Origin of the sequence: Lachnoclostridium sp. An14, from assembly GCF_002160755.1 — a bacterium.
Taxonomy (GTDB): Bacteria; Bacillota; Clostridia; order Lachnospirales; family Lachnospiraceae; genus Lachnoclostridium_A.
The window spans coordinates 1-40,383 of sequence record NZ_NFLE01000037.1; the positions used below are offsets into that span (position 1 = coordinate 1).

The window sequence follows — 40,383 nt, forward strand, 5'->3', positions numbered from 1 at the left end:
GGTCCAACAGGAGGCCCGGGGGTGACTTGCCACCGCATCGGAACCCCCGGGCCTCCTGTTGGACCCCTCCGCCGCCCCCAAATTTTCAAGAAAGGACCCTCAAAGCTATGGAAATCCGCCCCCTAATCACATTTTTAAGAGTCTCCGACCTTCAAAGCTTTACCCACGCCGCCGCCCAGCTAGGCTACTCCCAGGCCGCCGTCACCATCCAGATGCGCCAGCTGGAGGAAGAACTGGGCGTCCAGCTCTTTGAGCGCATCGGCCGCCGCGTCCGCCTGACAGAGGCCGGCACTGCCTTCATCCCCAAGGCCCGGGAAGTATTATACGCCGTCCGCGCCGCGAAGGAATTTGGAAAGACGGGAGAGGAGCCGGAGGGGAAACTGCGGGTGGGAATCTCCGAATCCCTGTTGGGCAGCGTCCTTCCTCCGGTGATCATGGACTTTTGCCGCTGTTACCCCAAGGTGGAGCTTTCCACCTGCACCGGCATGACCGCGGAGCTGTTTGACATGGTCAGGCAGAACGACATTGACATTCTCTACTTTATCGACAGGAAAACCGACTTCCCGGAGTGGATAAAGGTGGCGGAGCGCAGGGAGCCTACGGTGTTTGTGGCCGCTGCCGGCCATCCTCTGGCGGGAGAGAGGAACATTTCCCTGGAACGACTCCTGAAAGAGCCCTTCCTTCTCACGGAAAAAGGGGTGAGCTACCGCTATGTCATGGAGCAGGAGCTGGCCGCCGCCGGCCTGGAAATCCGCCCCTTTCTGGAAACGGGAAACACCGCGGTCATTGCCAGGATGGTGATGAATCAAATGGGGATTTCCTTCCTCCCGGAGTTCGCGGTGCGGGAGCCACTGGCTGCCGGCCGCCTGGTGGTTTTGGATACCGCCTGTCCGGAGATCCGGATGTGGAGCCAGCTCGTCTATCATCGGAACAAGCTGGTGACTCCACAGATGGAGAAGTTTATAGAGATGATGAAGAATATGATATTTGTGTAAATAAATAGCGATGGCCGCCAAAACAGCCATCGCCAGGAGAAAAACGAAAAAGGATCAGAGAAGCAGCATTAAAAGCGGCACCGTAATCAGGGAAATGAGCGTCGTCGTCACCACGCACCGGGAGGCAAAGTCCGCGTCCACCCCGTATTTCACCGACAGGAGCACCGACGTGCTCCCCGCTGGCATTCCTGTGAGGATCAGGGACAGGCCGGTGAGCATGGAGGACATTCCCAGGCCCTTCAAAGCCGCCAGAGCCACTAAAGGCAGGGCGATGAGCCGGATAAAGGCCAGATAGAGGATGCTGGGCTCCACCATGGAGGAGAGGGACACATCCACCAGCATGGTCCCGATGATAAACATGGACAGGGGCGTGGTGATGTCCCCGATGTCGCCGATGGCCGTCTCCAGAAAGCCCGGCAGGGGAACGCCTATGAGCTGGCGCAGAATCCCTAAAAATACGGAGATGATGCAGGGGTTTAAAAAGATGTTTTTGCAGCTCTCCTTAAAATTCGAGGTGGTAAAGAGGGAAATGCCCGCCGTCCACATGGCGATCCGGTTGGGGATGATGAAGATGGAGGCGTAGAACAGCCCGTCCGTCCCGTAGACGGAGCTTACCATGGGCATTCCCAGAAAGCCGGAGTTATTGACCAGGGTGGTGTACTGGAGCACGCTCTTTTTCTCCCTGGGGAACCGGTTGTAGAGGAGCTTTCCGCCAAGGTAAGACAGGATGGTGATGCCCATGGCCACCGCGAAAATCACCGCCGTCTCCCGCAGCACCTGGGGCGTCAGGGGCTTGTTGAAGGAGGCGAAGATCATGCAGGGCAGAGTGATTTTTAAAATCAGATCCGTCAGCTTCTGCTTGGTGTGGCCGTCGATGATGCCTCGTTTCGCGCAGTAAAAGCCGACGGCCAGATAGATGATTAAGATCATCTGGGTATTGAGCATTTTCAAAAAATTATCCATGAGAAAACCTTCTTTCTGTAAACGTATCTTACCGCATATTCTGTATTATAAGTCCCGCGTTCCGGAAACACCACTTAGAAAACGTGGATGCTGCCATCAATTTTTCTAATGGAAGTGGAAAAATGAGGAGAAATCCTGTATAATTTTTGAATTGCCTTCCTAACAGTGCGGAAATAGACGGCGTGCCTGGCAGGGAAGAAGAATGGTATGATAAGACACAGAACGGACACGGCCGCTAACGCGGTCATCACAAATCATGAAAGCCAGATGGCTCCACGCCTACGGCGTTCCGCCATCTGCCGACAGTATTCGAAATCCGGGCTGCCGCCCTACTTTCTTATTTAACAGGAAACTGCATTTCCTGTTAAATAAGAATGCTCCGCAAGGAGGCGCACTCCGCGCAAAGGAAACTGGCTGCTGGCGCAGCCGCGCTCCGGCGCGAGTGTGCGCTGTTCGCGCACACTTTTCTATACTGTCTTGCCCGTCTGATGCCGATATATCTGTGCGCGCGAGCGCGCCCATCTATATCGCCGTCATCCGGGGCTTTCATAGTACATAAGGATGGTGATTGAAAATGCTGTCAAAGCGCCAGAGCCATATCATAGACCTGCTGAACAACGAGATGGGCCCCATGACGGGAAAAGCCCTGGGGAAGGCCCTGGGGGTGTCGGACCGGACCATCCGCTCCGACGTGGAAGGGATCAACAGCGAGTACGGCTGCGAACTGATCCGGGCCAGCAGGCGAAACGGCTACTACGTGGATCACGAGCTGATGAAGGCCCAGAACATCAGCAGTCAGGAGGTGATCCCCCAGACGGCCCAGGAGCGGTGCGTCTATCTGATCAAGGAGCTTTTGTTCCGCAACCGGGAGATCAATCTGATCGACCTGCAGGAGCGGGTGTTTGTCAGCGGTTACTCCATTGACAACGACCTGAGAAAAATCCGGGAAATGATCCGCAAATATCCCGGCCTCAAGCTGGTGCGCTCCAAAAACCACATCCGCCTTTTGGGGGATGAAGGGGACAAGCGCAGGCTCTACAAGGAGCTGCTCATGGAGGAGACAAAGGGGAATTTCGTGAATTTAAACGCCATAGCGGAGATTTGGAAGGACTTTGACCTTCTGAAACTGGAGGACGATTTTGCGGAGATCTGCGAAAAATACGGCTACCGCATTTCCGAGATGGAATACCCCCTGATCATGCTCCACGCCGGCGTTTCCATCGAGCGGATGCGAAACCACAACTACGTAAGCGAGGAGGAAACCCTGGAGGAGGGAGAGGGCAGAGAGTACCAGATTGCCGACGAGCTCTTTGCCAGGATCTCCGATATTTACAAGGTGAAACTGGTAAAGGACGAGGTGCTGCGGTTTGCCGGCCTTTTGAAGGGGAAGGACCGCCTGCCGAAGGCGGAAGCGAGGAAGGCGGAGGAGGACGAAGGGATGCAGCAGCTGATGCGGGACATCCTGGAGATCCTGAGAAACGAGTTTGACATCGACCTATCCGGGGATCAGGACTTCCAGAGCGGCATTATCGCCCACATCCGCCTGCTGATGAAACGCCAGCAGAACCAGGTGACGGCCAACGACCTCTACCTTCAGGAGCTGAAACGGAAATATCCCCTGGTATTTGAGATGGCGGTGCGGGTGGCCTGGTGCATTGAGGGCTACTGCGGCACGCGGCTGAACGAAAATGAAATTTCCTTCCTGGCCCTTCACCTGGGGGCCGCCTGTGAGCGGATGGACGCCTCAGAGCAGTACCGGGTGGTGGCCATCATCCCCAACAGCTACACCATGTCAAAGCCCTGCGTGGACAAGCTGATGCTGCGTTTCGGCGACAGGATGAGCATTGTGCGGGTGTGCAGCTTTTTTGAGGAGAGGAGAATTCTCCAGGACAACCCGGACATGATCCTCACCACTGTGCCCTTAAAGCACCATATGGACATTCCCACGGTGCAGATTTCCCTGTTTTTAAACGGGGAAGACGAGAGCCGTGTGTTTCAGATGTTAAACCTCCTGGACCGGGAAAAATATCACAAGGATTTTGTAAACCTCATGGAGCGGCTGATGCGCAAGGACCTGTTCCACATCCGTCCGTCCATGGAAAGCCGGGAGGAGATATTAAATTTCCTCTGTGACAGCCTTTACGAAAAGGGACTGAGCGGCGAGAAATTCAAGGAAAACGTGTTCCGCAGAGAGGCCCTCTCGGACACCTCCTTCGTATACGGCTTTGCGGTGCCCCATGCCATCGAGGCGTCCACCATGGAGTCCTGCATTTCCATTATGATCCTGCGGGAACCGGTGAAATGGGGAGATTTCAACGTGAGCCTGGTGGTGCTGCTAGCCATCCGGGAGACGGACAACAGCCTGTTAAAGGTATTCTTTGACTGGCTGTGCAACATCGTGACTGACAATAACAAATTCCAGGAGCTGATTCACTCCTCCAGCTATGAGGAGTTTATGAATCATGTAATCCGGTAAAGGAGGAGCTATGACAAAATTAGCGGGAACCCGCCATGAACAGGATAAGGGGAGACGGGAGGAAGGGAAAGCGCAGGATCTGCCAGCGGCCGGGCTGAGCCGCCGGTTCATCGCCTATCTGGTGGACTGGTACATCGGCGGCCTGGCCACGTCCCTGCCCATCTCCGCCATTGCCTGGAAACTGTACGGATCCATGCAGAACCAGAACATTATGAGCTTTCCCCATCCCTACGGCGTCATCGTCGGCCTGCTGGCCCTGGGCTTTGCCCTGATGTACTACGCCGCGGTGCCCATTCTTTGCTGGCGGGGCCAGACCCTGGGGAAACGGTGGCTGAAATTAAAAATCGTGGACGCCAGCGGAAGTGAGGCCACTGCCGGCCAGCTGCTTTTGCGCCAGGTGGTGGGAATCATCATCGTGGAAGGCAGCCTGGTGTCCGCCAGCGCCATCTGGCACCAGTTAGGCACCATGCTCACCGGCGTGGATCTGGTCACGGCCTTAATGTACGCTGGTATGGGAATCAGCATTGTATCCGCCGTGCTGGTGCTGGTGGGAAAGCACCGGGCCATCCACGACTTCATCGGCGGCACCAAAGTGGTTTTGTGGAAATAATTTCCTAAGTTTTAGGAAACACTGGTAACAAAATAACGGAAAAGAACGTGTTATACTCTGAACTATCAGAGGATATTCACAAATATCAAGAAAGGAGAGCGTGAATATGGAAGGATTGGAGCTGATCTGTTTTAACATCATTTCGTCCGTAGGAATGGCAAAATCCAGCTACGTGGAGGCCATGAGAGCAGCGGCGAAGGGAGACTACGAGCTCTGTGAGGCAAAGATGAAGGAGGGAGACGATTTCTACTCCAAGGGACACGACGCCCACTTAGAGCTGCTGGCCAAGGAGGCCAACGGCGAGGACTTCGCGCCGGGCGTGATCCTGATGCACGCCGAGGACCAGATGATGGCCGCTGAGGTGGTTCGTCTGATGGCCGAGGAAAACATTAAGATGAGCAAGAAAATCCAGGCCCTGGAAAACAAATAAGGAGCCTGCAAATAAAAAAGGAAAGGTAGGTAAAACAATGAAAAAGATTTATCTGTTCTGCAGCGCTGGAATGTCCACCAGTATGCTGGCGAGCAAAATGCAGGGTGTGGCTGACGCTCACAACGTACCAGTAAAGGTAGCCGCTCATCCCCACAACAAGATTGGTGAGATCATCGCCACCGACCGTCCGGACTGCATCCTCTTAGGACCGCAGGTAAAGTATATGTACGACGAGACGGTTGCCCAGTACGGCAAAGAGAACATCCCGATCGCTGTCATCGACGCCGCCGCTTACGGCATGATGGACGGAGAAAAGGTGTTAAAGACGGCGATCAAGCTGATCAAAGAGAATAAGTAAACGGAATGACTGCCGGCGCAGTTATCACCAAATCAATAAGGGGGATAAAACATCATGCTGAGCAAGCTTGAGAAAGTTCTGATGCCTCTGGCGGAGGCCATCGGAAGAAACAAATATCTGATGTCTGTCCGTGACGGTTTCCTGGTTTCTACACCACTCCTGATCGCGGGCTCCATTTTCCTGGTAATCGCAAACTTCCCGATTCCGGCGTGGACGGAATGGATTTCCAGCGTCGTGATCAACCCGAACACCGGCGAGACCCTGGCGACCTTCTTAGGAAAGCCGTCTGACGCCACATTTACCATCATGGCTGTATTCGCCGTCATGGGTATCTCGTATTCCTTCGCGAAACACATGAATACGAATCCCTTATTCGGCGCTGCCGTGGGACTGATGTCCTGGTTCCTGTTAATGCCCTACCTGGTAGAGGGCAGCGTGACCGTGGGTGAGACCACCCAGGCTGTGAGCCTTTCCGGACTGACCCTTGGCTGGCTGGGAGCGAAAGGTATTTTCGTAGGTATTATCTGCGCCTTCACATCCGTGCACATTTACGCGTGGGTGGAGAGAAAAGGCTGGGTTATCAAGATGCCAGACGGCGTACCGCCGACGGTTGTGGAGTCCTTCTCCGCTTTGATTCCGGCGATCATCGTTATGACTGTGTTCTTCATCGTCAACCTGATCTTCGGCGCATTCGGAACCAACGCGTTCCAGATCATCTTTGAGTTCCTGCAGACGCCTCTGTTAAACTTAGGCGACACTCTGGGAGCCATGGTAACCGCTTACATCTTCCTGCACTTCTTCTGGTTCTTCGGCGTAAACGGAGGATCCGTAGTAGGTGCGGTGTTCAACCCGATCTTACAGACCCTGTCTCTGGAGAACCTGGAGTTCTTCCGCACAGGCGTAGGCGAGGGACATATTATCTGTCAGCAGTTCCAGGATCTGTTTGCCACCTTCGGCGGCGCCGGCTCCACCTTATCCCTGGTGATTGCCATGATCCTGTTCTGTAAGTCCAGACGTATCACGGACCTTGGAAAGCTGTCCCTGGTACCCGGCATTTTCAACATCAACGAGCCGATCATCTTCGGTCTGCCCATCGTGCTGAACCCGACGATGATCATCCCGTTCATGATCGTGCCCACTGTAAACATTGTGATTTCCTACTTCTGCATGGCCATGGGCCTGGTTCCCATCTGTTCCGGCGTGAACATTCCGTGGACCTGTCCGTTAGGAATTTCCGGATTCCTGGCTACCAACTGGGTAGGCGGCGTGCTTCAGATCGCCCTGCTGATCTTAGGCGTTGTGATCTATATGCCGTTTATCAAGATCATGGACAAGCAGTACTTAAAGGATGAGGAGGAAGCCGCTAAGAAGAAAGAGGCGGACGACGACGATATTTCCCTGGACGACCTTTCCTTTGACGATCTGTAAAAAGACCGCCCTCCGGGGATGAAAGGAGATGGATTTAACCATGAAAATTATTATGATTTATGACCAGATCCAGTCCGGCGCCGGCATCAAGGACGACCATATGGTGCCCCTGGGAGCCAGCAAGGACCCCGTAGGCCCGGCTGTGATGATGGAGCAGTATTTAAAGAAAGTGGACGGCCGCGTAGTGGCCTGTCTGTACTGCGGGGACGGCTTTTACGAGGCCAACCCGGCGGAGGTGAGCCGCAAGCTCTGCGCCATGGTGAAGAAACTTCAGCCTGACGTTGTCATCTGCGGCCCGGCCTTCAACTACCTGGGATACGGCAAAATGGCCGCTGAGGTGGCAAAGGACATCATAGACACCACCGGAGTGCCGGCATTTGCCGCCATGTCCAAGGAAAACGAGGAGACGATCGCTGCTTACAAGGATAAGATCCACATCGTGGAGACACCGAAGAAGGGCGGCTTTGGCTTAAACGAGGCCCTGGAAGGAATGTGCCTGATGGCTCATGCCATGGTAAATAAGGATAAGGAAGCAGACGTTGCAGCCAAGTATTGTTTTAAGTAAGTGAGAGAAGGGGAATGTGGCATCTGCCATGTTCCCCTTGTGCTTTTTTGCGGAAAAATTTTGTGCCCGCGTTTCCTGAAATCGGGAAAGGCTCCGGCGGGGATGACCGGAGCGCGCCTTTCAGGATAATAGAGAGGGCCGCGGAGAAAAAAGGAGGATTACATTATGTGGGGAATTATTGCGACCTGGAGAATGGCTTATGAGGGGATTGAGAAGGCCAGCGGAATGTTAAAAGAGGGTGGAGACGCCGGAGACGCCATCGAGGAGGCGGTAAAGGCGGTAGAGGACTTCCCCTACTACAAATCCGTAGGCTACGGCGGCCTGCCCAACGAGGAGATGGAGGTGGAGCTGGACGCCGCCTACATGGACGGCGACACCCTGGACATCGGCGCCGTTGCCGCCATCAAGGATTTTGCCAACCCCGTATCCATCGCCAGACGGCTTTCCAAGGAGCCGGTGAACAACCTGCTGGTGGGCGAGGGAGCGGAGAAGTTCGCCCACAAGGAAGGCTTTGAGCGGAAAAATATGCTGACGGACCGGGCAAAAATCCATTATAATAACAGGAAGAAGGAGATTGCCCAGACGGAGATCAAGCCCTACGCCGGCCATGACACCGTGGGTATGGTCTGCCTGGATTCCCATGGAAAGATGACCTCCGCCACCTCCACCAGCGGCCTGTTTATGAAACGGAAGGGCCGTGTGGGCGACTCCCCCATTTCCGGCTCCGGATTTTACGTGGACAGCAAGGTAGGCGGCGCCAGCGCCACCGGCCTGGGCGAGGATGTGATGAAGGGCTGCGTGTCCTATGAGATCGTCCGCCTGATGAAGGAGGGAATGCACCCCCAGGAGGCCTGCGAGAAGGCAGTGGCCATGTTTGACAAGGAGTTGAAGGAGAGACGGGGCAAGGCCGGAGATATGTCCCTCATCGCCATGAATAACAAGGGCGAGTGGGGCGTAGCCACCAACATCGAAGGCTTTTCCTTCGCCGTGGCCACGGAGAACGAGGCTCCCGTGGTATACCTGACGAAGAATGTGGACGGAAAGTGCGTTCACGAAGTGGCGAGCCAGGAGTGGCTGGACGACTACATGAGGACCAGAACGGCCCCCTTAAAGGAGCTGTAAAAAGGAGGCGCGAAAACGGCGATGGAAGATAAGATCCTGAAAAAGGTAGAGGAGCTGTCAGGAGAGATGATCGACACCATCATTGAGATGGTAAAGATCGACAGCGTGGAGAGCGAGGCAAAGCCGGACGCCCCCTTTGGGAGCGGAGTGAAGGAGGCCCTGGACGCGGCCCTGGCCCTGGCGGAAAAGATGGGCTTTGACACGGTGAACGTGGACAACTACATGGGCTACGCCTCCTACGGCGACAGCGAGGACTACGTCTGCGCCGTGGGCCATCTGGATGTGGTTCCCGTGGGGACGGGCTGGAAACAGCCCCCCTTCAGCGGCTACGTAAAGGACGGAACCATTTACAGCCGCGGCGTCCTGGACAATAAGGGGCCGATTTTCTCCTGCCTCTATGCCCTCTACGCCCTCAAGGAGCTGGGGATCCCCTTAAAGCGCCAGGTGCGTATCCTCTTTGGCTGCGATGAGGAGACCGGCTTTGAGGATTTGAAATACTATCTCTCCAAGGAAAAACCGCCGGTGATGGGCTTTACCCCGGACTGCAAATACCCGGTGGTGTACGCGGAGCGGGGACGGGCCGTGGTGGAGATCCGGCCGGCCTCCAAGGAGCGGTTTTTCCACCTGATGAATCAATACGTGCTCAACGCGAAGAATAACGGTGAGCGGTTCCATATCGACTTTAAGGACGAGGAGTTCGGCCAGCTGGAGGTGCGCAATTTCAAGATCCTGCCTCCGGAGGCGGAGGACGGGATTCCCTCCCTGCAGTTTGCCGTCAGCTATCCGGCGGGCTGCACCACGGAGCAGATCCTGGGAAATATCCGCGCCGAGCTGCCGGACATGGAGACGGTGCTGGTGACGAACATGGACCCGGTGCGGTTTGAGAAGGACTGCCGCCTGGTGGACACCTTAAAGTACACCTATGAGAAGGTGACCGGCATGGACGGCACCCCGGTGACTACCACCGGAGGCACCTACGCCAAGATGATGCCCAACATCGTGCCCTTCGGCCCCTCGTTCCCCGGCCAGAAAGGCATCGGCCATCAGCCGGACGAGTGGATGAAGATCGACGACATCATCACCAACGCGAAGATTTACGCCCTGAGCCTGTACTACCTGGCGAAGGATTGAAAAGAAAACGGATGTGAGGTAAGATCATGATAGAGATTTGCTGCGGAAGCTATGAGGATGCCCTGGCAGCCTGGCGCGGCGGGGCAGAGCGCATCGAGTTAAACTCCGCCCTGGCCCTGGGCGGGCTGACCCCTTCCATCGGCTGTTTAAAGCTGGTGAAGGCGAATACGGGGCTGAAGGTGATCTCCATGTCCCGCCCGCGGGCGGCAGGATTCTGCTATACCGAGGGAGAGACGGAGCAGCTGCTCGCGGACGCGAAGGAGCTGATGGAAAACGGCAGTGACGGCATCGCCTTCGGGTTCCTGACAGAGGAGCGCCAGGTGGATGTGGAAAAGACGAGAGCCATGGTGGAGCTGGTGCACCGCTATCACGGGGAGGCGGTGTTCCACCGGGCCTTTGACTGCGTGACCGATCCCATGGCCGCCATGGAGACCCTGATCAGCCTGGGGGTTGACCGGGTGCTCACCAGCGGTCTGAAGGAGAAGGCCGTGGACGGGGCGCCTCTGTTAAAGGAGCTCTGGGAGAAGTACGGCTCTCAGGTGGAGATCCTGGCAGGCAGCGGCGTAAACGCCGGAAACGCCAAGGCTCTCATGGAGGAGACGGGACTCACTCAGGTCCATTCCTCCTGCAAAGACTGGAAAACGGACGTGACCACCTCCGGAGAATCGGTGAATTACCGTTTCGCTCCGGCGCCCCACGAGGACGACTACGACGTGGTCAGCGAGGATCTTGTAAGAAAGCTGGTTGAACAGACGAGATGAACGGAACGCGCATTTTCAAACGGTATGCCATTACGACGGCGGCGGTGATCGTGTCCGCCCTGCTGCAGGCCTTTGCCATGCAGACCTTTTTAAACCCGGTGCAGATCCTTTCCAGCGGTTTCACCGGCATGGCGGTGCTCATTGAGAAGATCACCTCCATTTACGGGATCCATTTTTCCACCTCCCTGGGAATGATCGCCTTAAACCTTCCGGTGGCTGTGTTCTGCTTTAAGCACATCGGAAAGAAGTTTGTGATTTTTTCCATGGCCCAGGTATTTCTGGCCAGCTTTTTCCTGCGGTTTGCCCATTTCACGCCTTTGTTTGAGGATCCGCTGTTAAACATCTGTTTCGGCGGTTTCATCTACGGCATGGCCATCGTCACGGCCTTAAAGGGAAATGCCTCCACCGCCGGCACGGACTTCATCGCCCTCTACGTTTCCAATAAGACGGGAAAGGCCATCTGGCAGTACGTGTTTATGTTTAACGCCGGGATGCTCTGCGTGTTCGGCTATATGTTCGGCTGGGAGTACGCGGGATATTCCATTATGTTCCAGTTTATCTCCACCCAGACCATCGACCGGTTCTACCACCGGTACAAACGGGTGACCCTGCAGATCACCACTCACAACCCGGACGCGGTGGTGAGCGAGTATATCAAGTATTACCGCCACGGCCTGTCGGTGATGAACGGCTACGGCGGCTACAGCAAGCAGAGCATGAGCCTGCTGCACACGGTGGTCTCCTCCTATGAGGTGCAGGACATCGTGCACCACTTAAAGAGCGTGGATCCCAAGGTAATCGTAAACGTACTGCCCACGGAAACCTTCTTCGGCGGGTTCTATCAAAAGCCCATCGACTAGGAGGCCGGAGCGGGTTAAAATAGAAGGAAAACAGTTATCACTGCCCCGCGCCGGACGGCGGGGAGAAGGAGGATCATTATGCACAGATTAGGAATTTCAGTTTATCCGGAGCGTTCCACCCAGGAGAAGGACTTCGCCTACATGGAGCTGGCGGCAAAATACGGGTTTTCCCGGATCTTCACCTGTCTGCTCTCTGCCAGCAGCGACCCGGAAGTGATCAAAAAGGAGTTCGGCGCCTTTTTAAAGAAAGCCCATGAGCTGGGCTTTGAGGTGGCGGCGGACACCAACCCGGAGGTGTTTAAGAACCTGGGAGCCACCCCGGAGGACTTATCCATCTTCCACGAGCTGGGACTGGACATTATCCGTCTGGACGGTCATTTTGACGAGCTCCAGGACGTGCTGATCACCAGAAATCCCTACGGCATCAAAATCGAGTTCAACGGCAGCTCCGACGCCGACGTGGAGCGGCTGATCGCCCACGGCGCCGACAAGAGAAACATCATTATCTGCCACAATTTCTACCCGGAGCGCTACTCCGGCTTAAGCCAGAAAACCTTTGACCGGTTCAACGAGAAATGGGGCGCCCTCGGCCTGACCACGGCGGCCTTCGTTTCCAGCCAGGCGGAGCACACCTTCGGCCCGTGGGAGGTTTACCAGGGGCTTTGCACCCTGGAGGCGGACCGCACCCTGCCCATCGACGCCCAGGTGCGCCACATGGTGGCCTGCGAGGTCATCGACGACATCCTGATCGGAAACGCCTTTGCCACGGAGGAGGAGTTAAAGGCCATGGCCTCCGTCAAACTGACCAATACCACAGTGAAAATGGACGAGGCAGAGGGCCTGTCCGAGGCGGAGAAGGACGCGGTGTACCACTTCGTTCACAACGGCAGAAACGACGCCAGCGAGTACTACATCCGCTCCAGTTTCCCCAGACTGCAGTTTAAAAACAGGGAAATCCCCTTCCGCCCCTGCGACAAAAAGACATTTACCAGAGGCGATGTGCTGGTGGTGAACGACAACCTGGCCCACTACCGGGGCGAGGTGGAGATCGTGCTGACGGAGATCGAAAACGACGGCCAGAGAAACCTGGCGGGCCGCATCGCCGGTACGGATATGCGGATCCTGGACGAGATGGAGAAACGGCCGGTTCATGTGTTTGAGATCATCTGAGCCGTTTCAGAGATGTATCACGGACAATAGAGAAATGGAGAAACGGGGCTGTCCCCGCGGATTGAAAGAAGGATCCGCGGCGGGCAGCCCCGTTTTTGTGAGGGATTTCCGGAAAAGGCTCCTACTGTGACAAGCTGTTTCGCCTGCTTAGAATGAGCGGCATCAGCATCATCTCCAACCCTCTGAGAAACGGACGTCTGGAAATAATAGATTAAAACGCCTCAAAGCCCGAAAATACACAATAGTATCTTTTTGGTGCCTACACCACAATAAAGTGCTTACTTTATTTTTTCTCCTTACAATCTTATAATAACCATGTGATCAGAAAGAACCAGACAGAAAACAGAGAGACAGTTGAACCAATTATCAAAACAATCATTTTAGTGTAAGGAGGAAAATCATTATGAAACTCGCAGTGGTATGTGCAAACGGAAAAGCAGGATCTTTGATCGTAAAGGAGGCCGTGTCCAGAGGCCTGGACGTGACCGCGGTGGTGCGGGGAGAAAACCGCACGGAGGCGAAGAAGGCGCTGAAAAAGGACTTATTTGAGCTGACGGCGGAGGATTTCAAAGGGTTTGACGTGGTGGTGGACGCCTTCGGGGCGTGGACGCCGGAGACTCTGCCCCAGCACAGCACGTCCTTAAAGCACCTGTGCGACGTGCTTAGCGGTACGGACACCAGGCTTTTAGTGGTGGGCGGCGCCGGCAGCCTGTACGTGAACCAGGAGCACACCGCCCAGGTGATGGACGGGGCGGATTTCCCGGACGTATTTAAGCCTCTGGCATCCAACATGGCGAAGGCGTTGGAGGAGCTGCGGGAGAGAACGGATGTGAACTGGACGTATATCAGCCCGGCCGGAGATTTCCAGGCAGAGGGCGAGCGCACCGGAGCCTACATCCTGGGCGGCGAGGAGCTGACCTTAAATTCCAGAGGGGAGAGCGTGATCAGCTACGCCGACTACGCCATTGCCATGGTGGACGAGGCAGTGAAGGGAGATCACATCCGCCAGAGGATTTCTGTGGTTCGGGCGTAAGTTTTCTGGAAACGCGGGGAATTCCAGGCGCGGTGTGGTTTCGTGAAAACGTACCGCTTTCGGGAAAAGCACAAAACGGACATGGCCGCGTTAGGGGTCATGTCCGTTTTGAATGCTTGTTCGCCCTCTGCAAAAACACAGGCCAACCCGATTAATACTCCGGGCTGGAGCGATAATGTTTCTTCCGCCGGGCTTTATTGTATTCCTCCAGCACATGAAAGCAGAGAAGAATTTCCTCCTGGGAACAGGTCTCGCGCAAAAGGTCGATGGTCTGAGCGAACACCCTGGAGTCATATTTCATATGGGTGCGGTTTAATTCCTGCCCTTTCTCCGTCCCGTAATACAGCTGCTTTTTGTCGCTGTCCGGAGCCGGCCCCCGCCGGATCAGCCCCTTGGTCTCCAGCTTTTTTAACATCTGGGAGATGGCCGGTTTTGATTTGTCCCATTCCCTGGAGAGATCCGTCACCGTCTTTCCCGGATGGTCGATGATGTATTTTAACATATGGACCTCCACGGAAGTGTAGGTCTCCCCCGTCCCGTAATCAATGGGGATACAGGAGGCCATGTACAGGGAGGAGGTCTGGTGCAGAATATCCGCCATATCGGCAATGCTGTAGTCGTATGTAGCCATAAAAAAACCTTCCATTTCCATCTGTCATATTTGTCACAGGTCGTCTGACTGTTATCTATATACTATACCAAATAATTCCATCAAAATCCACAATATTTCCGGTGAAAAAAGTTGTACAAACTCGATGACAGAAAATTGTGCTGTTTTACTGAAAACCCGAAAAAACTGTCCCTGACATTGACAAAAAAGAAGAAAGATGTTAATGTAATTAACATGAAGTTAGGTTACTTAACATCATGTAAATGAGATTAACAAGTGAGAAAAAGAACGGGGCTTTGGCCAGAGCTCCCGTCCGTGTGGAGGGTATGATGAGCACAGAAAGACAAGAGAGTAAGTTAATCCGAAATTTGGGGTTTTGGGATTTGATGGCGATTGCCGTAGGCCAGATTATCGGGGCGGGGATTATGTCCTCCACCGGCGTGGCGATCGGCATGACGGGGACCGGCGTGGTGCTTGCGTTTCTGTTATCCCCTGTTTTGACCATTATCAGTATTTTTCCCGTGGCGATTTTAAGCTCCGCGGCGCCGACCACAGGCGGACCTTACCGGTATTGCAGCCGTCTGGTGGGAAAGGGGTTGGGAATGATGTACCTGCTCCTTCACGTGACGTCCTACAGCGTTGCGGTTTCCCAGTATTCCTTAAGCTTTGGCTCTTATTTTTCCAGCATTGTTCCAAGCGTTGACCAGCATCTGGTGGCGATGATCATTCTGACCCTGTTCTATGCCATGAACCTGGTGGGAACGAAGTCGGCGGCCATGTTAAACAAGGTCATCACCGTGGCGCTGTTTGGCGGCCTGTTCCTGTTTGTGGCCTTCGGCATCACCAAGGTGGATATGGCATACGTGATGGATCCGAGCCATCTGTTTGTAAACGGCCCCATGGCCTTTGTCAGCACCCTGGCGCTGCTCAGCTCCGCCACCGCAGGCGCTCAGTTTATTGCCGAGCTGGGCGGTGAGACGAAAGACGCGGGCCGGGTGATTCCGCGGGTAATGGTGATTTCCACCTTCGGCGTAGGCATTCTCTATGTACTGATTGCCTTGGTGGCAGCCGGTATCCTTCCCATTGAGCAGGTGGCGGATCAGCCTCTTACCATGGTGGCCAGACAGACCATGCCGGGTGTGGAGTTTTACCTGTTCGTGATCGGCGCGGCTCTGGGAGCTACTTCCTCTACCTTAAACGCCACCCTTTCCTGGATCACCAAGCCGCTGTTAGTGGCCTGTGACGACCATCTGCTGCCCCAGAGCATCGGCTCCGTGAGCAAAAACGGCGTGCCCTACAAGCTTTTGACCGCGTTTTACATCATTGGAATGGTGCCTCTGGCGCTGAAACTGGATATTTCCTTTATCACCAAATTCACCACGGCAAACTCCCTTTTGACAAAACTCCTGGTCTGCATCGCCCTGTTTGCCCTGGCTGCCAAATACCGTGACATTCTGGCCCGGTCTGCCATCAAGGTGTCTCCGGGAATGACCAAAGGGCTGGCGGTGCTGGGGGGCGTTGTCCTCTGCGTGCTGTCCTACTCCCTGTTCGCGAACCTTTCTGTGGCAGTGGTAGGTTTCCTGGCAGTGTTGGTGGTGTTCACGGCAATTTATACCATGGTGTTTACGAAAAATATCAAAATTGAAAATGATCTGGCGGTGGACTACACCTCCGGAAACGAGTAAAAGGAGCGTTTCATGAAAATGTTTAAAATCGTAGGCAGTCATCTGTGTCCAAATACGCTTTATGCGGTGATCAAGTGCAAGGACGCCGGCGTGAGTTTCGCCTTCTGCGACCTGTCGGCCAGCCTGGACGGCCTGAAGGAGTTCCTGGCTATCCACGAGCACGACCAGATTTATGAGGAGTTCCGGGAGCTGTCCGGGCAGGAGGGTTATGTGTCCGGCGGCAAGATCGGACTGCCCTGTTTCGTCTTTGACGACGGATACAAAACACTGGATCTGCGGGAGGCGCTGAAACGGGCCGCCGGGCAGTAGAGAACGAGAGCAGAGAACGGAGTACCTACAAAACCTAAAATCGGAAAAAAATATGGAGGAAACAATCATGAAATACAATTTTGAAACGGTACACAAACGGTTTAACACAGGATCGAAAAAATGGGACGAGATGGTGGCCCACGGCGTAAAAGAAGATGAGGACATCATTCCCTTCTCCGTAGCGGATATGGAGTTTGTGACGGCCCCGGAAATCGTGGATGCCCTGAAATACGAGCTGGATCACTCCGTGATGGGCTACGCCAATCCCACAAAAGAGTACCAGGAGACGGTCTGCGCGTGGATGAAGAAACGCCACGGCTGGGATGCCAAGCCGGAATGGATCCTTCCCTCCCATGGAGTGGTGGACGCGTTCTTTGACGCGGTAAAGATTTACACCAAAGAGGGAGAGGGCGTCATGCTCATGACCCCGGTATACTATCCCATGTATCACGCGGTGCAGGATACCAACCGGGTTCTGGTAGACTGTCCCCTGGTCCGCAGGGGAAACACCTATGAGATCGACTTTGACGACTTTGAGAAGAAGGCGGCGGACGAGAACACGAAACTGCTGATTCTCTGCAGCCCTCACAACCCCTGCGGCCGTGTCTGGACGAGGGAGGAGCTGGAAAAAATCGGAAATATCTGCCTGAAGCACCATGTGCTGGTGGTTTCCGACGAGATCCATTTTGACCTGGTGATGCCGGGCTACCGTCATATTGTGTACGCCTCCATCTCCGAGGAGTTTGCCCAGAACTGCATCGTCTGCACGGCGCCCAGCAAAACCTTCAATCTGGCGGGCCTTCAGACCTCCAATATCTTTATTCCAAACGAAAAGCTGCGCAATCAGTACCTGACCTACTTAAAGAAAACCAATCCCAATCCCAAGTGCAACATTTTGGGCTACCGCGCCAGCGAGGCGGCCTACAAATACTGTGAGGAGTGGCTGGAGGAGGCGATCCAGGTGATTGACCGGAACCGGAATCTGGTGAAGGATTTCATGGCCAGAGAGTTCCCCCAGATCGACGTAATCGACATGGAGGCCACCTATCTTCTGTGGATGGACTGGGGAAAGCTGGGGCTCGACTGCAAGGAGCTGGAGCGGATCAACCACGAGGAGGCAAAACTGTTCTTCGACGAGGGCTATGTGTTCGGCGCGCAGGGAGAGTGCTATGAGAGATGGAACCTGGCCTGCCCCACGAGATACGTGCAGGAGGCCCTGGACCGCATGAAAGAGGCGTACAAAAATTACGTAAAATAAGAACGGAAACCAGAAATATTCAGGCGTGCCGGTAAAGACACTCCGCCACGCCGCAAAACCGAAAACCAGATGCAGGGGGATCCCAACGGGGCGTAAGGAAGCGTTGGGATCCCCCTTTGACCGTTTGTCTTTCCCTTTCCCCAAAACACAGTTGCCAACCACCCCTGCCCCAGGGTATAATATCCCCATAGACATCAGGACGTGCCGGAGCCGTGGGAGATCCCTGCGCCGGAGCTCTCCAGAGAATTTCCGTGCGTCCGCCATACAGAAAAAAATACAGAAAATCGGAGACAATTATGACAGGAACCCTATATGGAATTGGAATCGGCCCCGGAGATCCGGAGCTTTTGACGTTAAAGGCCGTGCGCCTGATCCGGGAGTGCGGCGTGATCGCCGTCCCCGGCAGAGACCCACGGCAGAGTGTGGCCTACCGGATCGCCGTCCAGGCGGTCCCGGAGCTGGAGGAAAAAGAGGTATTTGCCGTGGAGATGCCCATGGTCAAAGATCCGGAGATATTAAACGCCAGCTTTCAGGCCGCCGCAGCCGCTCTGGAGGAGAAACTGCGGGAGGGCCGGGACGTGGCCTTTCTCACCCTGGGGGACGTGACCATCTATTCCACTTATCTCTACCTCTACCGCCGCCTGGAGGAAAAAGGCTACCGGACGGTTATGGTAAACGGCATCCCCTCCTTCTGCGCCGCCGCTGCCCGGTTAAATATGGGGCTGGCAGAGCGTGCGGAGGAGCTGCACATCATCCCGGCCACCTATCAGGTGGAGGGCAGCCTTTCCTTTCCGGGCACGAAGGTGCTTATGAAAGCGGGAAAGCAGATGGAGCGGGTCAAAGCCAGCTTAAAAGAGGCGGGGCTTGCCGTATCCATGGTGGAAAACTGCGGCATGGAGGGGGAGCGGGTGTACCGCAGCCTGGAGGAGATCGGCGGGGAATCCGGCTATTACTCCCTGATCATCGCCAAGGAGGGACAGCATGAATAAACTATACGCAGTGGGCATCGGCCCGGGAGACTACAGCCATATGACCCTGGAGGCGGCGCAGGTTTTAGAGACCTGTGATGTCATTGTGGGCTATACCGTGTACGTGGATCTGGTAAAGGAGCATTTTCCGGGAAAGGAATTTCTCACCACCCCCATGCGCCAGGAGGAACGGCGCTGCCGTATGGCCTTTGAGGAGGCGGCAAAGGGCAGGACGGTGGCCATGATCTGCAGCGGAGACTCCGGCGTCTACGGCATGGCGGGGCTTTTGCTGGAGCTGGGACGGGAGTTTCCGGACTGTGAGGTGGAGGTGATTTCCGGCGTCACGGCGGCCCTCTCCGGGGCTGCGGTGCTGGGAGCGCCCCTGATTCACGACTTTGCGGTGATCAGCTTAAGCGACCTTCTGACTCCCTGGGAGCTGATCGAGAAACGGCTGGCCTGCGCCGCCGAAGGAGATTTTTCCATCTGTATTTACAACCCGTCCAGCCGGAAACGGAACGACTATCTGAAAAAGGCCTGCCGCGTCCTCCTGGAGACGAAGGCACCGGACACCGTCTGCGGCCTGGTGAGAAACATCGGCCGGGAAGGCCAGAGTTTCCGCGTTCTCACCCTGGCGGAGTTGGCGGAGACGGAGACCGATATGTTTACCACTGTGTTTGTGGGAAATTCCGCCACCAGGGTTATAGACGGCCGCATGGTGACCCCCAGAGGCTACCGCTCCGAGCGGGAGGACGGGGAAGGAAAGACGGTTCCGGCGGAATAGGATACCGGGGCAGAGAGCAAAAGTTTCGCGGGAAGACTTGCCTGCGGGAGCAGCTTTGGCCTTTGCCCCTTCAACTTCAATTAGAACAAAAAAGGAAGGCAGAGACATCATGGTTCATTTTGTAGGAGCAGGGCCGGGGGATCCGGAGCTGCTCACCTTAAAGGGAAAACGCCTGCTGGAGGAGGCGGACGTGATCATTTACGCCGGTTCCCTGGTCAATCCCCAGCTTTTGGCCTACGGAAAACCGGAGGCTGAGATTTACAACAGCGCCTCCATGACCCTGGACGAGGTGGTGGAGGTGATGGAGCGGGCAGAGCGGGAGGAAAAGACCACGGTTCGCCTCCACACCGGCGATCCGTCCGTGTACGGCGCACACCGGGAACAGATGGATGCCCTGGACCGGCTGGGGATTTCCTATGACGTGACGCCCGGCGTCAGCTCCTTTTTGGCGGCGGCGGCGTCCTTAAAAAAAGAGTACACGCTCCCTGGCGTCAGCCAGACGGTGATCCTCACCAGGCGCGGCGGCCGCACCGGCGTGCCGGAGAAGGAAAAACTGGAGAGCCTGGCAGAGCACCGGGCCACGATGATCATATTTTTGAGCGTGGGACAGATCGGGGAGGTGGCCGCGGAGCTAGCCCCGTCCTACGGCTGGGACGCGCCGGCGGCAGTGGTCTGCCGGGCGTCCTGGGAGGATGAAAAAATTGTCCGGGGAACCTTAAAGGACATCGCAGAGAAGGTGGAGCAGGCGGGAATCACCCGCACGGCCCTCATCGCGGTGGGAGGATTTTTAGGAGACGATTACGAGCTTTCCAAGCTCTATGACAGCGCTTTCACCCACGGGTTCCGAAAAGGAACGGATTAAGAACCCCGAAACAGACAGCGGGAGATGAAGGATACGGAGCAGCAGGCCGCGGGGGCTTTGTTTTTCTGCGGCGGACGCCGGACAGACAGGGAAACGCGGCGGCCGGGCCTGCTGCCCGCGGGAATAAAGGAGGTATTTCTCAATGGCAAAAAAGATCATGGTACAGGGGACGATGTCAAATTCCGGAAAGAGCTTTCTGGCAGCCGGCCTGTGCAGGGTGTTTAAGCAGGACGGCTACCGGGTGGCCCCCTTCAAGGCCCAGAATATGGCCCTCAACAGCTTTGTGACCGCCGAGGGCCTGGAGATGGGACGGGCTCAGGTGGTGCAGGCGGAGGCCGCCGGCGTGGAGCCGAGGGTGGCTATGAACCCCATTTTATTAAAGCCCAGCAGCACCACCGGCAGCCAGGTGATCGTAAACGGCGAGATCCTGGGCAACTACTCCGCGGAGGAGTATTTCACCAAGCGGGGAGAGTTAAAACCGGTGGTGAAACAGGCCCTGGAGGAGCTGGAAAAGGATTACGACATCATCGTCATCGAAGGCGCCGGCAGCCCGGCGGAGATCAATTTAAAGGAAAATGACCTGGCCAATATGGGCATCGCGAAGATGGCCGGGGCCCCGGTGCTCCTGGTGGGAGACATCGACCGGGGCGGCGTGTTCGCCTCCCTCTACGGCACCGTAAAGCTTTTGGAGGAGGACGAGCAGTCCCTGATCAAGGGCATTGTCATCAATAAATTCCGGGGGGACAAGACCCTTTTGGAGCCGGGCCTGCGCATGATCGAGGAAAAGGTGGACATCCCGGTGCTGGGAGTGATCCCCATGGCGGACGTGGACATCGAGGACGAGGACAGCCTGGCCGACCGCTTAAACCAGAGGGAAAAGGGGGACGGCACCGACATTGTGGTGGTGCGTCTGCCCCATTTGTCCAATTTCACCGACTTTGACGTGCTGGAGCGGCTGGAGGGCGTGTCCGTCCGCTACGTGGAGACTCCTGGCGAGGTGGGCCTGCCGGACGTTCTCATCATCCCCGGCACGAAAAACACCATGTCCGATTTAAAATGGATGCGGGAAAACGGCCTGGCGGCCAAGATTCAGGAGCTGTCCGCCGTGGACATTCCCGTGGTGGGCATCTGCGGCGGGTTCCAGATGCTGGGAAAACGGCTGAGCGACCCTTACGGTGTGGAGAACAAGGGCACCATGGACGGCCTGGGCCTTCTGGATGCCAAGACCGTCTTTTCCAGGGAAAAGGTGCGCCATCAGGCAAAGGGAAAGATGACGGCGGAGGTGCCCGGCTGGGAGATGCTAAACGGCATGGAGACAGAGGGGTACGAGATCCACATGGGCGTCACCCGGAATCTGGGAGACTGCCGGGAAATCATGTATAAGCAGGAGGAGGGCCGTCCCGTCCTGGGCTTGGGAAACAAGACCGGTACGGTTATCGGCACCTATCTCCACGGATTTTTCGACGCCCCCGGCATGGCGGAGCGGTTCGTGGCCCAGGTGGAGGCCAGAAAGCGGGCGGAGACGGAGCCGGCCGGCCAGATTCAGCCAAGCCACGACTGGAAGGCCTACAAGGAAACCCAGTACGACAAGCTGGCCGCCCTGGTGCGGGAGTCCCTGGATATGGAGCAGGTCTACCGGATCCTGAACGAAGGAGTCGGGAAAGATGTCCAGTAAATACGTCCAGGTTTACAATGCGTTAAAAAAACAGATCGAAAGCGGGGAGTACGCCATCGGCGAAGCCCTTCCGGCGGAGGCCGTTTTGCAGGAGAAATTCCGGGTGTCCAGGGACACGGTGCGAAAGTCCCTGGGGATGCTGGAAAACCAGGGCTACATCCAGAAGGGCCGCGGCCGGACGGCGGTGGTGGTGGAGCGGGGGGCCTACAATTTCCCCTTCGCGGAAATCTTAAGCTTTAAGGAGCTGAACGCCCATTTAAGCCGCCAGACGGAGACGGAGGTGGAAAATCTGGAGATCCTCTCCGACCGGGAAACCATCGAGAACCTGTTTGAGGATGACGAGGAGCGGGAGGTGTACGACCTGCTCCGCGTCCGCCTCATCGAGGGCGAGCGGGTCATCGTGGACCACGACTATTTCAAGCGCAGCGTGGTGAAAAACCTTCCCCTGCGGGCCTGCAGGGATTCGGTCTACGCCTACCTGGAAAATGAGCTGGGCCTGGAGATCGGCTACGCCACAAAGGAGATCGTGGTGGAGGACGCCACGGAGGACGATAAACGGTATCTGGATATGAAGGAGTACGGATTGGTTGTGGTGGTCAGAAGTTATACGTATACGAAAGACAATCAACTGTTCCAGTACACCGAGTCCAGGCACCGGCCGGACTATTTCCGCTTTGTGGAAGTCGCACAAAGAAAGAAGTTATAAATTGTGAGTAGCGCCGAAAATGAAATTCGGCGCTATTTTTACGCCATTTTCTATTGACTAATAAATACGTATATGATAGCTTATATACAAACATATACGTATAAGTTAAACGGGCAGACCCGTGCTCAGAAAAAATGGTAAATGGAGAGGAGAGTTTAAGAACATGGCGGATTTTAAACAGGATGCCGGCAGGCTGCTGGAGCTGGTGGGAGGCAGGGAAAACATCGTGTCCTTTACCCACTGCGCCACGAGAATGAGATTTGTGCTTGCCGATGACAAAAAGGCGGACGTAAAGGGGATCGAGGCCCTTTCCTCCGTGAAAGGTACGTTTACCCAGGGAGGACAGTTCCAGGTGATCATCGGAAACAAGGTCAGCGTATTTTTTGACGAGTTTTCCGCGGTCAGCCATATGGAGGGAGTGGACAAGCAGGAGGTCAAGCAGGCGGCGAAGGGAAATATGAACCTGCTCCAGCGGGCCCTGGCGAACCTGGCGGAGGTGTTTGCCCCCCTGATCCCGGCCATTATCGTAGGCGGCCTGATCTTAGGTTTCCGCAACGTGATCGGAGACATCAAGCTTTTAGAAAACGGCACCAGGGCCATCACCGAGGTATACCCCTTCTGGAAGGGAGCCTATGATTTCCTGTGGCTGGCCGGCGAGGCCATTTTCACCTTCCTGCCTGTGGGCGTCACCTGGTCCGTCTGCCGCAAGATGAACGCGGATCAGATGCTGGGGATTGTGCTGGGCATCACCCTGGTTTCTCCCCAGCTCATGTCCGCCAGCGACTACGTGGCGGCGGTGGAGGCCGGAGAGGCCGTGAAGGTCTGGGATTTCGGCAGCTTTCACATCAACATGGTGGGATACCAGTCCCAGGTGATCCCGGCGATTTTAGTGGGAATCGTATTCTCCCTGCTGTACCGGTTCTTAAAAAAGAGGGTGCCGGAGATGATCTCCATGATCGTCGTGCCCTTCTTCTCCCTGATTCCGGCCATTATCCTGGCCCACACCGTGATCGGGCCCTTCGGCCGTATGCTGGGAGACGGACTGGCAGGCATTATCATGGCCGGCTTTAATTCTTCCTTTAACTGGCTGTTCAGCGGCATTTACGGCCTTTTGTATCCCCTTTTGGTCATCACCGGCCTGCATCACGCCATGTTGCCCATTGACCTTCAGACGGCAGCTACCATGGGCGGCATTTACACCTTCCCTGTAGTGGCTTTAAGCAACATCGCCCAGGCCACGGCGGTAGCGGCCTTCGTATTTGTAAACCGCCATGACCGCAGAGCCAAGGAGGTGGGGGTTCCCGCCTTTATCTCCGGCTATCTGGGCGTCACTGAGCCGGCCATGTTCGGCGTGAACTTAAAGTACCTCTATCCCTTCGTGGGCGCCATGCTGGCCAGCGGAGTGATGGGCATTGCCTCCCGTCTGGCAGGGATCATCGCCAACAGCGTGGGCGTGGGCGGCATCCCCGCCTTCCTGTCCATGAGAGGGGATAAAATGCTCCTCTACATCCTCTGCATCGCGGCGGACATCGTGCTGGCCTTCCTGTTTACCGTGCTGCTGTCCAGGACGAAGATGGGAAAGTACGGAAATCATTAATCAGAAATACAGGTACTGGGGCCAAAAGGCCGGAAATTCGATCCGGCACCCGTTTGAATCTTTTGGCCCCCTACATTTTTATTGCGGAAAAGGAGCGTCAGAACTATGGCAGCGATAAAATTAGGAGACAAGGCGGTATATCAGATTTACCCGAAGTCCTTCCAGGATACCAACGGGGACGGGATCGGGGATCTGCGGGGAGTGATCCGCCGCCTGGATTATATAAAGGAGCTGGGGGTGGATTACCTCTGGCTCACGCCCTTTTACCCGTCCCTCCAGTATGACAACGGCTACGACGTGGCGGACTACAAGGCCATTGACCCGGTCTATGGCACCATGGAGGACTTTGACGAGCTGGTGGCGGAGGCGGGAAAACGGGGAATGTACCTGATGATGGACATGGTGTTCAACCACTGCTCCACGAAACATGAGTGGTTTCAGAAGGCGCTGGCGGGGGATCCCTTTTACCGGGATTTCTTCATCATCCGCAAAGGAAAGGCCGGGGGCCTGCCCCCCTCCAACTGGCTCTCCAAGTTCGGCGGGAGCGCCTGGGGATATCTGCCCGCCACGGACGAGTATTACCTCCACCTTTTCCACGTGAGCCAGGCGGACTTAAACTGGGAAAATCCCCACGTCCGGGACGCCTGTTGCGACGTGGTGAATTTCTGGATCGAAAAAGGGGTGAAAGGGTTCCGGTTTGACGTGATCAACCTGATTTCCAAGCCGGAGTCCTACGAGGACGACCTGTGTGGGGACGGCCACAAATTTTACACCGACCTGCCGAAGGTCCATGAGTTTTTAAAGGAATTAAACCGGCGCACCTTCGGCCGTTTTGAAGACATCATCACCGTGGGCGAGATGGCCTCCAGCGACCTGGAAAACAGCATCCGCTACTCCGGCCGCGCCACGGAGGAGCTGTCCATGATCTTCGATTTCCACCATTTAAAGATCGACTACCCGTCGGGGAATAAGTGGGAGATCCAGCCCTTCCGGTTCCACGACCTGAAACACAACCTGTTCACCTGGCAGACGGAGATGGAAAAGGGAGACGGCTGGCACGCCCTGTTCTGGTACAACCACGACCAGCCCCGCATCGTCTCCCGCATCGGCGACGAGGGGAAATACCGGGTGGAGTCGGCGAAAATGCTGGCCACCGTCCTTCACGGCCTGCGGGGCACCCCCTACATCTACCAGGGAGAGGAAATCGGCATGACAAACGCCGGATTCCAGGACATCAGCCAGTACCGGGACATCGAGACCTTAAACGTCTTCAACCGCCTGAAATCAGAGGGAAAGACCGACGGGGAGGTGTACGGCAGCCTGCAAAAAAAATCCAGGGACAACGCCAGGACCCCCATGCAGTGGGATGATACGGAAACCGCCGGCTTTACGGACGGAACGCCGTGGATCGAGGTAAACGGAAACTGCCGCCAGATCAACACCCTGGACCGGGAAAATCCGGACTCCATTTTCCAGTATTACAAGAACCTTATCGCCCTGCGCAAGGCATATCCTGTGATCCAGGAGGGCAGCTTTGTCCCATTGCTGGAGGAGGATCCCAGGATTTTGGCCTACCGCCGGGTACTGGACGGCCAGGAGCTCACTGTGGCCTGCAACTTCTTCGGCGAGGAAACCGCCCTTCCCCAGGGCCTTCTCCCAGAAACTGGCCGCGTCCTCATTTCCAACTATCCCCAGGAGGGGAAACGGGACGGGCTGCGGCCTTATGAGGCGGTGATGGTTTTGCGGGGGTAATTGGCGGCGCCTGTTTTGGGCAGGGCAGGGAGCGGGAAAACAGTTTCCTTGACTTTCCCCTTCCCCTTTGCTACAATAACATACACAGAATTCAGAAAGTCCTTCACCTAGGTGGAGGACTTTTATTCAAATACAAGGCTGCGCCGGTGAGAGCGGATTTCTCATTTCTGGTATCGCGCCGGGGTACACGAAAAGGACAGAGAGAGGAGACACGCCGTTGAAACCGCAGGAAATCGAGGCAAAAAGCATGGAAATCATAGAACAGGAGCTGGGAGCGCGGGCGTCCGCCTGGCCGCCGGAGGAGCTTTTAGTGGTGAAACGCTGCATCCACACCTCCGCCGACTTCGACTACGCCCACAACCTGGTGTTCTCTCCGGGAGCCGTGGAAAAGGCAAAGGAGGCGTTAAAACGGGGTGTGGCCATCGTCACCGACACTTCCATGGCCGCCGCCGGCATCAATAAGCGCTCCGCCGCCGCCCTGGGGGTGGAGGTGCTCTCCTTCATCTCCGACCGGGACGTGGCGGAGGAGGCCCAGGCCCGGGGGATCACCCGTTCCGCGGTGTGCATGGAGAGAGCCGCCGCCTTAAACCGGCCGGTGATCGTGGCCGTGGGAAACGCCCCCACCGCCCTCATCCGCCTGCGGGAGATGATCGACGAGGGCCGTTTCCGCCCGGAGCTGATCATCGGCGTGCCCGTGGGCTTTGTAAACGTGGTGGAGTCCAAGGAGCTGATCCTCCAGACGGACGTCCCCCACATCGTAGCCAGAGGAAGAAAGGGCGGCAGCAACATCGCCGCCGCCATCTGCAACGCCCTGCTGTACCAGGTGCACCGGGCATAAAAACCACAGAAGAATCGAGGAAAACGAAGATGATTACAGAAAAATCACAGAAATTGTTTGAGGAGTCCCAGAAAAAGATCCCCGGAGGAGTCAACAGCCCGGTGCGGGCCTTCCGCTCCGTGGGACGCACCCCCCTGTTTATCCACCACGCCAAGGGCAGCCACATCACCGACGTGGACGGCAACACCTACATTGACTACGTCTGCTCCTGGGGCCCCGGAATCCTGGGCCACGCCCATCCCCAGGTGATCGAGGCGGTAAAAAGCGCCTGCGACAGAGGCTTAACCTACGGCGCCCCCACGGAAAACGAGCTGATTTTAGCGGATATGATCTGCGAGGCCATGCCCTCCGTGGAAAAGGTGCGCCTGGTGAGCTCCGGCACGGAGGCGGTGATGAGCGCCATCCGCACCGCCAGAGGCTACACCGGACGGGACTATATCATCAAATTTAAAGGAAACTACCACGGCCACTCCGACGGCCTGCTGGTAAAGGCCGGTTCCGCCGCCCTGACCACTGCCGTCCCCGACAGCAGCGGCGTTCCCGCCTCCTACACGGAAAACACCCTGGTGGCCCTCTACAACGATAAACAGTCCGTGACATCCCTGATGGAGACTTACGGCGAGAAGGTGGCCGCCATCATCGTGGAGCCGGTGGCCGCCAACATGGGCGTGGTGCTGCCGGAGGACGGATTTCTCCAGTTCCTGCGAAAGATCACGGAGGAGTACGGCTCCCTGCTGATCTTTGACGAGGTGATCACCGGGTTCCGCTTAGGTTACGGCGGCGCCCAGGAATATTTTGGCATCCGTCCGGACATGACTACTATGGGAAAGATCGTAGGCGGCGGAATGCCCATGGCAGCTTACGGCGGCCGCAGAGACATCATGGACATGGTTTCCCCGGTGGGCCCGGTGTACCAGGCCGGCACCCTTTCCGGCAACCCCATCGCCACCACGGCAGGCATTGAGACCCTGAAACTCTTAAAGGCCCACCCCGAATACTACCGCCAGATCGACGAAAACGCCGCCAAGCTGGCTGCTGCCCTGGAAAAACGGGGAGAGCGCACCGGCGTCCCGGTGACGGTGAACCGCGTCGGCTCCCTGCTCTGCGCCTTCTTCACCGGCCGGAAGGTGAACGACTACGACAGCGCCACCTCCTCCGATTTGGAGGCCTACGCCGCCTACTTCGGCCATATGCTGGAGGGGGGAATCTACGTGGCTCCGTCCCAGTATGAGGCCATGTTCGTGTCCGCCGCCCACAGCGATGAGGACATCGAGAGAACCTGTCAGGTGATTCTTTCCTGACGCGGATTTGCGGCTGATTTTCGGAAAATCTCTGTAAAATCCCTGGAAAATCCAGGAAAACCGCCGCTTCCCGGCCCCACAGGTACTTGCAATTTGACGAAATAATAACTATAATGAAGGAATATAAATACGATTGGAAAAGGCGGAGTCTTATGTCAGTGAATCAATTACCGACCAAACTGGATACGGAGCTGGAGGCCCCGGCTGATTTTACCAGCCCGGACGTCCTGTACGAGGATTTAATAAAAAGCATCCGCAGATACCATCCATCTGACGACATCAGCCTGGTGGAAAAGGCTTATCATATAGCTGCCGACGCTCATAAAGAACAGAAACGGAAATCGGGTGAACCCTACATCATTCACCCTCTTTGTGTTGCCATCATCCTGGCGGACCTGGAGATGGATAAGGAGACCATCGTGGCCGCCATTCTCCACGACGTGGTGGAGGACACGGTGATGACTCTGGAGGAGCTCTCCAGGGAGTTCGGCGCCGAGGTGGCCCTCTTAGTGGACGGCGTCACCAAGCTGACCCAGCTGTCCTGGTCGGCGGACAAGGTGGAGATCCAGGCGGAGAACTTAAGAAAAATGTTCCTCGCCATGGCCAAGGACATCCGCGTGATCTTAATCAAGCTGGCGGACCGCCTGCACAATATGAGAACCCTTCAGTACATGAGGCCGGAAAAACAAAAAGAGAAGGCCAAGGAAACCCTGGAGATCTATTCCCCCATCGCCAACCGCCTGGGTATTTCCAAGATCAAGGTGGAGTTAGACGATCTGGCCCTCAAATACCTGGAGCCGGATGTCTACTACGATCTGTCGGAGAAGATTTCGTTAAAGAAGGATTCCAGGGAGGCTTTCGTCAAGAGCATTGTGGACGACGTGAGCGCCCATATGAAGAATGCGGGCATCGAGGCCAAGGTAGACGGCCGGGTGAAGCATTTCTTCAGCATCTATAAAAAGATGGTAAACCAGGGAAAGACCCTGGATCAGATATACGACCTGTTCGCGGTCCGCATCATCGTGGAGACGGTGAAGGACTGCTACGCGGCTCTCGGTGTGATCCATGAGATGTATAAGCCCATCCCGGGGCGGTTTAAGGATTACATCGCCATGCCGAAACCTAATATGTACCAGTCCCTCCACACCACCCTGATCGGCAGCAGCGGCCAGCCCTTCGAGATCCAGATCCGGACCTTTGAAATGCACCGCACCGCCGAGTACGGTATCGCCGCCCACTGGAAGTACAAGGAGAGCGGCAGCGGCCAGGCGGCGTCGGGACGGGAAGAAGAAAAGATGAGCTGGCTGCGCCAGATTCTGGAGTGGCAGAAGGATATGTCCGACAACAAGGAGTTCTTAAGCCTCTTAAAGAGCGACCTGGATCTGTTCGCGGACAGCGTGTACTGTTTCACCCCCTCCGGGGACGTGAAAAACCTGCCCAGCGGCTCCACCCCCATCGACTTCGCCTACTCCATCCACAGCGCCGTGGGCAACAAGATGGTGGGAGCCAAGGTAAACGGCAAGCTGGTGCCTATCGACTACGTGATCCAGAACGGCGACCGTCTGGAGATCGTCACCTCCCAGAACTCCAAGGGACCCAGTAGAGACTGGCTCTCCATCGTAAAGAGCACCCAGGCGAAGAACAAGATCAATCAGTGGTTCAAATCCGAGCTCAAGGAGGACAACATCAACCGGGGCAAGGAGCTGATCGCTCAGTACTGCAAGACCAAAGGCATCAACTGGGCGGAGATCAACAAGCCGGAGTATATGGAAAAGGTCATGCGCCGGTACGCCTACCGGGATTGGGACGCGGTTCTGGCGTCCATCGGCCACGGCGGCTTAAAAGAGAGCCAGGTGGTCAACCGGATGGTGGAGGAGAACAAGAAGAAAAAGGTTCTCAATGTCACCGACGACACCATTTTGAACGAGATCGGGGAGAACAACAAGGTCCCCGTTTCCAAGAAGTCCAAGAGCGGCATTGTGGTAAAGGGCATCCACGACGTGGCCGTGCGCTTTTCCCGCTGCTGCAGCCCGGTGCCGGGGGACGAGATCGTGGGATTCGTCACCAGAGGCCGGGGCGTGTCCATCCACAGGACGGACTGCATCAATATTATCAACCTTCCCGATGACGAGAAGGCCAGGCTCATCGACGCCGAGTGGCAGCAGGATGAGAACGACAGCGGCGGCGAGCGCTACTCCACGGAGATCCAGATCTACGCCAACAACCGGATCGGAATGTTCGTGGACATTTCCAAGGTGTTTACGGAGCGTCAGATCGACATCACCTCCATGAGCGCGCGCACCAGCAAGCAGGGGACGGCCACCATTACCGTCACCTTTGACACCCACGGGGTGGAGGAATTAAACCGCCTGGTGGATAAGCTGAGAATGATTGAGGGCATACAGGATATTGAGCGGACGACGGGCTGACGGCCCGGCGGTCCCGGCAGAGAGGAGATGCGGGAGAGGTCCGCGCATCTCCTCTCTGTCTGTCCGCGGCATTGGAAAAGGAGGCGGAGGATGGGATATTACGCGAATACCATGCTGATCCGCTGGATCAGCGGAATGCTGGAAAAACGGCGGGAAAAGCGGCGGGAGACAGAGCTTTCCCGGCAGAGCGGGGCAGAACGGGACGGCCGTCTCCGTCAGGAACCGTCAGAGGAGAGAGAAAGGCAGGAGTGAGGGAATGTCAGATATGAGGATTAAAACCATGGTGCTGGGCTCTGTCCAGACCAACTGTTACATCGTATATCATGAGGAGACAAAGGCGGCGGTGATCATCGACCCGGCGGACGGCAGCAGCGCCATCCAGGCGGCCTGTACGGGGCTTGGCGTAAAGCCGGAGGCCATTCTTCTCACTCATGGCCACGGAGATCACATCCTGGCGGCGGAAGATTTAAAAAAGGCGTATTCCGTGCCCATTGTGGCGGCGGAGACGGAGCGTGCCCTGTTGGCGGATCCGGCTTTAAACCTTTCCGTGGCCCTGGGAATGCCCAGCACCAGCCTGCGGGCGGACCGGGAGGTGAGAGACGGGGAAACGCTGGAGTTTGCCGGTTTCCGGTTCCGGGTCCTGGCCACGCCGGGGCACACCTCAGGCTCCGTCTGCTATCTGGCGGAAGGGGAGGATGCCCTCTTTGCGGGGGACACCCTCTTTGAGGAATCCCTGGGACGGACGGATTTCCCCACGGGGAGCGTGCAGGAAATCGTAGCCTCCATTTCCCAGGTGCTCTTTGCCCTGCCGGAGGATACCATGGTTTACCCCGGCCACGGAAACCCCACCACCATCGGCCATGAGAAACGGTACAATCCGGTGGCCATTTACAGGAGATAGACATGATCGGAATACTATTAAAGGACAATGAATTTGAGCAGGACATCAGAGAGCTTCTCATGGCGTTTTACCCGGGGGAGCGGTTTGCCCACCAGGAGACGGAGGGCGTGAAGTTTTACGTAAAGGGAGAACAGGAGCAGGGCGTCTACCGCCTGGAAGTTGACGGGGAGACCTGCCGGTTTGAGGTGCCGGAGGGAGAACGGCTGGAGACGAAAAACAGGATCAAACAGAACCTCTACCGCCTGTTGGAGAAACAGACGGGGCAGAGCCTTCCCTGGGGCACCCTCACCGGCATCCGCCCCACGAAAATCCCCCTCACCAAGCTGGAGGAGGGCTGGGAGCCGGAGGACATCCGGGAGTTTATGAGAAAGACCTACTACGCCAGCGAGGAGAAAATCGCGCTCAGCGTGGAGGTGGCAGAGCGGGAGCGGGAGCTTTTGTCCCGGATTTCCTATGAGGACGGCTACAGCCTTTACGTGGGCATTCCCTTTTGCCCCACCACCTGCCTGTACTGTTCCTTCACCTCCTATCCCATCGGAAAGTGGGAGAAACGGATGGAGGAGTACCTGGGCGCCCTGTTTCAGGAGCTGGAGTACACCGCCGGCCGGATGAAGGGAAAGAAACTGGATACGGTGTATTTTGGGGGCGGCACCCCCACGTCCCTGTCAGCGGAGCATCTGGAGCAGGTGATCGGGAAGGTGGAGGAGCTTTTCGACCTCTCCGGCATCCAGGAGTTTACGGTGGAGGCCGGCCGCCCGGACAGCATCACCGCGGAAAAGCTGGAGGTGTTAAAGCGCCACGGCATCACCCGCATTTCCATCAACCCCCAGACCATGAACCAGAAAACCCTGGACATCATCGGCAGGCGGCACACGGTGGAGATGGTAAAGGAAAAATTTGCCCTGGCCAGAGAGCTGGGCTTTGACAACATCAATATGGATCTGATCATCGGCCTTCCGGGGGAGACCATGGAGGACGTGGAGCGCACCATGGAAGAAATCCGCGCCCTGTCCCCGGACAGCATCACCGTCCACTCCCTGGCCCTTAAGCGGGCGGCCAGGCTGAACCTGGAGTGGGATCAGTACGCTCAGCTGGGTATGGTAAACACTCAGGAGATGATTGATTTGACAGCCCGCTACGCCAGAGAGATGGGCATGGAGCCCTACTACCTCTACCGCCAGAAAAACATGGCCGGAAACTTTGAGAACGTAGGCTACGCCCTTCCGGGAAAGGCCTGCATCTACAACATTCTGATTATGGAGGAAATGCAGACCATCGCCGCCTGCGGGGCCGGAACCACCACCAAGGTGGTATACCCGGCGGAGCACCGCAGGGAGCGGGCGGAGAACGTAAAGGACGTGGAGCAGTATATCGGCCGCATTGACGAGATGATCGGAAGAAAGGATGCCCTCTTGCGGTAAAAGCGGGGGCGGCGGGACGGATAGGATAAAAAATGCGACCATCCCGCCGGAGCTGTTTGAGCCATAGGGACGCGGTTTCCTACAATAAAAAAGAGCCTGGGATCTTCGGGACGCGGGAGCGCCCCGGCGGATCTTCAGGCTCTTTTGTTTTCGTCAGGCATATCGCTGAAAAACCGGCGGTCACGCCGTTCTCGCGTCCTCGCAGCTGTCTCCGCAGCCGTCCCGGCCTTCCTCCGGTTCCGGGAAATGCCCCTGGATTTTTAACTTGGCGGTGCGCAGGTTTTCCGGCAGCTCCTCCACCGGCACGGAGTCCGGGGCGTCGCAGGTCCCGGCTTTCTTTGCCGTCTCGTAGTACCAGACCTTATAATCCAGCACCTCCAGCGTCTCCTTTAACTGTTCGATCTGGTCCAGCACCGCCTGGCGCTGGTTCTGCATCAGCTCCAGCCGTTTTCCGATGGTGGAGTCTCCTTCCAGGCACCAGCCCATAAAGGCCTTGATCCCTTTAATGGGCAGCCCAGTCTGTTTTAAGCACTCGATGATGGAGAGCCGCTCCAGGTCAGAATCGTGAAACACGCGGTTTCCGCTGCCGGAGCGGGTCACAAACGGCAGCAGCCCTTCTTTTTCATAGTAGCGCAGAGTGGACGGCGCCACCCCCATCTTTTTCGCCATTTCCCCGATGGTATACGGCATAATAAGCCTCCTTTCCGGCAGTCACATTTCTCCCTCCATTATAGCCGGGGCGCGGGCGGAAGTCAAATATCCCGCCGCCGCCCCGCCCAATCCCCTCTAAAAGGCCTAAAACAAAGAAAACACTTGCAAAAATAGCCATTCAATGTAAAATAAAAGAGATCAAGAGCATACAAGCTGTTACCGTGATAGAAAAACGAGACTGAACAGAGATTGGAGAGAAATCATGGCGTTGAAAAAGAAACCGGTCACTGGGATGAAGGACATCCTGCCTGCGGAAATGCAGATCCGTGACTACGTATTGAACCAGATCAAGGAAACCTATCGCAGCTTCGGCTTTTCCTCCATTGAGACTCCCTGCGTGGAGCACATCGAGAACCTGACCAGCAAGCAGGGCGGAGACAATGAAAAGCTGATCTTTAAGATCTTAAAAAGAGGGGAAAAATTAAAACTGGAGGAGGCGCAGACAGAGGCCGATTTAACGGACAGCGGTCTTCGCTACGACTTAACCCTCCCCCTGTCCCGCTACTATGCCAACAACGCGGCGAATCTGCCGTCCCCCTTCAAAGCCCTGCAGGTGGGCAGCGTGTGGCGGGCGGACCGCCCTCAAAAGGGAAGATTCCGCCAGTTTGTGCAGTGCGACATTGACATCCTGGGGGATGCCACCAGCCTGGCGGAGATCGAGCTGATCGCGGCCACCACCACAGCCCTGGGAAAGATCTGCCCGGACAAGAAGTTTTCCGTCCGCGTCAATGACAGGGAAATCTTAAAAGCCATGGCCGTGTACGCCGGATTCCCGGAGGATTCCACAGACCAGGTGTTCATCACCCTGGACAAGATGGACAAGATCGGCCTGGAAGGCGTGGAAAAAGAGCTGACAGAGTGCGGCTACGACGAGGCGGCCGTAAAGAAATACAGCGCCCTTTTGGCGGAGGTGGGAAATGACGCCGCCGCCGTGCGGTCCTTAGGCCAGCGCCTGGCGGGCATTCTTCCCGACGGCAGGGCGGAGAGCCTGGCGGGCATTATGGATACGGTGATGGAGGTGGCCACCGCCGATTTCGGACTGGTGTTTGATCCCACCCTGGTGCGCGGCATGGGCTACTACACCGGAACCATTTTCGAGGTGTCCATGGAGGGCTTTGGCGGCTCCGTGGCCGGCGGCGGCCGTTACGACAAGATGATCGGGAAATTCACAGGCATGGAGACTCCCGCCTGCGGCTTTTCCATCGGATTCGAGCGGATCGTTACCATTCTCATGGACTCCGGATTTACAGTGCCGGCAGCGGCGGCAAAGACGGCCTACCTCTTTGAGAAGGGCATCGCCGGGGAACGCCTGGCTGAGGTGATGAGAGAGGCCACGAAGGAGCGCCAGGCCGGCGGCCAGGTGTTGGTGGCACAGATGAATAAGAATAAGAAATTCCAGAAGGAGCAGCTCCAGAAGGAGGGCTACACGGAATTCAGAGAATTTTACAGGGACGCGCTGAAACGGTAAGCGGCCGGGAAGGAGAACAAAATGGCAGAGTCAATGAAGGGTCTGAAACGGACCCATAGATGTGCGGAGCTTAGCACGGCCAATGTAGGTGAAAATGTCACCGTCATGGGCTGGGTGCAGAAACAGAGAAACAAGGGCGGTATTATTTTCGTGGATTTAAGAGACCGTACCGGCATCCTCCAGATCATTTTCGAGGAGGCGGACTGCGGCAGCGAGTATTTCGCCAAAGCTATGAAACTGAGAAGTGAGTTTGTGGTGGCGGTGGAGGGCCGCGTGGAGGCCCGCTCCGGCGCGGTAAACGAGAACCTGGCCACGGGAGCCATCGAGGTGCGGGCAAAGTCCCTGCGCATCCTCTCTGAGTCTGAGACTCCGCCGTTCCCCATCGAGGAGAACAGCAAGACCAAGGAGGAGCTGCGGTTAAAATACCGGTTCCTGGATCTGAGACGTCCGGACCTTCAGAGAAATATGATGGTGAGAAGCCAGGTGGCCACCCTCACCAGATCCTTCCTGGCAGACGAGGGCTTTTTCGAGATCGAGACCCCCACGTTAATCAAGAGCACTCCGGAGGGAGCGAGAGACTACCTGGTGCCCAGCCGTGTGCACCCCGGTTCCTTCTACGCCCTGCCTCAGTCTCCCCAGCTCTTTAAGCAGCTGCTCATGTGCTCTGGCTATGACCGCTACTTCCAGCTGGCCCGCTGCTACCGGGACGAGGATTTGAGAGCGGACCGCCAGCCGGAGTTTACCCAGATCGACATGGAGCTTTCCTTCGTGGACGTGGACGACGTGCTGGACGTAAACGAGAGACTGCTGCAGAAACTGTTTAAGGAGATCTGCGGCTTTGACCTGGCCCTTCCCATCCAGCGCATGACCTGGAAGGAGGCCATGGACCGTTTTGGCTCCGATAAGCCGGACCTGCGTTTCGGCATGGAGCTCTGCGACGTGTCCGACGTGGTGCGGAATACGGAGTTTGCCGTATTTAAGGGCGCCCTGGAAAACGGCGGCTCCGTCCGCGGCATCAACGCCGAGGGACAGGGCCATATGCCCAGAAAGAAAATCGACGCCCTGGTGGAGTTTGCCAAGGGCTACGGCGCGAAGGGACTGGCTTACCTCTCCATCCAGGAGGACGGCAGCTACAAATCTTCCTTTGCCAAATTTATGACCGAGGAGGAGCTGAAGGCTCTGGTAGACGCCATGGGCGGAAAGCCGGGCGATCTGCTCTTATTCGCCGCGGATAAAAATAAAGTGGTGTACGACGTGCTGGGCGCCCTGCGCCTGGAGCTGGCAAGACAGCTGGATCTGTTAAAGAAGGACGATTTCCGTTTCCTGTGGGTGACGGAGTTCCCGCTTTTAGAGTATTCCGAGGAGGAGAACCGCTACGTGGCCATGCACCATCCCTTCACCATGCCCATGGAGGAGGATCTGGACCTTCTGGACACCGATCCCGGCGCGGTCCGGGCAAAAGCCTACGACATCGTGTTAAACGGCACTGAGCTGGGCGGCGGCTCTGTCCGGATTCACCAGGCGGACATCCAGGAAAAGATGTTTGAGGTGCTGGGATTCTCCAAGGAGAGAGCTCAGGAGCAGTTCGGTTTCCTGTTGGAGGCCTTCAAATACGGCGTTCCGCCTCACGCTGGCCTGGCCTACGGCCTGGACCGTGTGGTTATGCTCATGGTGGGCGCGGACAGCATCCGCGACGTGATTGCTTTCCCGAAGGTGAAGGACGCTTCCTGCCTGATGACCGAGGCTCCGGCTCCGGTGGACAAAAAGCAGCTGGAGGAGCTGGGAATCGAGGTTCTTCCGGAGGAGGAGAAGGCAGAGTAAATGTTGTTGCAGGATCCTGTCAGCCGTTTTTCGGAACTTTACGGAATTTATGAGCGTTCTTTTCCGGAGGTGGAGAAAAGGACGGAGGCCGGGCAGCGGGCCGTCTGGGAAAACCCCAGGGTCCGCGTCCGGATCATGGAGAGAGACGGCCGGATTGCCGCCTTTCTCAGCTGCTGGAAATTGGAAAACTGCCTGTTTGTGGAGCACCTGGCCACAGATCCGGAGTGCCGCGGCGGCGGCCTGGGACGGCTGCTGATGGAGGAGTGCATCCTGGAGGCAAACGAGGCGGGGATTCCCGTGGTGCTGGAGATTGAGCCGGTGACGGAGGAGCGCCCGGACACGGTGCGCCGTGCCGCCTTTTATGAACGCCTGGGGTTTTGCGTCAATCATTTCCCCTACGAGCAGCCGCCCCTTCAGGAGGGGGCGCCGGTGATCCCCCTCTCCGTCATGACCTACGGGCGTCCCATGGACGAAGGGGAATTCCAGCCATATAAAAAAGAAATTTACCGGGAAGTATACGGCAGGGAGGCTTTTTAGCCTCCCTGTTTCCGTATGTGAAATTACTGTGAAAACGTGGAAATCGGGCAAAATATCTGCTAAAATCCTTTGTATGATACCGGGGATCAGGGTGCCGCAAGGAGGCGCATTCCGCGCAAAGGAAAAAGGCTGTTTACGCAGCCGTGCCCCGGCGCGAGTGTGCGCCAAGCGCACACTTTTTACCCAACATCCTTTCAGACGAAAAGAAACAGGAGGCCGGAATATGGAACAGATAAAGGTATTAGTAGTGGACGATGAGGCCAGGATGAGGAAACTGGTAAAGGATTTCCTGTCCGTAAAAGGCTTTACCGTGTTGGAGGCGGGAGACGGGGAGGAGGCGGTGGACCTCTTTTTTGAACAGAAGGACATTGCCCTGATCCTGCTGGACGTGATGATGCCGAAGATGGACGGCTGGGAGGTGGTGAAGACCATCCGCAAATACTCTCAGGTGCCCATCATCATGCTCACCGCCAGAGGAGAGGAGCGGGACGAGCTCCAGGGCTTTAACCTGGGGGTGGACGAATACATTTCCAAGCCCTTCAGCCCCAAGATCCTGGTGGCCCGGGTGGAGGCCATTCTGCGGCGCACCAACGCCGGAGCCTCGGATATGACGGAGGTGGGCGGCATTGTGGTGGACAAAATGGCCCACCAGGTGACCATCGACGGAAAGCCGGTGGATTTAAGCTACAAGGAGTTTGAGCTTTTAAGCTATTTTATTGACAACCAGGGCATCGCCCTTTCCCGGGAGAAGATTTTAAACAACGTGTGGAACTACGACTACTTCGGCGACGCCAGAACCATCGACACCCACGTGAAAAAGCTGCGGAGCAAGCTGGGAGAGAAGGGCGAATATATCAAGACCATCTGGGGCATGGGCTATAAATTTGAGGTAGGAGAATGAGACATTCGATTCGCGCCAGGTTTACCGTAACCTTTATCGCCCTGATCACCCTGATCCTGCTGGCGATCTGGGCGGTCAATACCTGGCTGCTGGGAGATTATTACGTAAGTGACAAGATGGACACCCTGGAGGCCGGCTACCGGGCCATCGACCGGATGCTCCAGGAGGAGCCGCTGTCGGAGATGGAGCCTTATTCCGAAGGCAGCGACGCCGACGAGCTGTCCCGGCTGCTGCGGGATCTGGGAGAAAAGTACAACACCACCATTGTGCTGGTGGACAGCGTCACCGGAAAAGCGGTGGTTTCCTCCGCCAGAGATAAAAACTACCTGACCAACAAGGTGCGAAACTACGTGTTCGGCCAGTACCGGGAAAAGCCGCAGCTGATGCGGGAGCATGAAAACTACATTATCCAGCGCACCTACAATTCCGTTGAGCGGACGGCGGATCTGGAGGCGTGGGGGTTCTTTTCGGACAACACGACCCTGTTTATTATGTCCACTCCCCTGTCCAGTATCTGGGAGAGCGTGGACATCTCCAACCAGTTCCTGGCTCTGGTGGGCAGCGCCGCCCTGGTGCTGGGCTGTGTGGTCGTCTACCTGATCAGCCGGGAAATCACCCACCCCATCATGGAGCTGGCCAGACAGTCCCAGGAGATGACGAACCTAAACTTCGACCTGAAGTATACGGGAAAGCAGAAGGATGAAATCGGCATCCTGGGGGCCAATATGAATGCCCTCTCCGACAAGCTCCAGGAGACCATCACAGAGCTCCAGGAGGCCAACGAACAGCTCCAGAAGGACATCAACGAGAAGATCCAGATCGACGAGATGAGAAAGGAATTTATCGCCAACGTCTCCCACGAGCTGAAAACGCCCATTGCCCTCATCCAGGGCTACGCGGAAGGGCTGACGGAGGGGATGTGCGAGGACGAGGAGAGCCGCAACTACTACTGCGGCGTTATCATGGACGAGGCAGTGAAAATGAACCGCATGGTGCGCCAGCTGTTAAACCTGACGGCTCTGGAGTTTGGCAACGACACCCCTGTCATGGAGACCTTCGATCTAATAGCAGTGATCCAGGGGATTCTTTCCTCGTCCAGCATCCTGATTCAGCAGAAAGAGGCCGCCATCATCTTCGAGCGGAAAGCCCCTCTTTTCGTGTGCGCCGACGAATTCAAGATTGAGGAGGTCATCACCAACTATTTAAACAACGCCCTCAACCATCTGGACGGCCGGCGGGAGATCCGCATCACGGTCCAGGAGGAGGACGGGCGGGCCAAGATCCTGGTCTACAATACAGGAACCCCCATCCCGGAGGAAGACCTCTCCAAGCTGTGGACGAAATTCTATAAGGTAGATAAAGCCCGTACCAGGGCGTACGGAGGCAGCGGCATCGGCCTTTCCATCGTAAAGGCCATCATGGATTCCCATCACCAGGAGTGCGGCGTGAGAAACGCTGACGAGGGAGTGGAATTCTGGTTCACGGTCGCCCTGGCCCATCCGCCTCAGGAGGAAGAAACACCGTCTGCATAGCATAATAGAACGAATGAGCCAGCGGCTACGCTGGCTTATTTCTTTGCCATTCGAGGGACGGAAAAAGGGCAGAAAGAAAAGCAGAAAGAAAAATAGAAAAAAATGAAAAAAGTTGTTGACATTTCGTGGACGGTCTGATATTATAATTTTCGCCCGTTGGAAAGCGGGTAAGAAAAATGAAGAAATTTGAAAGATTTCTTCAAAAAATAAAAAAAGCTGTTGACAAAGCAAACGAGTTATGATAAAATCAATAACCGCTGCGAAAAATGACAGCGACGAGGAGTGAAAAACTTCCTCAAAAAAAATAAAAAAAGTTGTTGACAAAGCGAACGACTTGTGATAACATAAGAGAGTTGCTGCTGAGACAACAACAAAGCAAAGAACCTTGATAATTGAAGATTAAACAGTATGTAAAACC

37 protein-coding genes are annotated in these 40,383 nt (G+C 56.3%); 34 read left to right on the top strand and 3 right to left on the bottom strand.

Annotated elements, in window-relative coordinates:
- The first annotated feature begins 107 nt into the window (after positions 1-107).
- The gene (locus B5E84_RS16415) at positions 108-995 is read left to right on the top strand and encodes a LysR family transcriptional regulator (protein ID WP_087224733.1); all 888 of its coding nucleotides are present in this window, start codon (positions 108-110) and stop codon (positions 993-995) included.
- Between the two features lie 54 nt (positions 996-1,049).
- On the opposite strand, the gene B5E84_RS16420 is transcribed toward B5E84_RS16415, so the two are convergent.
- Positions 1,050-1,958, bottom strand: a complete 909-nt coding sequence (locus tag B5E84_RS16420; protein WP_087224736.1) for an AEC family transporter — start codon at positions 1,956-1,958, stop codon at positions 1,050-1,052.
- Positions 1,959-2,532: 574 nt separating this feature from the next.
- Here B5E84_RS16420 and B5E84_RS16425 point away from each other — a divergent pair.
- The 12 genes from B5E84_RS16425 to B5E84_RS16480 all read left to right on the top strand — a co-directional run bounded on the left by B5E84_RS16425 (position 2,533) and on the right by B5E84_RS16480 (position 13,902).
- On the top strand, positions 2,533-4,434 hold the full coding sequence (locus B5E84_RS16425; protein WP_087224738.1) for a BglG family transcription antiterminator: 1,902 nt from the start codon (positions 2,533-2,535) through the stop codon (positions 4,432-4,434).
- 10 nt (positions 4,435-4,444) lie between these two features.
- On the top strand, positions 4,445-5,044 hold the full coding sequence (locus B5E84_RS16430; protein ID WP_087224741.1) for an RDD family protein: 600 nt from the start codon (positions 4,445-4,447) through the stop codon (positions 5,042-5,044).
- Positions 5,045-5,150: 106 nt separating this feature from the next.
- Positions 5,151-5,474 (top strand): PTS sugar transporter subunit IIA, encoded by a 324-nt coding sequence (locus B5E84_RS16435; RefSeq protein WP_087224744.1) that lies wholly within the window; start codon positions 5,151-5,153, stop codon positions 5,472-5,474.
- 37 nt (positions 5,475-5,511) lie between these two features.
- Positions 5,512-5,832 carry a PTS sugar transporter subunit IIB gene (locus tag B5E84_RS16440; protein WP_087224747.1) on the top strand — a complete coding sequence of 107 codons (321 nt, stop codon included), beginning with the start codon at positions 5,512-5,514 and terminating at the stop codon, positions 5,830-5,832.
- A gap of 54 nt (positions 5,833-5,886) precedes the next feature.
- The gene (locus B5E84_RS16445; protein ID WP_087224750.1) at positions 5,887-7,260 is read left to right on the top strand and encodes a PTS sugar transporter subunit IIC; all 1,374 of its coding nucleotides are present in this window, start codon (positions 5,887-5,889) and stop codon (positions 7,258-7,260) included.
- A 40-nt stretch (positions 7,261-7,300) separates the two neighbouring features.
- Positions 7,301-7,825: a GrdB-related putative oxidoreductase gene (locus B5E84_RS16450; RefSeq protein ID WP_087224753.1), complete on the top strand. Its 525-nt coding sequence runs from the start codon at positions 7,301-7,303 to the stop codon at positions 7,823-7,825.
- Positions 7,826-7,990: 165 nt separating this feature from the next.
- Entirely contained in the window at positions 7,991-8,947 is a 957-nt protein-coding gene (locus tag B5E84_RS16455; protein WP_087224756.1) for a glycosylasparaginase, read from the top strand.
- Positions 8,948-8,968: 21 nt separating this feature from the next.
- Positions 8,969-10,078, top strand: a complete 1,110-nt coding sequence (locus tag B5E84_RS16460) for a Sapep family Mn(2+)-dependent dipeptidase (RefSeq protein WP_087224759.1) — start codon at positions 8,969-8,971, stop codon at positions 10,076-10,078.
- Between the two features lie 26 nt (positions 10,079-10,104).
- Positions 10,105-10,839, top strand: a complete 735-nt coding sequence (locus tag B5E84_RS16465; protein ID WP_087224762.1) for a copper homeostasis protein CutC — start codon at positions 10,105-10,107, stop codon at positions 10,837-10,839.
- The gene (locus tag B5E84_RS16470) at positions 10,836-11,699 is read left to right on the top strand and encodes a YitT family protein (protein WP_087224765.1); all 864 of its coding nucleotides are present in this window, start codon (positions 10,836-10,838) and stop codon (positions 11,697-11,699) included. The genes B5E84_RS16465 and B5E84_RS16470 overlap by 4 nt, the downstream gene beginning before the upstream one ends.
- Positions 11,700-11,777: 78 nt before the next feature.
- Entirely contained in the window at positions 11,778-12,869 is a 1,092-nt protein-coding gene (locus B5E84_RS16475; protein ID WP_087224768.1) for a DUF871 domain-containing protein, read from the top strand.
- 403 nt (positions 12,870-13,272) lie between these two features.
- Entirely contained in the window at positions 13,273-13,902 is a 630-nt protein-coding gene (locus B5E84_RS16480) for an NAD(P)-dependent oxidoreductase (RefSeq protein ID WP_087224771.1), read from the top strand.
- A gap of 151 nt (positions 13,903-14,053) precedes the next feature.
- On the opposite strand, the gene B5E84_RS16485 is transcribed toward B5E84_RS16480, so the two are convergent.
- A complete protein-coding gene (locus tag B5E84_RS16485) occupies positions 14,054-14,533 on the bottom strand; it encodes a MarR family winged helix-turn-helix transcriptional regulator (protein ID WP_087224774.1) in 480 nt (159 codons plus the stop codon).
- A 308-nt stretch (positions 14,534-14,841) separates the two neighbouring features.
- Between B5E84_RS16485 and B5E84_RS16490 the strand changes: the two genes are divergently transcribed.
- From B5E84_RS16490 to hemZ, 16 genes are all read left to right on the top strand, one after another.
- The gene (locus B5E84_RS16490) at positions 14,842-16,197 is read left to right on the top strand and encodes an APC family permease (protein ID WP_087224777.1); all 1,356 of its coding nucleotides are present in this window, start codon (positions 14,842-14,844) and stop codon (positions 16,195-16,197) included.
- A gap of 12 nt (positions 16,198-16,209) precedes the next feature.
- A complete protein-coding gene (locus B5E84_RS16495) occupies positions 16,210-16,506 on the top strand; it encodes a hypothetical protein (RefSeq protein WP_087224780.1) in 297 nt (98 codons plus the stop codon).
- Positions 16,507-16,573: 67 nt separating this feature from the next.
- Positions 16,574-17,764, top strand: coding sequence for a MalY/PatB family protein (locus B5E84_RS16500; protein ID WP_087224783.1), 1,191 nt, complete (start codon positions 16,574-16,576; stop codon positions 17,762-17,764).
- A 296-nt stretch (positions 17,765-18,060) separates the two neighbouring features.
- Positions 18,061-18,753, top strand: coding sequence for a precorrin-2 C(20)-methyltransferase (gene cobI, locus B5E84_RS16505; protein WP_087224833.1), 693 nt, complete (start codon positions 18,061-18,063; stop codon positions 18,751-18,753).
- Positions 18,746-19,513 carry a precorrin-3B C(17)-methyltransferase gene (gene cobJ / locus B5E84_RS16510; RefSeq protein ID WP_087224786.1) on the top strand — a complete coding sequence of 256 codons (768 nt, stop codon included), beginning with the start codon at positions 18,746-18,748 and terminating at the stop codon, positions 19,511-19,513. Before cobI ends, cobJ begins: the two co-directional genes overlap by 8 nt.
- 109 nt (positions 19,514-19,622) lie before the next feature.
- Positions 19,623-20,375 carry a precorrin-4 C(11)-methyltransferase gene (cobM, locus tag B5E84_RS16515; protein ID WP_087224789.1) on the top strand — a complete coding sequence of 251 codons (753 nt, stop codon included), beginning with the start codon at positions 19,623-19,625 and terminating at the stop codon, positions 20,373-20,375.
- Positions 20,376-20,517: 142 nt separating this feature from the next.
- Complete coding sequence (locus tag B5E84_RS16520; protein WP_087224792.1) at positions 20,518-22,050, top strand: cobyric acid synthase; 1,533 nt, start codon at positions 20,518-20,520, stop codon at positions 22,048-22,050.
- A complete protein-coding gene (gene treR / locus B5E84_RS16525; RefSeq protein ID WP_087224795.1) occupies positions 22,040-22,756 on the top strand; it encodes a trehalose operon repressor in 717 nt (238 codons plus the stop codon). Before B5E84_RS16520 ends, treR begins: the two co-directional genes overlap by 11 nt.
- A 163-nt stretch (positions 22,757-22,919) precedes the next feature.
- Positions 22,920-24,353 carry a PTS trehalose transporter subunit IIBC gene (gene treB / locus B5E84_RS16530; RefSeq protein ID WP_087224798.1) on the top strand — a complete coding sequence of 478 codons (1,434 nt, stop codon included), beginning with the start codon at positions 22,920-22,922 and terminating at the stop codon, positions 24,351-24,353.
- A 105-nt stretch (positions 24,354-24,458) separates the two neighbouring features.
- Positions 24,459-26,105 carry an alpha,alpha-phosphotrehalase gene (locus B5E84_RS16535; RefSeq protein WP_087224801.1) on the top strand — a complete coding sequence of 549 codons (1,647 nt, stop codon included), beginning with the start codon at positions 24,459-24,461 and terminating at the stop codon, positions 26,103-26,105.
- A gap of 217 nt (positions 26,106-26,322) precedes the next feature.
- The gene (locus B5E84_RS16540) at positions 26,323-26,943 is read left to right on the top strand and encodes a precorrin-8X methylmutase (protein ID WP_275533084.1); all 621 of its coding nucleotides are present in this window, start codon (positions 26,323-26,325) and stop codon (positions 26,941-26,943) included.
- A gap of 29 nt (positions 26,944-26,972) precedes the next feature.
- Entirely contained in the window at positions 26,973-28,244 is a 1,272-nt protein-coding gene (gene hemL / locus B5E84_RS16545) for a glutamate-1-semialdehyde 2,1-aminomutase (protein ID WP_087224804.1), read from the top strand.
- A gap of 152 nt (positions 28,245-28,396) precedes the next feature.
- Complete coding sequence (locus B5E84_RS16550) at positions 28,397-30,673, top strand: RelA/SpoT family protein (protein ID WP_087224807.1); 2,277 nt, start codon at positions 28,397-28,399, stop codon at positions 30,671-30,673.
- A 90-nt stretch (positions 30,674-30,763) separates the two neighbouring features.
- Positions 30,764-30,925, top strand: a complete 162-nt coding sequence (locus B5E84_RS20670) for a hypothetical protein (protein ID WP_162612883.1) — start codon at positions 30,764-30,766, stop codon at positions 30,923-30,925.
- Between the two features lie 4 nt (positions 30,926-30,929).
- Entirely contained in the window at positions 30,930-31,574 is a 645-nt protein-coding gene (locus B5E84_RS16555) for an MBL fold metallo-hydrolase (RefSeq protein WP_087224810.1), read from the top strand.
- A 2-nt stretch (positions 31,575-31,576) separates the two neighbouring features.
- Positions 31,577-32,995: a coproporphyrinogen dehydrogenase HemZ gene (gene hemZ, locus B5E84_RS16560; protein ID WP_087224813.1), complete on the top strand. Its 1,419-nt coding sequence runs from the start codon at positions 31,577-31,579 to the stop codon at positions 32,993-32,995.
- A gap of 180 nt (positions 32,996-33,175) precedes the next feature.
- Here hemZ and B5E84_RS16565 read toward each other — a convergent pair whose 3' ends face one another.
- Entirely contained in the window at positions 33,176-33,685 is a 510-nt protein-coding gene (locus tag B5E84_RS16565; RefSeq protein ID WP_087224816.1) for a MerR family transcriptional regulator, read from the bottom strand.
- Between the two features lie 223 nt (positions 33,686-33,908).
- Here B5E84_RS16565 and hisS point away from each other — a divergent pair, with 223 nt between their 5' ends.
- From hisS to B5E84_RS16590, 5 genes are all read left to right on the top strand, one after another.
- Positions 33,909-35,174 (top strand): histidine--tRNA ligase, encoded by a 1,266-nt coding sequence (hisS, locus tag B5E84_RS16570; RefSeq protein WP_087224819.1) that lies wholly within the window; start codon positions 33,909-33,911, stop codon positions 35,172-35,174.
- A 21-nt stretch (positions 35,175-35,195) separates the two neighbouring features.
- On the top strand, positions 35,196-36,995 hold the full coding sequence (aspS, locus tag B5E84_RS16575) for an aspartate--tRNA ligase (protein ID WP_087224822.1): 1,800 nt from the start codon (positions 35,196-35,198) through the stop codon (positions 36,993-36,995).
- On the top strand, positions 36,996-37,532 hold the full coding sequence (locus B5E84_RS16580; protein WP_087224825.1) for a GNAT family N-acetyltransferase: 537 nt from the start codon (positions 36,996-36,998) through the stop codon (positions 37,530-37,532).
- Positions 37,533-37,755: 223 nt separating this feature from the next.
- A complete protein-coding gene (locus B5E84_RS16585) occupies positions 37,756-38,433 on the top strand; it encodes a response regulator transcription factor (RefSeq protein ID WP_087224828.1) in 678 nt (225 codons plus the stop codon).
- Positions 38,430-39,965 carry a sensor histidine kinase gene (locus tag B5E84_RS16590; protein WP_087224830.1) on the top strand — a complete coding sequence of 512 codons (1,536 nt, stop codon included), beginning with the start codon at positions 38,430-38,432 and terminating at the stop codon, positions 39,963-39,965. The genes B5E84_RS16585 and B5E84_RS16590 overlap by 4 nt, the downstream gene beginning before the upstream one ends.
- Positions 39,966-40,383 lie beyond the last annotated feature (418 nt).

Excerpts from the sequence above, each read along its gene's own strand:
- B5E84_RS16590 (WP_087224830.1), top strand. The coding sequence starts at position 38,430 with ATGAGACATTCGATTCGCGCCAGGTTTACCGTAACCTTTATCGCCCTG.
- B5E84_RS16555 (WP_087224810.1), top strand. The coding sequence starts at position 30,930 with ATGTCAGATATGAGGATTAAAACCATGGTGCTGGGCTCTGTCCAGACC.
- hemL (WP_087224804.1), top strand. The coding sequence starts at position 26,973 with ATGATTACAGAAAAATCACAGAAATTGTTTGAGGAGTCCCAGAAAAAG.
- B5E84_RS16520 (WP_087224792.1), top strand. The coding sequence starts at position 20,518 with ATGGCAAAAAAGATCATGGTACAGGGGACGATGTCAAATTCCGGAAAG.
- B5E84_RS16500 (WP_087224783.1), top strand. The coding sequence starts at position 16,574 with ATGAAATACAATTTTGAAACGGTACACAAACGGTTTAACACAGGATCG.
- B5E84_RS16485 (WP_087224774.1), bottom strand. The coding sequence starts at position 14,533 with ATGGCTACATACGACTACAGCATTGCCGATATGGCGGATATTCTGCAC.
- B5E84_RS16580 (WP_087224825.1), top strand. The coding sequence starts at position 36,996 with ATGTTGTTGCAGGATCCTGTCAGCCGTTTTTCGGAACTTTACGGAATT.
- B5E84_RS16470 (WP_087224765.1), top strand. The coding sequence starts at position 10,836 with ATGAACGGAACGCGCATTTTCAAACGGTATGCCATTACGACGGCGGCG.
- treB (WP_087224798.1), top strand. The coding sequence starts at position 22,920 with ATGGCGGATTTTAAACAGGATGCCGGCAGGCTGCTGGAGCTGGTGGGA.
- B5E84_RS16455 (WP_087224756.1), top strand. The coding sequence starts at position 7,991 with ATGTGGGGAATTATTGCGACCTGGAGAATGGCTTATGAGGGGATTGAG.
- B5E84_RS16420 (WP_087224736.1), bottom strand. The coding sequence starts at position 1,958 with ATGGATAATTTTTTGAAAATGCTCAATACCCAGATGATCTTAATCATC.
- B5E84_RS16565 (WP_087224816.1), bottom strand. The coding sequence starts at position 33,685 with ATGCCGTATACCATCGGGGAAATGGCGAAAAAGATGGGGGTGGCGCCG.
- B5E84_RS16425 (WP_087224738.1), top strand. The coding sequence starts at position 2,533 with ATGCTGTCAAAGCGCCAGAGCCATATCATAGACCTGCTGAACAACGAG.
- B5E84_RS16415 (WP_087224733.1), top strand. The coding sequence starts at position 108 with ATGGAAATCCGCCCCCTAATCACATTTTTAAGAGTCTCCGACCTTCAA.
- B5E84_RS16480 (WP_087224771.1), top strand. The coding sequence starts at position 13,273 with ATGAAACTCGCAGTGGTATGTGCAAACGGAAAAGCAGGATCTTTGATC.
- treR (WP_087224795.1), top strand. The coding sequence starts at position 22,040 with ATGTCCAGTAAATACGTCCAGGTTTACAATGCGTTAAAAAAACAGATC.
- B5E84_RS16460 (WP_087224759.1), top strand. The coding sequence starts at position 8,969 with ATGGAAGATAAGATCCTGAAAAAGGTAGAGGAGCTGTCAGGAGAGATG.
- B5E84_RS16535 (WP_087224801.1), top strand. The coding sequence starts at position 24,459 with ATGGCAGCGATAAAATTAGGAGACAAGGCGGTATATCAGATTTACCCG.
- cobM (WP_087224789.1), top strand. The coding sequence starts at position 19,623 with ATGGTTCATTTTGTAGGAGCAGGGCCGGGGGATCCGGAGCTGCTCACC.
- B5E84_RS16495 (WP_087224780.1), top strand. The coding sequence starts at position 16,210 with ATGAAAATGTTTAAAATCGTAGGCAGTCATCTGTGTCCAAATACGCTT.
- B5E84_RS16440 (WP_087224747.1), top strand. The coding sequence starts at position 5,512 with ATGAAAAAGATTTATCTGTTCTGCAGCGCTGGAATGTCCACCAGTATG.
- B5E84_RS16475 (WP_087224768.1), top strand. The coding sequence starts at position 11,778 with ATGCACAGATTAGGAATTTCAGTTTATCCGGAGCGTTCCACCCAGGAG.
- B5E84_RS16435 (WP_087224744.1), top strand. The coding sequence starts at position 5,151 with ATGGAAGGATTGGAGCTGATCTGTTTTAACATCATTTCGTCCGTAGGA.
- hemZ (WP_087224813.1), top strand. The coding sequence starts at position 31,577 with ATGATCGGAATACTATTAAAGGACAATGAATTTGAGCAGGACATCAGA.
- B5E84_RS16430 (WP_087224741.1), top strand. The coding sequence starts at position 4,445 with ATGACAAAATTAGCGGGAACCCGCCATGAACAGGATAAGGGGAGACGG.
- B5E84_RS20670 (WP_162612883.1), top strand. The coding sequence starts at position 30,764 with ATGGGATATTACGCGAATACCATGCTGATCCGCTGGATCAGCGGAATG.
- aspS (WP_087224822.1), top strand. The coding sequence starts at position 35,196 with ATGGCAGAGTCAATGAAGGGTCTGAAACGGACCCATAGATGTGCGGAG.
- B5E84_RS16490 (WP_087224777.1), top strand. The coding sequence starts at position 14,842 with ATGAGCACAGAAAGACAAGAGAGTAAGTTAATCCGAAATTTGGGGTTT.
- B5E84_RS16550 (WP_087224807.1), top strand. The coding sequence starts at position 28,397 with ATGTCAGTGAATCAATTACCGACCAAACTGGATACGGAGCTGGAGGCC.
- B5E84_RS16465 (WP_087224762.1), top strand. The coding sequence starts at position 10,105 with ATGATAGAGATTTGCTGCGGAAGCTATGAGGATGCCCTGGCAGCCTGG.
- B5E84_RS16450 (WP_087224753.1), top strand. The coding sequence starts at position 7,301 with ATGAAAATTATTATGATTTATGACCAGATCCAGTCCGGCGCCGGCATC.
- hisS (WP_087224819.1), top strand. The coding sequence starts at position 33,909 with ATGGCGTTGAAAAAGAAACCGGTCACTGGGATGAAGGACATCCTGCCT.
- B5E84_RS16445 (WP_087224750.1), top strand. The coding sequence starts at position 5,887 with ATGCTGAGCAAGCTTGAGAAAGTTCTGATGCCTCTGGCGGAGGCCATC.
- cobI (WP_087224833.1), top strand. The coding sequence starts at position 18,061 with ATGACAGGAACCCTATATGGAATTGGAATCGGCCCCGGAGATCCGGAG.
- cobJ (WP_087224786.1), top strand. The coding sequence starts at position 18,746 with ATGAATAAACTATACGCAGTGGGCATCGGCCCGGGAGACTACAGCCAT.
- B5E84_RS16585 (WP_087224828.1), top strand. The coding sequence starts at position 37,756 with ATGGAACAGATAAAGGTATTAGTAGTGGACGATGAGGCCAGGATGAGG.